Annotated in this window: 53 protein-coding genes (1 of these 53 running past the window's edge); 31 read left to right on the top strand and 22 right to left on the bottom strand. The window is 37.1% G+C overall.

Features of this window, described 5'->3' with window-relative positions:
* The first annotated feature begins 5 nt into the window (after nt 1-5).
* Genes ACY0M5_RS01060 through ACY0M5_RS01070 form a run of 3 tightly spaced genes read left to right on the top strand, consistent with a single transcriptional unit; the run spans nt 6 to nt 3,142 of the window.
* Entirely contained in the window at nt 6-1,223 is a 1,218-nt protein-coding gene (locus ACY0M5_RS01060; RefSeq protein WP_461630530.1) for an ABC transporter permease, read from the top strand.
* Nucleotides 1,224-1,256: 33 nt separating this feature from the next.
* On the top strand, nt 1,257-1,961 hold the full coding sequence (locus ACY0M5_RS01065) for an ABC transporter ATP-binding protein (RefSeq protein ID WP_461630531.1): 705 nt from the start codon (nt 1,257-1,259) through the stop codon (nt 1,959-1,961).
* 17 nt (nt 1,962-1,978) lie between these two features.
* Complete coding sequence (locus ACY0M5_RS01070) at nt 1,979-3,142, top strand: hypothetical protein (RefSeq protein WP_461630532.1); 1,164 nt, start codon at nt 1,979-1,981, stop codon at nt 3,140-3,142.
* Between the two features lie 9 nt (nt 3,143-3,151).
* On the opposite strand, the gene ACY0M5_RS01075 is transcribed toward ACY0M5_RS01070, so the two are convergent.
* The 5 genes from ACY0M5_RS01075 to ACY0M5_RS01095 all read right to left on the bottom strand — a co-directional run bounded on the left by ACY0M5_RS01075 (nt 3,152) and on the right by ACY0M5_RS01095 (nt 7,441).
* On the bottom strand, nt 3,152-3,667 hold the full coding sequence (locus ACY0M5_RS01075; protein WP_461630533.1) for a GNAT family N-acetyltransferase: 516 nt from the start codon (nt 3,665-3,667) through the stop codon (nt 3,152-3,154).
* Nucleotides 3,668-3,730: 63 nt separating this feature from the next.
* Nucleotides 3,731-4,009 (bottom strand): hypothetical protein, encoded by a 279-nt coding sequence (locus tag ACY0M5_RS01080; RefSeq protein ID WP_461630534.1) that lies wholly within the window; start codon nt 4,007-4,009, stop codon nt 3,731-3,733.
* Nucleotides 4,010-4,124: 115 nt separating this feature from the next.
* Entirely contained in the window at nt 4,125-4,574 is a 450-nt protein-coding gene (locus tag ACY0M5_RS01085; RefSeq protein ID WP_124993474.1) for a hypothetical protein, read from the bottom strand.
* 157 nt (nt 4,575-4,731) lie between these two features.
* The gene (locus ACY0M5_RS01090; RefSeq protein ID WP_124993475.1) at nt 4,732-6,087 is read right to left on the bottom strand and encodes a sensor histidine kinase; all 1,356 of its coding nucleotides are present in this window, start codon (nt 6,085-6,087) and stop codon (nt 4,732-4,734) included.
* Entirely contained in the window at nt 6,077-7,441 is a 1,365-nt protein-coding gene (locus ACY0M5_RS01095) for a sigma-54-dependent transcriptional regulator (RefSeq protein ID WP_124993476.1), read from the bottom strand. Before ACY0M5_RS01095 ends, ACY0M5_RS01090 begins: the two co-directional genes overlap by 11 nt.
* A 361-nt stretch (nt 7,442-7,802) precedes the next feature.
* On the opposite strand from ACY0M5_RS01095, the gene ACY0M5_RS01100 reads away from it, so the two are divergent.
* From ACY0M5_RS01100 to ACY0M5_RS01125, 6 genes are all read left to right on the top strand, one after another.
* Nucleotides 7,803-9,056 carry an efflux RND transporter periplasmic adaptor subunit gene (locus ACY0M5_RS01100; RefSeq protein ID WP_461630535.1) on the top strand — a complete coding sequence of 418 codons (1,254 nt, stop codon included), beginning with the start codon at nt 7,803-7,805 and terminating at the stop codon, nt 9,054-9,056.
* 117 nt (nt 9,057-9,173) lie between these two features.
* On the top strand, nt 9,174-9,863 hold the full coding sequence (locus ACY0M5_RS01105; protein ID WP_124993477.1) for an ABC transporter ATP-binding protein: 690 nt from the start codon (nt 9,174-9,176) through the stop codon (nt 9,861-9,863).
* 45 nt (nt 9,864-9,908) lie between these two features.
* Nucleotides 9,909-12,227, top strand: coding sequence for an FtsX-like permease family protein (locus ACY0M5_RS01110; RefSeq protein WP_461630536.1), 2,319 nt, complete (start codon nt 9,909-9,911; stop codon nt 12,225-12,227).
* 61 nt (nt 12,228-12,288) lie between these two features.
* Nucleotides 12,289-14,640, top strand: coding sequence for an ABC transporter permease (locus ACY0M5_RS01115; RefSeq protein ID WP_461630537.1), 2,352 nt, complete (start codon nt 12,289-12,291; stop codon nt 14,638-14,640).
* Between the two features lie 34 nt (nt 14,641-14,674).
* Complete coding sequence (locus tag ACY0M5_RS01120; RefSeq protein ID WP_461630538.1) at nt 14,675-17,047, top strand: ABC transporter permease; 2,373 nt, start codon at nt 14,675-14,677, stop codon at nt 17,045-17,047.
* Nucleotides 17,048-17,120: 73 nt separating this feature from the next.
* A complete protein-coding gene (locus ACY0M5_RS01125) occupies nt 17,121-19,487 on the top strand; it encodes an ABC transporter permease (RefSeq protein ID WP_461630539.1) in 2,367 nt (788 codons plus the stop codon).
* Between the two features lie 188 nt (nt 19,488-19,675).
* Here ACY0M5_RS01125 and ACY0M5_RS01130 read toward each other — a convergent pair whose 3' ends face one another.
* The 5 genes from ACY0M5_RS01130 to lpcA all read right to left on the bottom strand — a co-directional run bounded on the left by ACY0M5_RS01130 (nt 19,676) and on the right by lpcA (nt 24,809).
* On the bottom strand, nt 19,676-20,248 hold the full coding sequence (locus ACY0M5_RS01130) for a GNAT family N-acetyltransferase (protein WP_461630540.1): 573 nt from the start codon (nt 20,246-20,248) through the stop codon (nt 19,676-19,678).
* 235 nt (nt 20,249-20,483) lie between these two features.
* On the bottom strand, nt 20,484-21,155 hold the full coding sequence (locus tag ACY0M5_RS01135) for an inorganic pyrophosphatase (RefSeq protein ID WP_124993485.1): 672 nt from the start codon (nt 21,153-21,155) through the stop codon (nt 20,484-20,486).
* Nucleotides 21,156-21,865: 710 nt separating this feature from the next.
* Nucleotides 21,866-22,369, bottom strand: coding sequence for a hypothetical protein (locus ACY0M5_RS01140; RefSeq protein ID WP_461630541.1), 504 nt, complete (start codon nt 22,367-22,369; stop codon nt 21,866-21,868).
* A 77-nt stretch (nt 22,370-22,446) separates the two neighbouring features.
* The gene (locus tag ACY0M5_RS01145) at nt 22,447-23,985 is read right to left on the bottom strand and encodes a YifB family Mg chelatase-like AAA ATPase (protein ID WP_461630542.1); all 1,539 of its coding nucleotides are present in this window, start codon (nt 23,983-23,985) and stop codon (nt 22,447-22,449) included.
* Between the two features lie 248 nt (nt 23,986-24,233).
* The gene (gene lpcA, locus ACY0M5_RS01150) at nt 24,234-24,809 is read right to left on the bottom strand and encodes a D-sedoheptulose 7-phosphate isomerase (RefSeq protein WP_124993488.1); all 576 of its coding nucleotides are present in this window, start codon (nt 24,807-24,809) and stop codon (nt 24,234-24,236) included.
* A gap of 191 nt (nt 24,810-25,000) precedes the next feature.
* Between lpcA and ACY0M5_RS01155 the strand changes: the two genes are divergently transcribed.
* The 6 genes from ACY0M5_RS01155 (at nt 25,001) to ACY0M5_RS01180 (ending at nt 31,414) form a co-directional block, all read left to right on the top strand.
* Nucleotides 25,001-25,828 carry an ion transporter gene (locus ACY0M5_RS01155; protein WP_461630543.1) on the top strand — a complete coding sequence of 276 codons (828 nt, stop codon included), beginning with the start codon at nt 25,001-25,003 and terminating at the stop codon, nt 25,826-25,828.
* A 235-nt stretch (nt 25,829-26,063) separates the two neighbouring features.
* Nucleotides 26,064-26,369, top strand: a complete 306-nt coding sequence (locus ACY0M5_RS01160) for a hypothetical protein (RefSeq protein WP_124993490.1) — start codon at nt 26,064-26,066, stop codon at nt 26,367-26,369.
* Nucleotides 26,370-26,483: 114 nt separating this feature from the next.
* Nucleotides 26,484-28,466: a DNA mismatch repair endonuclease MutL gene (gene mutL, locus ACY0M5_RS01165; RefSeq protein WP_124993491.1), complete on the top strand. Its 1,983-nt coding sequence runs from the start codon at nt 26,484-26,486 to the stop codon at nt 28,464-28,466.
* Nucleotides 28,467-28,560: 94 nt separating this feature from the next.
* Nucleotides 28,561-29,382: a rhomboid family intramembrane serine protease gene (locus ACY0M5_RS01170; RefSeq protein ID WP_124993492.1), complete on the top strand. Its 822-nt coding sequence runs from the start codon at nt 28,561-28,563 to the stop codon at nt 29,380-29,382.
* Between the two features lie 27 nt (nt 29,383-29,409).
* A complete protein-coding gene (locus ACY0M5_RS01175) occupies nt 29,410-30,339 on the top strand; it encodes a rhomboid family intramembrane serine protease (RefSeq protein ID WP_461630544.1) in 930 nt (309 codons plus the stop codon).
* A 1-nt stretch (nt 30,340) separates the two neighbouring features.
* Nucleotides 30,341-31,414, top strand: a complete 1,074-nt coding sequence (locus ACY0M5_RS01180; RefSeq protein ID WP_461630545.1) for an endonuclease/exonuclease/phosphatase family protein — start codon at nt 30,341-30,343, stop codon at nt 31,412-31,414.
* 5 nt (nt 31,415-31,419) lie between these two features.
* Here ACY0M5_RS01180 and ACY0M5_RS01185 read toward each other — a convergent pair whose 3' ends face one another.
* The 4 genes from ACY0M5_RS01185 to dnaE form a co-directional block, all read right to left on the bottom strand.
* Nucleotides 31,420-32,142: a toxin-antitoxin system YwqK family antitoxin gene (locus tag ACY0M5_RS01185; protein ID WP_461630546.1), complete on the bottom strand. Its 723-nt coding sequence runs from the start codon at nt 32,140-32,142 to the stop codon at nt 31,420-31,422.
* A 148-nt stretch (nt 32,143-32,290) separates the two neighbouring features.
* On the bottom strand, nt 32,291-33,211 hold the full coding sequence (locus tag ACY0M5_RS01190) for a DUF58 domain-containing protein (RefSeq protein ID WP_156196320.1): 921 nt from the start codon (nt 33,209-33,211) through the stop codon (nt 32,291-32,293).
* A gap of 80 nt (nt 33,212-33,291) precedes the next feature.
* The gene (trxA, locus tag ACY0M5_RS01195) at nt 33,292-33,609 is read right to left on the bottom strand and encodes a thioredoxin (protein ID WP_101310028.1); all 318 of its coding nucleotides are present in this window, start codon (nt 33,607-33,609) and stop codon (nt 33,292-33,294) included.
* 47 nt (nt 33,610-33,656) lie between these two features.
* A complete protein-coding gene (gene dnaE / locus ACY0M5_RS01200; protein WP_461630547.1) occupies nt 33,657-38,033 on the bottom strand; it encodes a DNA polymerase III subunit alpha in 4,377 nt (1,458 codons plus the stop codon).
* Nucleotides 38,034-38,323: 290 nt separating this feature from the next.
* Here dnaE and ACY0M5_RS01205 point away from each other — a divergent pair, with 290 nt between their 5' ends.
* Both ACY0M5_RS01205 and rimM read left to right on the top strand, forming a co-directional pair.
* Nucleotides 38,324-38,869 (top strand): 30S ribosomal protein S16, encoded by a 546-nt coding sequence (locus ACY0M5_RS01205; protein ID WP_101310026.1) that lies wholly within the window; start codon nt 38,324-38,326, stop codon nt 38,867-38,869.
* Between the two features lie 10 nt (nt 38,870-38,879).
* Nucleotides 38,880-39,422 carry a ribosome maturation factor RimM gene (rimM, locus tag ACY0M5_RS01210; protein WP_160463484.1) on the top strand — a complete coding sequence of 181 codons (543 nt, stop codon included), beginning with the start codon at nt 38,880-38,882 and terminating at the stop codon, nt 39,420-39,422.
* Between the two features lie 74 nt (nt 39,423-39,496).
* Here rimM and ACY0M5_RS01215 read toward each other — a convergent pair whose 3' ends face one another.
* Nucleotides 39,497-39,919: an acyl-CoA thioesterase gene (locus ACY0M5_RS01215; RefSeq protein WP_124993499.1), complete on the bottom strand. Its 423-nt coding sequence runs from the start codon at nt 39,917-39,919 to the stop codon at nt 39,497-39,499.
* A gap of 238 nt (nt 39,920-40,157) precedes the next feature.
* On the opposite strand from ACY0M5_RS01215, the gene ACY0M5_RS01220 reads away from it, so the two are divergent.
* Nucleotides 40,158-40,877, top strand: a complete 720-nt coding sequence (locus tag ACY0M5_RS01220) for a head GIN domain-containing protein (protein ID WP_461630548.1) — start codon at nt 40,158-40,160, stop codon at nt 40,875-40,877.
* Between the two features lie 34 nt (nt 40,878-40,911).
* On the opposite strand, the gene ACY0M5_RS01225 is transcribed toward ACY0M5_RS01220, so the two are convergent.
* Together ACY0M5_RS01225 and ACY0M5_RS01230 are read right to left on the bottom strand one after the other, a co-directional pair.
* Nucleotides 40,912-41,475 carry an L-threonylcarbamoyladenylate synthase gene (locus ACY0M5_RS01225; protein WP_101310022.1) on the bottom strand — a complete coding sequence of 188 codons (564 nt, stop codon included), beginning with the start codon at nt 41,473-41,475 and terminating at the stop codon, nt 40,912-40,914.
* A gap of 92 nt (nt 41,476-41,567) precedes the next feature.
* Nucleotides 41,568-42,386, bottom strand: a complete 819-nt coding sequence (locus ACY0M5_RS01230; RefSeq protein ID WP_101310021.1) for a 2,3,4,5-tetrahydropyridine-2,6-dicarboxylate N-succinyltransferase — start codon at nt 42,384-42,386, stop codon at nt 41,568-41,570.
* Nucleotides 42,387-42,660: 274 nt separating this feature from the next.
* On the opposite strand from ACY0M5_RS01230, the gene ACY0M5_RS01235 reads away from it, so the two are divergent.
* The 3 genes from ACY0M5_RS01235 (at nt 42,661) to ACY0M5_RS01245 (ending at nt 45,212) form a co-directional block, all read left to right on the top strand.
* Nucleotides 42,661-43,404 (top strand): uracil-DNA glycosylase, encoded by a 744-nt coding sequence (locus tag ACY0M5_RS01235; RefSeq protein WP_461630549.1) that lies wholly within the window; start codon nt 42,661-42,663, stop codon nt 43,402-43,404.
* A gap of 110 nt (nt 43,405-43,514) precedes the next feature.
* On the top strand, nt 43,515-44,357 hold the full coding sequence (locus tag ACY0M5_RS01240) for a carboxypeptidase-like regulatory domain-containing protein (protein WP_461630550.1): 843 nt from the start codon (nt 43,515-43,517) through the stop codon (nt 44,355-44,357).
* Between the two features lie 21 nt (nt 44,358-44,378).
* The gene (locus ACY0M5_RS01245) at nt 44,379-45,212 is read left to right on the top strand and encodes a carboxypeptidase-like regulatory domain-containing protein (RefSeq protein WP_124993503.1); all 834 of its coding nucleotides are present in this window, start codon (nt 44,379-44,381) and stop codon (nt 45,210-45,212) included.
* Here ACY0M5_RS01245 and cls read toward each other — a convergent pair.
* Nucleotides 45,196-46,668: a cardiolipin synthase gene (gene cls / locus ACY0M5_RS01250; RefSeq protein ID WP_461630551.1), complete on the bottom strand. Its 1,473-nt coding sequence runs from the start codon at nt 46,666-46,668 to the stop codon at nt 45,196-45,198. The genes ACY0M5_RS01245 and cls overlap by 17 nt on opposite strands.
* Before the next feature lie 164 nt (nt 46,669-46,832).
* Between cls and prmC the strand changes: the two genes are divergently transcribed.
* From prmC to ACY0M5_RS01270, 4 genes are all read left to right on the top strand, one after another.
* Entirely contained in the window at nt 46,833-47,696 is an 864-nt protein-coding gene (gene prmC / locus ACY0M5_RS01255) for a peptide chain release factor N(5)-glutamine methyltransferase (RefSeq protein WP_461630552.1), read from the top strand.
* Nucleotides 47,696-48,187, top strand: coding sequence for a regulatory protein RecX (locus ACY0M5_RS01260; RefSeq protein ID WP_461630553.1), 492 nt, complete (start codon nt 47,696-47,698; stop codon nt 48,185-48,187). The genes prmC and ACY0M5_RS01260 overlap by 1 nt, the downstream gene beginning before the upstream one ends.
* Nucleotides 48,188-48,261: 74 nt before the next feature.
* Nucleotides 48,262-49,671, top strand: coding sequence for an LPP20 family lipoprotein (locus ACY0M5_RS01265; RefSeq protein WP_461630554.1), 1,410 nt, complete (start codon nt 48,262-48,264; stop codon nt 49,669-49,671).
* A 155-nt stretch (nt 49,672-49,826) separates the two neighbouring features.
* On the top strand, nt 49,827-50,426 hold the full coding sequence (locus ACY0M5_RS01270) for a hypothetical protein (protein WP_124993508.1): 600 nt from the start codon (nt 49,827-49,829) through the stop codon (nt 50,424-50,426).
* Between the two features lie 89 nt (nt 50,427-50,515).
* Here ACY0M5_RS01270 and ACY0M5_RS01275 read toward each other — a convergent pair whose 3' ends face one another.
* Nucleotides 50,516-51,034, bottom strand: coding sequence for an outer membrane beta-barrel protein (locus tag ACY0M5_RS01275; RefSeq protein WP_461630555.1), 519 nt, complete (start codon nt 51,032-51,034; stop codon nt 50,516-50,518).
* Between the two features lie 206 nt (nt 51,035-51,240).
* On the opposite strand from ACY0M5_RS01275, the gene ACY0M5_RS01280 reads away from it, so the two are divergent.
* Entirely contained in the window at nt 51,241-52,401 is a 1,161-nt protein-coding gene (locus tag ACY0M5_RS01280; RefSeq protein WP_461629731.1) for an IS4 family transposase, read from the top strand.
* A 356-nt stretch (nt 52,402-52,757) separates the two neighbouring features.
* A protein-coding gene (gene prfB / locus ACY0M5_RS01285) for a peptide chain release factor 2 (protein WP_461630556.1) occupies nt 52,758-53,856 on the top strand; the annotation gives its coding sequence in 2 pieces (ribosomal slippage) (nt 52,758-52,820 and nt 52,822-53,856; 1,098 coding nt in all).
* A 37-nt stretch (nt 53,857-53,893) separates the two neighbouring features.
* Here prfB and ACY0M5_RS01290 read toward each other — a convergent pair.
* Nucleotides 53,894-54,100 (bottom strand): hypothetical protein, encoded by a 207-nt coding sequence (locus tag ACY0M5_RS01290; protein WP_461630557.1) that lies wholly within the window; start codon nt 54,098-54,100, stop codon nt 53,894-53,896.
* A gap of 78 nt (nt 54,101-54,178) precedes the next feature.
* Between ACY0M5_RS01290 and ACY0M5_RS01295 the strand changes: the two genes are divergently transcribed.
* The 4 genes from ACY0M5_RS01295 (at nt 54,179) to ACY0M5_RS01310 (ending at nt 55,536) form a co-directional block, all read left to right on the top strand.
* Nucleotides 54,179-54,406: a hypothetical protein gene (locus ACY0M5_RS01295; protein WP_461630558.1), complete on the top strand. Its 228-nt coding sequence runs from the start codon at nt 54,179-54,181 to the stop codon at nt 54,404-54,406.
* A gap of 85 nt (nt 54,407-54,491) precedes the next feature.
* Nucleotides 54,492-54,614, top strand: a complete 123-nt coding sequence (locus tag ACY0M5_RS01300) for a hypothetical protein (protein ID WP_461630559.1) — start codon at nt 54,492-54,494, stop codon at nt 54,612-54,614.
* A complete protein-coding gene (locus ACY0M5_RS01305; protein WP_461631699.1) occupies nt 54,587-54,817 on the top strand; it encodes a toxin-antitoxin system YwqK family antitoxin in 231 nt (76 codons plus the stop codon). Before ACY0M5_RS01300 ends, ACY0M5_RS01305 begins: the two co-directional genes overlap by 28 nt.
* Nucleotides 54,818-54,822: 5 nt before the next feature.
* The gene (locus ACY0M5_RS01310) at nt 54,823-55,536 is read left to right on the top strand and encodes a toxin-antitoxin system YwqK family antitoxin (RefSeq protein WP_461630560.1); all 714 of its coding nucleotides are present in this window, start codon (nt 54,823-54,825) and stop codon (nt 55,534-55,536) included.
* Between the two features lie 131 nt (nt 55,537-55,667).
* Here ACY0M5_RS01310 and ACY0M5_RS01315 read toward each other — a convergent pair whose 3' ends face one another.
* Both ACY0M5_RS01315 and ACY0M5_RS01320 read right to left on the bottom strand, forming a co-directional pair.
* Nucleotides 55,668-56,867 (bottom strand): IS256 family transposase, encoded by a 1,200-nt coding sequence (locus tag ACY0M5_RS01315; protein ID WP_461630561.1) that lies wholly within the window; start codon nt 56,865-56,867, stop codon nt 55,668-55,670.
* 178 nt (nt 56,868-57,045) lie between these two features.
* Nucleotides 57,046-57,671 carry the 3' portion of a C10 family peptidase gene (locus ACY0M5_RS01320; protein WP_461630562.1) on the bottom strand. It continues 544 nt past the right edge of the window, so 626 of the gene's 1,170 nt are visible here — the last part of the coding sequence; its start codon lies beyond the right edge, outside the window; the stop codon is at nt 57,046-57,048.

The raw sequence follows: 57,671 nt of genomic DNA on the forward strand, positions 1-57,671 counted from the left end.
AAGATATGATCAGATCAGTAGCATGGAGAAATATATGGCGCAGTCCGCTTCGTTCAGGAATTATTATTGCTGCAATAAGTGTTGGCATGTCGGCAGGTGTATTTACCACCACTTTTACCAAAGGGTGGATGAATCAGCGACTGGAAGCAGGGGTTGAAACCGAGGCTTCGCACATACGAATTCAACAAGCAAAATTTGGAGAGAATTACGATTTGAAAGAGTCCATTCCGAACAGCGAATCGTTAGTGAATGAAATTTCCAAATTGGATCACATTAACGGAATCAGTCCAAGAATTGTGATTCAATCGATGCTTGCCTCGGCCGAAACAGGAACGGGTGTTAAAATCATTGGAATCAACCCGGAAAAGGAAAAAACCGTTACCAATTTGCACTCTAAATTATCCGAAGGAAAATACTTCGAAGGGGTGAAGAGAAATCCGATTCTGATTGGAGCCAAACTAGCCCAAAAATTGAAGGTGAAAATGAGATCGAAGGTGGTAATTACCGTTCAGGATGCATCGGGAAATATTACCGGAGGAGCTTTTAGAGTCTGCGGCATATTCGATATTACCAGCGGTATGTTCGAAGAAACCAATGTGTTTGTACGCAAAACCGACTTGGCCCGGCTCTTGGATCTTGAGAGTAGTGTGTCGCACGAAATACTGGTGCATTTGGATGATACGGAACTGATCGATCAACAGAGCCTGCTGCTAAAGAACAAGCACAAAAATTTGTTGGTTCAGACCTGGAAAGAATCCATGCCCGAATTGGGTTATATCAATGAAATTGGGAATCTGTATACCTATATTTTTGTCATCATCATACTATTGGCTCTGGGATTTGGAATTGTAAACACCATGCTCATGGTAATTCTTGAACGCATAAAAGAATTGGGAATGCTAATGGCAATAGGAATGAGTAAGGCCCGGATTTTTGGCATGCTGATGCTGGAAACCGTTCTGCTTACCTTTACAGGAGGCTTTACGGGCATTCTTCTTGGCTTGGGGGCCACATACGCCACAATGGAAAAAGGAATTGATCTGTCGGATTATGCAGCCGGCCTCGAAGATATGGGATACAGTTCACATATATATCCGGTGGTTGAATTGGAAACGCTGGTTACTATTGCCATACTGGTACTAATTACCGGAATTGCTGCCTCTGTTTATCCTGCACGAAAAGCTTTAAAATACAATCCCGCTGAAGCGATAAGAACTGAGTAACCGGGTTAATATCCACCTTAAAAGAACAAAGAAATGAATATCATAGAAATTACAAACCTTCATAAAATATACAACGAATCGGAAGTAAATGTGCATGCCGTAAACAACGTAAGTTTAAATTTTAAAGAGGGCGAATTTGCGGCCATTGTAGGACCTTCCGGCTCAGGGAAATCGACCTTGCTAAACATGCTGGGTGGTCTTGATGAACCTACTGATGGTAAAATACTGATCGACAATACCGATTTAAGTGAGTTAAAATCTTCTGATTTGATTCAATTCAGGATGCAGAACATTGGTTTTGTTTTTCAATCGTACAACCTGATTCCGGTTTTAACGGCTAAGGAGAATGTGGAATTCATTATGCATTTGCAAAATCGACCAAAGAAAGAATGCGAAAAAAGAACCATGGAATTATTAGATGCCGTAGGACTAAAGGGTCGCGAAAACAGTCGCCCGAGTAAGCTTTCCGGCGGACAGCAGCAACGTGTGGCTGTGGCAAGAGCTTTGGCATCGAAACCCAAATTTGTTTTGGCTGATGAACCAACTGCAAACCTGGATTCAAAATCGACCGAGAATCTATTGGAGATCATGGAAGACCTGAATAAAAAAGAGCACATCACATTTATTTTTTCAACTCACGACCAAAGAGTTGTGAACAAGGCTCGTCGGGTAATCACTCTTGAAGATGGAAAAATTATTAGTGACGAACGCAAAAAAGGAACAGGCTCTGATTCATAAAAACAGCACTCTTTGAAATGAAAAAAACTGTTCTTATCCTACTTCTTTTTCTTCCAATTCTTTCCTATTCTCAAGAACGGAAGTGGAATCTAGATGGATATGTGAAAGATCTGTACATGTTTTATCACCCGGAACAGCCTCCTATTGGGTCTGAGTTGCCAAATTATCATTTGAACACCATTCACAACCGGTTAAATTTCAATTGGTACGCTAACGAGAAGATTAGCTTTTCAATGGGAATGCGAAATCGCTTGATCATGGGAAATATGGTAAGTGAAATTCCCAATTACCGGGCTACTGCAGATGTTGACAATGGATACATGGATTTATCGTGGATAAGTGCTTATTCGGACAAATGGTTTTTGCATTCGATAGTAGACAGGGCTTATTTGGATTGCACCGAAGGCGATTGGCAGTTTCGTATTGGCCGTCAGAGAATCAATTGGGGAATCAGCAAGGTTTGGAATCCCAATGATGTTTTCAACAGCTTCTCTTATTTCGATTTTGACTATGAAGAACGTCCGGGCAGCGATGCCGTCAATATCAGACATTACCTGGGCGTTACTTCTTCGATGGAACTGGTATTTAAAATGGCAGACCATTCCAGTGAAATGGCCTTAGCCGCCATGTACCGATTCTCGAAATGGAATTACGATTTTCAATTGTTATCTGGTTGGGTTGGCGATGACTATATGGCAGGCGGCGGATGGTCAGGAGATATAATAGGTGGCGGTTTCAGAGGTGAAATATCTTACTTTCGCCCGCGTTCAACCAATAATAACTCCAAAGAAGCAACGGTTGCTTCATTATCCTACGATTATACCCTTAAAAATAGCCTTAGCCTATCAATTGAAGGTTTATTCAACAGCAAGGGAAGCACAAAAAATGCGGTCGGTTCAAATGTTCTTTTTGATCAAAACTTGTCAGCGAAAATGCTTTCCCGGGCTAAATATTCGGTATTTGGACAGCTGGCTTATCCAATTACTCCCTTATTTAATGCCAGCTTTTCAACAATTTTCAACCCTTCGGATCATTCCTGTTACCTCAATCCTTCGTTTAGCTATTCTCTTAGCGAAAACATTGAACTAATGCTGACCACTCAATTGTTTTTTGGTAAAAATGGCAGTGAATTTGGAGATATTGGACAAGTAGCTTTTGGAAGATTACGATGGAGTTTTTAAAGGGATTTGTTATTTCCAATCCTTCCATTCCGATTTCAGTACCGACATTACCAATTTGTCATGGTATTCTCCATTTCGAAGTGCAGCTTCCCTGTAACGACCTTCCAAAACAAAACCTGCCCGCTCATAAGCTTTTACTCCCCCAACATTAGGAACCGATACGCTTAACATGATGCGGTTCAATCCCAATTCTTCAAAACCCATTTTCACAATCTTTCGAGTGACTTGGGTACCAATTCCCTTTCCCCAATAATCCTTATCACCAATAAAAATAAAATATTCTCCCGATTTATTAATCGTTGAAATGCCACTGATGCCTGCGTAACCAACAAAAACACCATCCACAAAAATTCCGTGATTGCTGTTCCTTTTATCACTAATGGCCTGTGCATACCAATCTTCAATCTGTTGGTCGGTTTTCATCGCCTGAAATATTGACAAGGAGTAAATGATTGCTTCCTCATCTTTAATCCATTTGCAGAACGAAGGAAGATTTTCAGGGGTGAGTGGTTTTAGTTTGATCATTTATTTTTCTTTAAAAGCTCCACCTAAAATCGGAGATAATTAATAAGCTTTATATCTTTTTTTCTACCACAAAAAAAGCAAATATGCATAAGCAAGAGCAAACAAAACAGCAACGCTAACTGCAATAATTAAAGCCCGTCTATTTTCACGATGAATCTTAAATCTAATTTTTTCTTTAATATTAGTTAATTCCGCATTGGGTACTTTTTTAAACCTGAGAAAGGTTCTTCTGCTTTCTTTAATTTTAATATTATCCCGGAAACCAGGTTTTTGAGAATGAAGTTCAGATTTATTCTCTTTCATTCTTCTAATCATATCGAAAACGTGACCTGCTGATGACATTCAGTTTCATTTTTTAAAATATCTACAATATATATTAATTAACAATAATAGAAAAATAAAAGCTCCCTTTCGGTTGAAACAAAAAGGGAGCTTTTACAGGTATTGATATCTTTTTTTAGAAGCCCTGACTTGCAGCAACAATAATTGCAACAATCATTCCGATTGGATATAAGGCAAGCATCACAATTGTGAAAATTCCCATAAACTTGTAGTGCGATTTCATGTACTTCATCGACTCGGTAAGGCTTTGCGTGCTCTTACCTGCAAGTGCAAGCTTTGCTTTATTTGCAAATTGCAGCAGATAATAGATTGGAAAGAAGTATACTCCCGCCAGTACCAAATATAAAACCCCGATTCCTCCAATAGGAAATGGCAGTATACTTGCCATTGATCCGGCCAAGGCAAATACTACAAATGATCCCAACACCATGAATCCCATAAAAATAAAGCCAACAATGGCTAAAAACTTGGCCCATTTTGCGGTTTCACGTAAATATACTTCTGCCTGAGTTTCCAGCAACAACTCATTTTTAATTTCAGTTCCTTGTGTTTCTAAATTCTCCATGAATCAATAATTAGTTTTATGATTTTTATAAAGAGCGCTAAGTTATTATTTATTTAAAAATCTAAAAATTAAAATTCAAACTTTACACGTTCATACTGTTTACCGCCAAATTTTGGCAAAATGTGATTGTTTCCTTTTTCATTCCTTAATTAAAGCACTACCACCTCACGGTAAAAACAGTCTCTCCCACTTTCGAACGGCAAAGAAGACTGCCGCCATGAGCACGCATAATCTGACGGGAATAACTCAAGCCAATGCCTGATCCGTTCTCTTTTGTGGTGAAAAAAGGAATGAAAATCTCATCTGCAATTTCCTCCGAAATACCATGACCATTATCTGATACTCTGATCTCTGTGATTTCGCCCTTTTGAATAGAAGTTACAGCAATAGCTGCATTGGAATCTGCTCCGGAAGGCTGTCCGTTGAAAGCTTCTGCCGCATTTTTCACCAGATTAATAATTACCTGAACCATCATTTGTTCATCAGCCGTAAACCGAAAATTTTTAACGGGTGGTGTCAACTTTAAATTTCCGGAAAAACTCTCTTTTATGGGCGACAACAGAATATTCAAACGCTCGAAAAAAGAATGAGTATCGATGATAGCTAATTTAGGTTCCGGTGCCTTGGACAATACCCGATACGATTGTACAAAACGAATCAATGCTTCGCTCATTTCGGTAATCACGCCCAAACCGTTAATGGTTTTTTCTACATGAATATCTTCAGACACATCCGTTATGGCGCCCAATTTCTGCTCCCATATTCTTTTCAGGGACTGTGAAATTGAAGTAACCGGAGCCAATGAATTCATTATTTCGTGACTCAGTACTCTAATCAGTTTTACCCAGGCATCAATTTCCTTTCGTTCCAATTCTCCCCGGATATCCTGTAAAGTTATCAGCTTCACTTCTTCATTCTCCAGACGAATTACCGAACATCTCGAAATCACCTGTATCCGTTCTTTTTTTAAGATGAGATCCAATACTTTTTTCTGGCGGTTTTTTAGTTCTGTAAGACCTGATGTAAATTTTGAATCGACCTGATCGAGTTGCTTAATATGTGTGAAAGTCTTTAAGCTGAGTAGTTCCAAGGCCGCCGAATTCACATCAGTAACGTAACCATCTTCGGCAAGTACCACAACTCCGGTTGCAATATTTTGAAGAATTTCTCCGAAATATTTCTCCTTAATTTTGCTTTTCACCTGCACTTGCTGCAAAATGCCGTTCAGCTCGTTCAAACTTTGATGCAGTTCGTTAATAATGGCATTGCCTGTTTTAATAGGGAAACGCAAAGTGGTATCTTCATTTTTAATGGACTGAACAAAGTAGTTCATCTCCTTGTGCGTTTTGTTCAAAAAACGCACAAATTGAAATACCAAAACAATTTCGGCGCAGAAAATTGGGAATGCGAAATAATAGGATGCCTGCGAAAGAAAACAGCCAATCAGCACTGCGAAAAAAATCACAAAACCAAGCCGTACGAATAAAGCTGAATTGTAGTGTCTATAAGCCATACTTCTTAATTTTATTGTACAAAGTTTGTCGTGTTACTCCTAATTGCGCCGATACAGCAGAAAGATTCCCCATTTGCTTTTCGATTGCTCCCAAAATCAACTGCTTCTCCATATCTTCCAATGTGCCGCCAAAGGCTTCAGCAGCCGAGAATTCATCCATTTTAAAAACAAAATCTTTTGCACTAATTAAGTGTGTATCGCTAAGGATTACAGCTTTTTCGATGGCATGCTGCAATTCACGAACATTACCGGGCCAACGGTAAGTTTGTAATTTCGCGATGGCTTCCGGTGCAATAACAAGTCCGTTCTTATTGTATTTTTCAGCGTAAAGCTTCACAAAAAACTGCACCAATTCGGGAATGTCAGCAATACGGTCGCGCAAGGACGGCAATTCAATTTGTATGGTGTTGATCCGGTAAAGCAAATCTTCCCGAAAACGTCCTTCTCCAATCATTTTAACCAAATTACAGTTGGTCGCACAAACCAATCGCACATCAATATCAACAGGCAAATTTTCGCCCAGTCGGGTTAGCGTCCTGTTCTGCAGTACCGATAGCAGCTTCGCCTGCATTGGCATGGATAAATTTCCTATTTCGTCGAGAAAGAGTGTGCCTTCGTTGGCCGCTTCAATTTTCCCCATTCGATCCATTCCGGCATCGGTAAATGCTCCTTTTTTGTGCCCGAACAATTCACTCTCGAACAAATTTTCGGCTATGGAACCCATATCAACGGTAACCATCACATTCTGACTTCGGTTCGACAGCCGATGAATCTCTTTGGCAACCAATTCCTTTCCGGTTCCATTTTCTCCCGTAATCAGAATATTCGCATTGGTCATGGCCACTTTTCGAACCACATCCATCACTTTTTCCCAAGCCGGCGAACTTCCAATAATGTGATTCTTATTTTTGTTGATTTCAGCAATCAATTCATTTTCCTTTAAGCGAAGATTCTTTACCTCTTTTCTGGAATGACTTAACTTCCAGGCCATCTCGATAGTCGTCAGCATCTTCTCATTCTCCCAAGGTTTCAGAACAAAATCGACAGCTCCCGAACGCACTGCTTTCACAGCCAACTCTACATCTCCATAGGCAGTAATCATGACCACACTCAATCCCGAATTGTATTCTAAAATCTGATTCAACCAATAAATTCCTTCGTTTCCGGTATTAATTCCTGCTTTAAAATTCATATCCAAAAGCACAACATCGTAGCTGTCACTTTTCAATTCTGAAAGCAAGGCGTTGGGACTCGACAAACATTTTACTTTTTTACAGCTTCCTGTCAGTAACAAATCCAAAGCGCTTAAAATGCTTTTATTGTCATCAACAATTAAAATTTTGGCTTCTTTCATTTTTAGTAAAGATATGAGATGTGAGAGATGAGATTTTAGATCCTCAATGGTACATTATCTAATTTTTATCTAAAGTAAAAAGCTTTTCAAAAAATTAGACAACGATTGTCTATTTTTTTTACACTTCCATTTTACAGACACAACACAACCATCTATTAATATGAAACTTACAAGCCTTGGCACAGGATTGGATAAGCATTGGGTGAATAAATTGGAATAAACATGTATTTGAAATTGTTCAATCGAATTTATTCTTGATGATGCAGAAAAGAATAAACCACAGAGCACACTGAGAAATGCACAGAGAAAAAATACAAACAAGGAATCAAATATTCCGCTATAAAACAAAAAGAGCTTACATATGTCAATGGATCGTAAAATAGAAGTGAAGAAAGGTTTTAAAACCAAGCATATTTATATTCTGCTTGGAGTCATTTTTCTTGGTTTGTTAGTGTGGATGCTGCTGAGTAGTTCTACCTCTACCTATCGCACCGAACTCGATAAACTCACCATAACAGAAGTTTCGCAGGCAGAGTTTAAAGATTACATTTCGATTATCGGAACGGTTGAACCCAAAACAACCATCTATCTGGATGTTGAAGAAGGTGGTAAAGTTGTCGAAAAATTAATTGACGAAGGAGAATTGGTGAAAAAAGGCGATGTTATTATCAGGCTGATTAACAACGATCTTAAATTGCAGATTCTCAATACCGAGTCGTCACTTGCCTATCAGGCCAATGAGCTGCGCAATACTTTGATTAATATGGAACAGCAGAAAATCAGCAACAAACAGCAAATTCTTAGCATCGACAGTGATATCATCAGACAAAAAAGACAATACGAACAGAACCAACTTTTATTCGAAAAGGGATTTATCTCCAAAGAAGTCTACTTAAGATCGAAGGAAGATTATGACCTTTCCCTGCAAGACCGCCAGTTAAGATATCAACGAATGGTTCAGGACTCCATTTTTCGGGAGAATCAGAAAACACAAATGAACAGCAGTCTGAATAACATGAAACAAAACCTCGAAATGGTTCGGGAGCGCTTGGAAAATTTGAACATTAAAGCTCCGGCTGATGGTCAGCTGGGAAGTTTGGATATTGAAATCGGTCAATCGATTAACCGGGGCGAAAGAATAGGCCAGCTTCATATTCTGAACAATTTTAAAGTGCTTGCCGAGGTCGACGAACATTATATTGACCGTGTCCGCCGAGATTTAAGTGCTTCGCTGCAGCGAAACGATCAGGAGTTTATTTTGAAAACTAAAAAAGTATATCCGGAAGTTCGGGATGGTCGTTTTAAGGTGGATCTGATTTTCGACGGAAAATCGCCGGAGAATCTGCGCACCGGACAAACCTATCACATAAAACTGGAATTGGGACAAGCCGTTGAAGCTACACTGCTGGCCCGTGGGGGATTCTTTCAAAGCACGGGCGGACAATGGGTATTTGTTTTGGATGAATCGGGGCGGTTTGCCACCAAACGAAACATCAAAATCGGCAGACAAAATTCTCAATATTTCGAGGTATTGGAAGGATTGCAGACAGGTGAAAAAGTGATTACATCCAGTTACGATACCTTCGGAGATAATGAACGGATTGATTTTAAATAACAACAACCATACTGATCGTAAACCATCATAATAAATAGAATTTAGTAATTTACCCGTAAATCCCCTGCAGGGACTTAAGTGATAACACTTTAATATTCAATAAAAAAATAAATAGCTATGATTAACACAGTAAACCTAAGTAAGGTATTTAGAACCGATGAGATTGAAACTTTGGCTCTTAACAATGTAAATCTGAAAATCAACAAAGGCGAATTTGCTGCCATTATGGGTCCATCGGGTTGCGGTAAATCTACCCTGATGAATATTCTGGGTTTGCTCGATAATCCTTCGGAAGGACAATACACGTTTGATAGTACCGAAGTATCGGGTTTAAAAGAAGGTCAGCGCACCGATCTGCGAAAAGGTAACATTGGTTTTGTATTTCAAAGTTTTAACCTGATTGATGAGTTGAATGTATTCGAAAATGTTGAAATGCCATTGGTTTATCAGCGAATCAGCAGTAAAACCAGAAAAGAGATGGTGAACAAAGTTCTGGATCGAATGAACATGAGTCATCGTGCACAACACTATCCTCAACAGCTGTCCGGTGGTCAGCAGCAACGTGTGGCCATAGCCCGGGCGGTTGTTTCCAACCCAGGATTAATTCTTGCCGATGAGCCAACGGGTAATCTGGATTCGAAAAACGGACAGGAAGTAATGGAACTGCTTACCGAACTAAACCGCGAAGGAACAACAATCATCATGGTAACTCACTCCATACAAGATGCCGGCTATGCTCACCGAATCATCAATCTGTTTGATGGAAAAGTTGTGATGGAAGAAAGTTTGGTTGAGGAAGTAATGTAATTCTATTCTCTCAAAATTTATTGATAATTATTAAATGCGTAAATCATGATATCTAATCATTTGAAATCTTTTGCTCTGCACCTTTGGAAAAATAAACTTTATAGTGTGATCACTATTTTGGGTTTTGCCATATCAATCATGTTTATTCTCCTTTTGAGTATTTATATAAAAAATGAATATTCGGCCGATCAATTTCATTTGAAAAAAGACAGGATTTTTCGTATGACTCATGGGGAAGAATCTGGTTTTGCACCCCCATCCGGACCATTGCTAATGCAAAAATTTCCGGAAGTAGAAAATTTTGCCAGAACCCGAAATATAGGAGTTTATGTAAAAGCTCCCGGCACTCCTAAATTGAAAAACCTGACACTATTTGCAGATTCATCCTTTTTTAGCATTTTCTCATTCAAGATGCTTAACGGCGATAATAAAACTGCATTAAGCAGGGGAAACGCAGTTGTTTTAACGAAATCTTTTGCTTATAAACTGTTTGGTAAACTTCCGGAATTGGGAACGACTCTTACAATTAACGATGATTTTGACCTTGAAGTAACCGGCATTATGGAAGATGTACCTGACAACACGCACTTTCAGAAATTTGATATGCTTGTTAATTTCCCTACTCTAGGAAAAGTATTTGGGATGAGTGATTTTTTGGAATCGTATAACAGCAATTCTTACGGCTTGTATATTTTAACGAAACCCAATACCAATATTCAGGCTAAAGCTCCCGAAATATTAAAAATATTCAAGGAAGTTAATTGGATGTTTAAACGAGAATATGCAACATCTATTGAATTAGAGCCAATTGTTGATTCGTACTTCAGTACGTCCATATCCTACGATACTAAGAATAAAAGCAAAGGTTTTCTTCAGATATTATCGGGTATTGTATTTCTGATATTGGTGCTTTCCATTATCAACTACGTGAATCTTACGGTCGCTCAATCGTCGTTTCGAAGCCGGGAAATTGCAATCAAAAAATTAATTGGCGGAAAGAAAAAAGACTTGTTTTTGCAAAGTATGTCCGAATCGATTATCCTTAGCTTCTTCTCTTTACTCCTTGCAGTTATCTTGTGTTTTCAGGTAGTTCCGGTTTTCAATTATTTACTGGATGCAAAACTCAATTTTATTGATGAATTCACATGGATCAATATTTGCATTGCTCTTTTATTTATGGGTGTTATTGGCATTATTTCAGGAATAATCCCCGCCATTAAAATTGCAAGGTTTGATCCCATTGATGTTATGAAAGGTAAAATCAGAATGAAGGAGAAAAGTATCTATTCCCGAATCATGGTTAGTTTTCAATACCTCATTATTATTACCTTAATCACAAGTGCTTTTTTCATCAATAAACAAACTAATTTTCTGCGGAATCATCAACTGGGTTTCGAACAGGAAAACATGCTTTGTTTTGAGAGTGAAATACCTCGTGAGAAACAGCGTGTTTTGCAGGAAATACTGAAAAAAATCCCCGGAGTTGAAGATGTTTGTTTAAGTGCCGGCACACCTCTTGACGGAGGGAACAACTTATGTTTTACCTATAACGACAAAGAGCTAAGCTTTCAACATTTTATTGTAGATACCAGTTTTTTTAGATTGTTGAACATTCCGATTAGAAAAACAGGCATTGCCTTTTCTAAAGACATTTGCTTGCTGAATGAAGCCGCGGTAAAAGAATTGGAATTGCCCGAAAATGAGAGCAATTTCAAACTAAAAGGTACTGAATACCCCATTTACGGAATCGTCAAAAATTTCCATTTCAGGGATTTAAAAAGCAAGTTAGGCCCCGCTTATTTTCACATTCTAAAACCCGGTCAGTATGCCTGGAGCTATGTAATAAAATTAAATGGTAAAAATAATTACGAAACCATTCAAAAAATTAAAAAAGCACACAGCGACTTTACTGATGGTACGCCATTACAATTGGAATTCTTTGACGAAACGGTTCACAACTGGTACGAAAAGGAAGACAAAACCGGCAAAATTGTAATGTATTTTACTCTGCTAACTGTAATTATTTCGGTTATGGGATTGTTTGCCATGTCGCTTTATTACGTTCAGCAAAAAAGAAAAGAAATCGGCATCCGCAAAGTTAACGGAGCCAAAACCAAAGAAATACTGGCTATGCTAAACAAAGATTTCCTGAAATGGGTAGTCATCGCCTTTGTATTTGCCTGCCCAATAGCTTGGTATGCCATGCACAAATGGCTCGAAAACTTTGCCTACAAAACAGAACTATCTTGGTGGATTTTTGCCTTGGCAGGACTCATTGCCCTAGGAATTGCATTGCTTACGGTTTCGTTTCAATCGTGGAGAGCCGCTACAAGAAATCCGGTGGAGAGTTTGAGGTATGAGTAAATAATCGTTTCAAAAAACTCCTGAAGCAAAAAGAAAAACACCAACAGTAAAAACATATCCCATGATCGCATACGATATAAAATCAGCTCTAAAAAGTCTTTTCTCAGATAGAAAATTCACATTGATCAATATAATTGGATTTGCTTTTGCAATATCTGTCTGTTTGGCTATCTCCTTATTTTTACTTCAAGAGTATTCCTACGATAGTTATCCTCAAAATGCTGATCGTATTGTTCGAATTATTGATTCGAATAAAAACTCAAGTAATATAGATTATCGAGTAAAAGATATCTTATTAGAAAACTATCCTGAATTTGAAAATGCATGTTTGGTACAACGAGAAACGAATCCAACAAATATTAATATTGGCAGCAAAGCATTTAGCATTTCAGATATCATGTCCGTTGACGATCAATTTTTTAAATTATTTTCGACTTCATTTTTATATGGAAATCCATCAAAACCATTTGAAAATATCAATTCGGCAATTCTTACAGAAAGTAAGGCCAAACAATTATTTGGTTCGGAAAATCCCATTGGAAAGGAAGTTTTATTTGAAAGAACAAATCTTTTAACCATAACAGGAGTTATTAAGGATTTCCCATCCAATTCCAGTATATCGGCAGGTTTATTATTAAATGCTGAAAATGACGATTTTAAATTCTCATTCAGTTGCGAGAAATACTCAGATAAAAGTACTCATCGCTGGGAATTTAGAATATATACTCTTATTGGTGAAGACATAGATCATCATGCTCTAAGTGAAAAAATCAATTCCAAGCTTGGTTCATTACAACCATATATTGATAAAATTGGGTTTCTTCCTATTAAAAACATGTATTTAAATGACTCCACTATCGGAAGTCACTCAAAAAGAGGAAACCCGGAACTTCTAAAATTACTTGCAGCAATTGCCTTCATTATTTTAATCCTTGCCGTGGTTAATTACATCAACCTAACACTGGCTCAACAAAATAAGCGAAATAAAACTACTGGCATCAAGAAAAGTTTTGGAGCATCCACTTCCGATTTATTTGTTCATTTTATTATTGAATCGGTAATCGTATCTGCAATTGCTTTCACTTTATCTATTGTTTTGGTTTATGCCTTATCTCCTCTATATACTTCGGTATTTGGTTCTCCCATTTATATTGACAAATTGCTCGACACCTCTGTACTGTTATGCTTGCTTGTGTGTATTTTAATCGTTGGTTGCATTAGTGGTATAGCTCCGGCTCTTGTTTTATCCAGATCGAATCCAAACAATATCATAAAAAAAACTACCCGTCAAGGTAAAACTCAATCCTACTTTCGTAATGCACTTATCATTTTTCAGTTTACGGTTTCAATCGTCTTGATTATCTCCTTACTGGTTGTGCAAAAACAAATTTCATTTGTCAAAAACAAAAATCCCGGATTCTCAGAAGAACATCTGATCTGCCTTTCAATCCCCTATCTTCCAAAGGAAGAAAAATCAAAAACTCAATCATTGGTAAATGAACTAAGAAACTATCCGTTTTTTCAAAATATATCTCTAACCAATGGTGTACCCGGCAAAATAAATTTTCAAATGGGATCTGGAATCAAAAATAAAGATCTTGCTATTCCTTGTTTAATTGTTGATACAGCTTTTATTTCCACTTTTCAACTTCAGATTGTAAAAGGTCGAAATTTAGAATCCGGAGATTACGGAAAAGTTTGTATGGTTAATGAATCATTCTATAATTACTTTGAATTTACCAATTTAGAAAATAAAAAATATGATAATTACAGAGACGATGGTTTAGATATTATAGCCGTTGTGAATGATTTTCAATACGGATCTTCGCACAATAAAATAGCACCACTCTGTATTATATTTGCTGAGAATAATAATTATTACAATCTGAGCATAAGAATTGCAGCAAATAGTCTTCCCTCTGCAATGAAAACAATAAAAGAAAAATGGGGAGAAATAATGCCAGCCTATCCTCTTAAGTATCAATTCTTCGATGATTGGTTTGATCAGATGTATGAGAAAGAAGAACGTTTCGCCAAAACGATTGGGCTATTTGCTCTATTGGCTATTGCTATTTCTTGTTTTGGAATTTTAGGACTCGCAATTTTCTCATCGGAACAACGCACAAAAGAAATAGGTGTTCGTAAAGTGAACGGAGCCAAAACCTACGAAATCATAAGCATGCTAAACAGAGGATTTTCTAAATGGATAGCCATCGCCTTTGTAATTGCCTGCCCAATTGCCTGGTATGCCATGCACAAATGGCTCGAAAACTTTGCCTACAAAACAGAACTTAGCTGGTGGATTTTTGCCTTGGCAGGACTCATTGCCATGGGAATTGCATTGCTTACGGTTTCGTTTCAGTCGTGGCGGGCAGCTACAAGGAATCCGGTGGAGAGTTTGAGGTATGAGTAAATCAATTAACGATTACAAATGAATAATTAATGCAATGAATTTTTATAACATCAAATTATCTTTAAAGAGCTTACTAAAAAACAGAGTGGTAAGTGCAATTAATATTGGTGGACTTGCACTTGGCATAAGTATTAGTTTATTGATTTTTGCTTTCGTAGACAAGGAAGAATCAATGGACAAATGTATTTCTAAGTCTGACAATATATTTGTTCTGGAAAATGATCAAGATTCATATGTCTCTTCCAAAATGGTTGAATTGATCCGCATGAATATTCCTGAAATAAAGCACATTACATATGCTCAAAATGAATGGTCTCCACAAGTATTTGTTGAATACAACAATAAAAGAATAAAAATAAAGCATTTAATTGTTACAGATTCAGCTTTTTTTCGGGTTCTCCCAATGAAAGCTTTATATGGAAATCCATCAACTGCACTAACAACAGCAAACAAAATTGTACTTACTGAAACGCTCTCAAAAAAGATTTTTGGAAATGAAAATCCTATTGGTAAAACAATTACATACAATGCAACCAATTTGCAAAATGAATTAATTGTTGTAGGCGCTGTAATTAAAGATTTGTCTCACAACAGTTCTTTTAAATTTGATGCCGTTTTATCAGAAGATACAAATAACAAAATCGATTGGTATATTGGAAATAAAAATAGCTGGGGCACTCAAAACTATATCTCTTATTTTAGAATACCGACTAATGGCAATATAAACTTGATTAATCAGAAACTTAAAAATATTCCATTAACAGATGTTGAAGAAGATTTTAAAAGCAACATTAAACTTAGCTCTCTCCCATTACAAAATTCTTATTTCGAAACACCAGACATCGAAATACAGAGGCATGGAAATCATCTTACAATTATAATTATACGAATCACTGGTATCCTAATTTTACTTTTGGCCTGTATCAACTACATTAATTTAGTGTCAACTCAAAAAATAAAAAGATTGCGCAATATCGGAATCTTAAAAGTTCTGGGAAGTAAAAAGAGGAAAATCATTCAATTGATTAGTACTGAATCTGGTTTAGTTCTATTAATTACATCTGCTCTGGTTATCACATTGCTTTATTTCTTAACAGAAGGTTTAAATCATCTTACTCAATCTCAGTTTACCCTTGCTGAAATTCTTTCAGGATGGAATCTAGTTGTGTTCATCCTAATATTAATTGTTACACTGCTAATTACAGGAATCATACCAGGCATTATTCTAAGTAGTAATGAAACGACTCAACTACTTAAAAATAAAATCTCCATAAATCATAAAAATTATCTTCGCAATATTTTATTGGTTTTTCAATTTACAATTTCCATTATATTACTAACAAGTATTCTTTTCATTAAGAAGCAGAATAATTTCCTTATCAGCAAAGACCCTGGGTTTAAAAGAGAAAATATTATTTATACAACAACAAATGAAGAAATTTCAAACTTGGGAGATGCATTTCAAAATGAAATGAAAAAAATAGCAGGCGTAGAAGACATCACCTTCTCATCATCAGTAATTGGGTATAATGAATCGAATTGGGGACGTGACTTACTAAATAAGACGGAACAATATAATATATGGTTTTCTAATTTTTATGTTTCTCCTAACTTTTTCAAGTTTTTCGGAATTGAATTGGTTCGAGGAAAACAATTTAATGAATATTCGCCAAAAACAGGAGATTGGATTTTTAATCAAACCGCAATTAAAAAGTTCAGAATTGAACAATTGGAAGATGCTAAACTTTTGAATTGGAATGGAACAAAACAAGAGCCTATTATTGCGGAAGTTAAAGATTTTAATTTCGAATCTATGCACGTTCCCATAAGACCTGTTGGTTTCAGATGTAGAAATAATGCGGATGAAGTAGCCTATTTTAAACTAATAACAACCAATGGAATGGCTTTTAAGCAATGCTTATCCACTATTCAAAAAAAGTGGACTAAGCTCTCTCCTAAGTTCCCTTTAGAAATTAAGTTTATGAATAGCTCATGGGAGGCCTTATATACAAAAGAAAAACAGTTTCAGAAAATGCTAAATTATGCGACTGCAATTTCTATTTTACTTTCTTGTTTAGGTCTGATTAGTTTAACTTTTTTTATAGTTGAGACCCAAACCAAAGAAATTGGATTGAGGAAAGTAAATGGAGCCAAACCTTATGAAATTGTACAGATGCTAAACAAAGGATTTGCAAAATGGGTAGTCATCGCCTTTGTAATTGCCTGCCCAATTGCCTGGTATGCCATGCACAAATGGCTCGAGAACTTTGCCTACAAAACAGAATTGAGCTGGTGGATTTTTGCCTTGGCAGGACTCATTGCCATGGGAATTGCATTGCTTACCGTTTCGTTTCAATCGTGGCGGGCAGCTACAAGGAATCCGGTGGAGAGTTTGAGGTACGAATAAACGAAATTGGGCAGATATCTGCCTACAAATAAAATGGAATAACAAGAGTAACGAAACTACATAAAAAACGAATATGAATCTTCCACTAAACCTGACATTAGCAATCCGTAATATCTTCAAGAAGAAGACACAATCCATAATCAGTATTTTAGGATTGGGCATAGGTGTAGGCTGTGTTTTTCTTTTGATGTTGCTTTACATCCACGAAAATTCATTTAATGGTTCCTTCTCAAACAAACAATTACTCTACAGAGTTTTGCAAGGCAACGATTGTCGCACTTCATTTCCTTTGGCAAGCACAAGTAAAGATGAAATTCCTTTGGTTGATAATTATTTCAGGTACTATCAAACTGCCGATGTTGAACTAAAAGATTCCCGCAATGAAATTGTGCAGGATCATCAGTTTGCATTTTCAGATGCCGGCATGTTTGATTGTCTTGGTATCCGTTTTATACAGGGAAAACCTGCCCAATCAAAATCTGAAGTTTGCATTTCTGAAACTACTGCACAAAAATACTTTAACAGCATCAACGTCTGCAATCAGCTTCTAAAAATCAAGCTGAATAATCAATTTATATCCTTGCGTATTACCGGCGTTTACAAAAATTTTCCTACCAATTCGACTTTTAATGCCAATTTCATTGCTGATATTGAATTAACAAAAGAGGTTCTCAGTCACAACCAACAAATGTTCGGGCATTATGGCCAGCAAAACGAAGAGTTTAAAGACTGGAATCACTTTCCATTTCATAGTTATTTGCTCCTGAATTCAAAAGCAAATCCAGAGAAGATTGTTCGCAGCATCCAAACCTACAAAGAACGAACAAATCATGAGGAACGGAAAACAATGGATTTTAAATTGCAGGCAATTACCGATATCTATTTAAAGTCAAATGATGTTACCGGAGATACATTTACACCGTCGGGAAATTCGAAGCAATTAATCTATTTTTTGGCCATTGCCTTATTTATTTTACTCATCGCAATTGTCAACTATATTTTTCTTACCAAAGCAAAAATAACCTCCCGCTTAAAAGAATTGGGAACTCAAAAAGCATTGGGAGCATCAGGCATTTCCATCAGAAAACAAATCGTTCTCGAATCAAATTTAATTTCTTTCATTAGCCTTATTCCTGCTTTGTTCGTTGTTGTTATTGGCATTCCATTTCTAAATGCAACTTTGGATCGGAACCTGAGTATGGAATTGTTCTCGATGTGGCAGGTGTGGTTCTTATTAATTATCATTGTTTTGCTTACCGGTTCCGTTGCCGGATTAGCAATCGGCATACATGTTTCCAAAGTTTCAACCGTACTGTTACTTTTGGGTAAAGTATCTCAAAAACCCAAAACTAAATCCTGGAACAACTCCTTTCTTAGTTTGCATTTTGCCATATTTATTGTGTTGGTTGTTGGTGTTCTAACAGTAAAAAAACAACTCCATTATGCCCAAAACAATTCCCAAAACATCAATCCGAAAAATATTATTATCTGCGAATTAAACTCTCCGGAATTAAGAAATCAGTTCGATGTTATTCAAACCGAAGTTGAAAAAATTCCCGGGGTTATGTATTCCGCCGGATCTTCTTTTATTCCTCCTTTTAACAGCTTTCTTCCGGTTAATTTGCGATACGAAAATGAAAGTATTCAATTCGACGGACTAATTATGGGTAAGGGGATGGCAGAACTTCTGGAACTTAAACTTATAGAAGGTGAAAATTTTGGAGACTTTCGCACCGATCAAACGGAAATGATTTTTAACGAATCGGCTGCCAAACAGTATAATCTGAAAGCTGGTGAAATGTTTAATGGATGCTATGTAAAAGGAATCGTTAAAGATTTTAATGCTCATTCGTTACGAAGAATGATACAACCCTTGGTTATTCTTCAACAAGACCCTAAAAAAATGAGGCTGTTTGCCATAAAAACAAATGGGATAAATGATACTGCAATTACAGAGTCTGTTCAAAAATTATTTAAAGAGATTTCTCCCGATAAAATGGTAAGAGTTTATTCCTTAACCGATCAGATCACTGAATTCTACCAGACAGAACAGCAGCAAGCAAAGCTAATCAGTGCCTTCTCCTTACTTGCCATTGCGCTATCGATAATGGGATTATTGGGCATGGTACTCAATACAATCTCAAAAAAGACAAAAGAAATTGGTATCCGCAAAGTAAACGGAGCCAAAACCTACGAGATTATTGCAATGCTTAACAAAGGTTTTGCAAAATGGGTAGCCATCGCCTTTGTATTGGCCTGTCCCATTGCCTGGTATGCCATGCACAAATGGCTCGAAAACTTTGCCTACAAAACAGAACTTAGCTGGTGGATTTTTGCCGTGGCAGGACTCATTGCCCTGGGAATTGCCCTATTTACCGTTTCAATTCAATCGTGGCGGGCAGCTACAAGAAATCCGGTGGAGAGTTTGAGGTATGAATAAATCTAATAATCTGTTCACGAAAACCGTAGGGACATGCCATGGCGTGTCCTTTTTCGGAAAAACCAATTACCAAAAAACACCCCAATCCCCTAAAGGGGCTTTAAAAAATCCTCTGCCTAAAGCCAGAGGCAAAGCATTAATTTTCAGATGATGCGAATTCATCAGCTGTCCCCTGTATTTGGTAATCACTATTTATTTGTCAGTTTATACCAGGTAATATCATCCCCTTGAAACTTAAATTTATCTTCCAACTGAAAGCCAAGCTTGTCCAACACCCGTTGCGATTTCAGATTGCTAAGCAAGGTCATGCTGTAAATTTCGGGAATTTTAAGCTCGGTAAAAGCATAATGAATAGCAGCCTTTGTTGCTTCAGTAATGTATCCTTTGCCCCAATACTTACGCAGCAATCTAAATTTCAGATTGTAAAAATCACTGTGCCCGTTCTGGTTTTCCTTTTCAAATTTAAAACCAGTCCAGCCAATAAAATTCCCCGATTCCTTTTCAACAATTGCCCAACGTCCAATACCAATCCGCTCATACTGATCCCGAATCGATTCAATCATTTTTTTACTCTCGTTGATATTTCGAATGGGTTTTCTTCCTAAAAATTTATATACCTCAGCATCCGAGTCCATCTCGAACATACTTTCGGCATCAGTTGGCAGTATTTCCCGTAGATACAATCTTTCTGTTTCAAACAATATTTTCATTCCCAGCTCTCCTTTTTTCGTTAAAAAATCAATCTTTTTAATCTCGCACATATCTACCAATTGTGCAAGTTTTTAGACAAATAGATTCTTATTTAGACTAAAAAATAAGATTTAAGTAAGTTTCAATTAATACTTCACACTCAACTTAAACACTAAGTATAATCACAAAGAACTCAAAGAATTATTTTCGGTGTGGAATTCCTACAAAAAAAGCGACAGCCCTTTCGAACCGTCGCTTTATATCGTTTTGTAATTTGTAATTACTAATTCGTAATCATTAATTGATTTAAACGTGTTTTAAAATATCTTCCAGATTCTCAAATTTGGTTTTGTAATCGTTCATCGAACGAATAATTACCTCTTTTGCCTCCTCAACCCCATAAATATGGGTGATTTCGGCTTCGCTGTCCAAACCCGGCATATCCTTGTAGGTCAAAAAATAATGTTTCAAACGGCCCACAACCACATCCGAACAATCCGAAATATCAGTATAAGCACCATAAGTAGCATCATTCATCAAAACAGCAATAATCTTATCATCAGCCTCGTTTCCGTCAATCATTCGAAAACCACCAATCGGACGAACCTCTGCAATAATATCACCGTGCGATATCACTTTTTCAGTCAGCACACAAATATCCAAAGGATCCGAATCACCCTGAACATTCTCCTTGCCCGATTTTTCACTGCAATATTCACCAACAGATTCTCCACAATAAGTCTGAGGTAAAAATCCGTACAAAGCAGGAACAACATTCGAATATTTCTGAGGACGATCAATCTTCAAATAACCACTCGTTTTGTCTACTTCATATTTAACGGTGTCGGTAGGAACCATCTCAATAAAAGCCATCACCGAATCCGGCGCATTGTCTCCAACATCCAGCCCATGCCAAGGATGAGACTTGTAACGCAATCCCATTAATCTTGCGATAGGATCATTCAATTTGTTTCCCATAGTAAGTATTTCTTTTTAAGCTTCGTTTTTTAGCACAACGATCTCATTATTTAAGTAAAACAAATGTAAGAAAACAATATAAAAAACGAACCAATCGTCTTTTTCTTTTCCGTTAAATCTGATAATTGAGTGATTTCCGCCATGTAAATGTGGGGCTTTTCGCTCCAAGTCCTCGCCACCTCACCCGCCAGCCGAATCTGCCTGCGGGCTTTCCTCTTCAATCCCTAAGCCATCCTGCCCCAAATTTCCATTTATATTGTTTTTATTGCATCCACAATTCAGATCATCGCATTCAAATAACATTAAAAACAAAACGGTCACGCCATGGCATGACCCTACAAATACCAATCAAAACACATTGTTCCAATGCAATTACAAATCTATTCGATAACGCCGTAGGGATACGACATGTCGTATCCGAAACACATTCACCCCAATCCCAAATCATAAACCACGAAAAAAAGGTCGCGCCATGGCATGACCCTACAGTCAATCAATAATTAAATGCAAAATATCCCGAAGGGATTATCTATTTATAGAAAAATGATTGTGTGGACTGATTATTCTGCTATAAACATCTGAATCCGAAGGATTCAAAGTTCAGGATTCAGGGGTAAAACATCAATGGTTTCGGATTTTAACCCCAGCCTTCAAACACAAACTGAGAGCCTCACTACAAGTGAGACCCTCAGCACGAAAATTTATAATTTCTAATTCAAAATTAAAGGAGTTAAATCATTCTTAATAGCATCATATTTCTCATGACTAATAACTTCAAGGTCTAAAAGTTCTTTTGCCTCTTTTAGCTTACTTATCGCTTCTTCTCTTGTTAATTTTGCCTTAGGATTTTTAACTTCTCCAGTTACTATAGCCGACTCATAATCTATAAATACAGACGATAAACCCGAACCTCTAATCTGAACGTAAATTTTAAAGCCCTTCCATCTTTCTCCAAACGCTTTTAGCTTATTAATTACAACAGAAGTTCCGGATATATCCGGGCTAAGCTTTTCTCCATTTTCCAAAATAAAATTAAAACCGGTATATGCAGAGGGTAATCCCACAACCAATGTATCACCTACTTCAATTAAGTCTCCATTCTTACTAAGGTATTCAGTAAAACTACCTTGCTTACTTAATTTGCCAAATTCTGCTTTTTGAGAGTAGCACATAAAGCACTGTGCTATCAATAAAAAGAATAAAAGTTGTCTCATTTATATTTCAATTTAGAATCATTTATTTACTATTCGGTATAGCTTTAAACTCTTAATTTCTAATTCATAACTCTCACCTATCCTCCCCATCCATCGCGATCTAAACTGCGGTACTGAATGGCTTCCGCCAAATGGTCCGTTTCGATGCTTTCTGAACCTTCCAAATCGGCAATGGTGCGCGAAACTTTTAAAATCCGGTCGTAGGCACGGGCAGAAAGTCCCACTTTTTCCATGGCAGTTTTTAGTAGCTGGTTGCCGGCCTCGTTTGGCTGACAGTGTTTCCGCAACAATTTCGAACTCATTTGAGCATTGCAATGAACGCCATCGTGCTCTGCAAATCGTTTCTCCTGAATTTGTCTGGCTTTTTCAACCCGCAACCGAACCAATTCGCTTTTTTCCGACAAGCGCTGATCCGATATTTTATCGAAAGAAACAGGTACTACTTCAATGTGAATGTCAATGCGATCTAAAAGCGGACCGCTGATTTTACTCAGGTATTTTTGCACCATTCCAGGCCCGCACAGGCAATCTTTATCGGGGTGGTTGTAGTAGCCGCACGGACAAGGATTCATGGAAGCAATCAGCATGGTGCTGGCAGGATATTCAATGGTACATTTAGCTCGTGATATGGTAATGGTTCTATCCTCCAAAGGTTGCCTCATCACCTCCAGCACAGTTCGCCTGAATTCGGGCAGCTCATCTAAAAACAACACGCCATTGTGAGCTAAACTTATTTCACCAGGTTGTGGAAATGTGCCGCCGCCCACTAAAGCTACATCAGAGATTGTGTGATGCGGCGATCGAAACGGCCTTTGTGTCATCAGGGCACTGTTCTTTTCCAAAGTTCCGGCCACCGAGTGTATTTTTGTTGTTTCCAATGCTTCCTGAAGTGTTAAGGGAGGTAAAATTCCTGAAATTCGTTTGGCAAGCATGGTTTTCCCCGCTCCCGGAGGCCCAATCATAATAATATTGTGTCCGCCGGCGGCGGCAATCTCCAAAGCACGTTTCACATTCTCCTGTCCTTTTACATCGGCAAAATCGTGAGGAAAATTATTTAAGTGCGCGTAAAATTCAGCCCGGGTGTCCACTTCGGTAGGTGGAATTTCCAAATCACCTTTCAAAAATTCGATCACTTCCTTAATCGTATCGGCGCCAATTATTTTCAGCTTATTAACAACAGCAGCCTCGCGTGCATTTGCTTTTGGCAAAATCAAACCTTCAAAACCTTCTTCGCGAGCCTGAATGGCCATAGGCAATACTCCTTTAATAGGAACCAAACTGCCATCGAGCGATAATTCGCCCATAATAATATATTTGCCAAGTACTTCGCAATTAATTTGCTCGGTTGCTGTTAGTATTCCTATCGCCAGCGGCAAATCGTAAGCCGATCCTTCTTTTCGGATATCGGCAGGCGCCATATTTATAATAATTTTTTTACCGGGAATTTTGTAGCCAACTTCGCGCAAGGCAGAATCTATTCGCTGCTGACTTTCCTTCACCGCATTATCGGGCAATCCAACCAAGGAAAAACGAACTCCGGGAAAAACATTTACTTCTATTGTTATTGTTGTGGCATGAATGCCATATACTGCACTTCCGTAGGTTTTAACAAGCATATTTATGAGTTTTACCAATAAACAAAATCAACCCGTGAATGTAACAATAATACACAAACTAACCAAAACATAATTCAAATTATAGAACAGCAATCCACATTCAAAAATTCAGACATAAAAAAAGGATGTCATTCCAACATCCTTTTATACTAATACTCTGTTTCAGCAGCTATTTAATTTTTTATTGCATTATCTCTGAAATAAATAAAAGCTCACTTCTCACATCTAAAAACTCACATCTTCCAGAATTATTTCATTTTTGCTTCGATATACTGAATCAGGCAATGAATCACTTTAATGTGTATTTCCTGCACCCTATCGGAATACTTTTCCCATGGCACCCGAATTTCAACATCGCAAAGCGCAGCCATTTCACCACCCGTTTTCCCTGTTAAACCAACAACCACAAGACCTTTTTCTTTGGCCGCCTTTACTGCATTAATAATATTCGCTGAATTTCCCGAAGTACTAATCCCTAAAAATACATCTCCCTTTTGCCCCATTCCTTCCACATATCTCGAGAAAATATAATCGAAACCATAATCGTTTGCCACACAAGTTATATGACTTGGATCTGAAATGGCTACGGCTGGCATCGAGGGTCTGTCTCCTCGAAAACGACCCGTTAATTCTTCGGCAAAATGCATGGCATCGCACATCGAACCACCATTACCGCAGGAAATAATTTTTCCGCCGTTTTTTATGGATTTTGCCATTGCGTCACCTGCCGCTTCAATTGCTGAAAAATTAGCCTCATCGGCAATAAATTCATTCAAAACTTTTTGTGCATCCAAAAAGCTTTCTTTTATGTCATTTATAATCATCGTGTTCAAATTTTATTCAAAAGTATAAAAAAAAGAGCAATGAGATTTACGTGATAAGGCGTCAGATTCATTCAACACACAAGTTTTATATTATTTTAAGATTTCCCCGACCATTTGACAGTTCGACTTTTCAAGATCTTTCCAGACTTTTTTAGTAAGTTTATGTTCTGAATCCCTAATCTCCTTCTTTCATGAGTATTACAAAAGATCGTCTTTACGAAATAATATTTGAGGCTGACACCAAATCGGGGAAAATATTCGATATTGCGCTGCTTATTGTTATTATTCTAAGCATCCTTTTAGTTGTTTTGGAAAGTGTGCCTTCCATCGAAAGAGATTATCACGATGTATTGAAACTTTCGGAATGGTTGATTACCGGGATCTTCTCTTTGGAATACATGCTGCGAATATGGATCGTTCAAAAACCAAAAGCCTATATCTTCAGCTTTTACGGCATTATCGATTTACTCTCGGTTCTACCATCCTACTTAGGCCTTGTAATAGTTGGAACTCACGGATTTATGGTAATCAGAGCTTTACGCTTGCTTCGGATTTTCCGGATTTTAAAACTCAACAGATATATTAAAGAGGGAGCTATTATTGTTCGAGCACTTCGACAAAGCAGAATAAAAATATCCGTCTTTCTTTTTGCTGTTCTAACCATGGTAATCATCATCGGAACCATCATGTATTTGATTGAAGGCGGCGAAAATGGGTTCACCAGCATTCCCCGCGGCATTTATTGGGCAGTTGTTACGCTTACCACCGTTGGTTATGGCGATATCTCCCCGACTACATCTCTTGGTCAGTTTTTTGCCAGCTTCGTAATGATTATTGGTTATGCCATCATCGCAGTTCCAACAGGAATTGTAACTGTTGAACTGAGTAAACAAAATTCAAAAGATGCATCCACCCAGGTTTGCCCAAATTGTTTGGCCGACAATCATACCGAAGATGCTCTGTACTGCAATCAGTGTGGTAAAAAACTTAACCAGACCCAGTTCTTACGAAAGAAATAATTTTAAAACCCTACAAGCAAATCCTGTTTTTTTTAGGATATATTAACTCATGGATGTGCAATTGGAGGAGAAATAAATTCAGAAAAAATCGGTATATTTGTATGTCTTTTTAGACGAAAAGTATTGCTTGTATTGAATCTTTTGCTTTGGATGGGCAATTTCCCAAATTGAACAGCAGAAGCATTCAAATTATACCTACAACATTACACTTTTAACTGGTATAAAACATTTTATCATGGGATTTACAAGTTTTTTTAAAAAACCTCAATACAAAAGATTTAATATTCAACCCAGATATTGGGATCCTGCAAAAGAAGCAAGAGAAGATCGAGAAAGAAGAATACGAGGAGAACTGGGTTTGAAGGATGAAAATGAACCATACATCCCCAATATAAAAGGACGAATGAAAAGTGAACTGCGTCATGGTCACTTCGATTCTAATGGCTCTAGAAACAAATCGAACATTAGATTGTTAATTATCTTTGTCTTGCTTGCACTGGCAACTTACATTTACCTTTACGGATGGAATGGAGTCATTTAAATTTCTCCTTTTCTAAAATTTATTTTTGTCTCTTTTCAGAATTCCTGAAATCAGACAATTTAAATTTCACCCAACACGTTACTAGAAAGTTAAACTTTAGAAGTAGAAATTTATATGTCGGATTTGATACAGATTCTGCCTGACAATGTAGCCAATCAAATTGCTGCAGGTGAGGTAGTTCAAAGACCAGCTTCAGTTGTAAAAGAGCTTGTGGAGAATGCCATTGATGCTGGAGGTAACTCTATAAAAATCAACTTAAAAGATGCTGGAAGAACATTAATTCAGGTAATTGATAATGGATGTGGTATGTCCGTTACCGATGCGCGTCTTGCTTTTGAACGGCATGCAACTTCTAAAATCCGAAAAGCGAAAGATCTGTTTGCCATTCGAACCATGGGTTTTCGCGGCGAAGCACTTGCCTCAATTGCGGCAATTGCCAATGTTGAATTAAAAACCAAACGAACCGAAGACGAATTAGGTACTCACATTGTTATTAGTGGTTCCGAAGCAATTTCCCAGGAAGTTTCGGCTTGCAGCGATGGAAGTAATTTCATTGTTAAAAACCTCTTTTTTAATGTTCCAGCCCGTCGAAAATTCTTAAAGGCCAATTCTACCGAACTTCGCAATATCATTACCGAATTTCATCGAATCGTGCTTTCACATCCCGAAATTGCCTTTCAACTTCTTCACAACGACTCTGAAATATACAACCTGCCTGCCAGTCATATCCGCCAACGAATTATCAATGTTTTTGGCAAAGGTATGAACCAAAGGTTAATCAGTATAAATACAAGCACGAGCATTGTTAAATTGACCGGTTTTATCGGGAAACCGAAAAATGCAAAACGAAATTTAGGGGAACAATTCTTTTTTGTGAACAACCGCTACATGCGGCACCCTTATTTTCACAAAGCAATTATGCAGGCTTACGATAAAATATTGCCACCTGAAACCATCCCGCCTTACTTTATCTTTTTTGAAGTCGATCCACAGATTATTGATATCAATATTCATCCGACCAAAACAGAAATTAAGTTTGAAGACGAAAGAGCAATCTATCAAATTATTCAAGCATCTATCCGGGAGGCCTTGGGGAAATTTAATATTGTGCCTTCCATCGATTTTGATGAAGACAACAGTCTGGAAATTCCTGTAGCTGACAGCAATGCCGATATTGAGGCTCCAATGATTAAGGTGAATCCTGAGTTCAACCCTTTCGAAGCGGATTTGAACTACAACCCTTTTGATGGAGAAAAAAGCTACAATCCTTTTGACGAAGAACGAAGATCTTTTGAATCGAACCAATTCTATCAGGAATTTAAAGCGAAAACACCTCCTCAGCAAAGTGGCGGTACCAGAAAGCCAGTACCCGAAAAATGGGAAACTCTATACGAAGAACCTTCTAAAAGAGAGTCGGATGAGAAATTAAATCAGGCGAAAATTGACCGGGAAAATATTCCGGATTATTTTCAGCCGCAAAAACCACCGGAAGAATTTGTGCAAAAAAAACTGCATCCGCAGGAACAAATTCAGAAAGCAAAGAATTTTTTTCAGCTAAAAAACAAATACATATTAACACCGATTCGCTCCGGCTTGATGATCATCGATCAGCGTAAAGCACATGAGCGCATTTTATTTGAGAAATTCATCAATTCGTTGGAAAATCATCAAGGAATTGCTCAGCAAACTTTATTCCCGCAAACCATAGAACTCAATGCTTCGGATTACACTCTTTTACAGGTAATTATTGAAGATGTAAGAGCCTTGGGGTTTGACATCAGGGAATTTGGGAAGAAAACCTTTGTGATTAATGGAACTCCGGCTGATATCCACAATTGCGAACCAAAAGAACTGGTTGAAAACCTGCTGGCGAACTACAAATCGAACCAAATGGATGTGAAACTGAAAATTCGCGAAAATCTGGCAAAAGCATTGGCAAAAGCATCGGCTTTAAATTATGGAAAAACCCTCTCGAATGAGGAAATGAGTTCAATAATCGATCAACTTTTTGCCTGTTCAACTCCTAATTTCACCCCCGATGGAAAAGCAATTATTTCGGTTCTTGAATCTCAGGAATTGGAAAGCAGATTTAAATAGGGTGACAATCTGTCTTAGATTTGTTAATCACACGCACAAATTATAAATTGGTCTGACTATTGTTAGCTAAAAGGAAATATTAAAATAAATTCGAATGAGTCAATTCAGATCTTCTCTACTAAACCTCCCTCCGGTTGTAAAAAACCTGATAATTATAAATGTGCTAGTCCTGCTCGGAACCATGATAATCGGCGACCGGTTTGGCTTTAGTATGGATAATCTTTTTGCTTTGCACCAACCGGCATCAGAATATTTCAGACCACATCAGTTCATTACGCATATGTTTATGCATGGAGGAATAGGTCATTTATTTTTTAATATGTTTGCCCTGTTCATGTTTGGCCGTGTGCTGGAAGAAGTTTGGGGACCAAAACGATTTTTACTGTACTACATGGTAACAGGACTTGGTGCCGCTGCACTTCACACTTTTGTAGGATGGCTTGACTATTCCTCAATGAAAGCTGCTGCAAATGCATTTAGCAATACGCCATCTCCTGATTTAATGTTACAGTTTATTCGTGAACACATGGGACCGGTTAAACCTTGGGTTACCGATTTTGTAAACAGCTGGGCCGAACATCCTAATAATGTCTTCGATACTCAAAAGGCTGTTGCCATGGTAAACCAAATGATTACTGAAAACATTAATGTTCCTACAATTGGAGCTTCAGGAGCAGTATTCGGAATTCTTTTGGCTTTTGGTATGCTATTCCCAAACACTGAGCTGATGCTTTTATTCCCTCCCATTCCAATCAAAGCAAAGTATTTTGTAATTGGTTACGGTGCTGTTGAATTATTTATGGGATTTCGTCATGTAAGCGGTGATAACATTGCCCATTTCGCTCACTTAGGTGGAATGTTATTTGGATTTATCCTGATAAAGTATTGGCAGAAGAATTCAAAACGATTTTATTAATAGTTTAATGATTGATATTTCATGAGCATGAATTTCAACAATCCATATCAGTCTTATTCCCACCAGAGTATTTGGGACGGAATTAAAGACTCATTCAAAGAAGGAAGTAATTTAACAAGACTGATCTATATCAACTTTGGTGTTTTTCTGATTGTTAAAATTGTAGGCGTACTTACCTTTCTTTTTAATCTGGAACCTTCGCAAGTTCCATTCCTTGTTCAATGGCTATCGGTACCTGCCGAAACCAATGCATTGCTAAGCAGACCCTGGACAGTGTTTACCTACATGTTTTTGCATGAAGGATTTCTGCACATACTAATGAATATGCTTTGGTTATTCTGGTTTGGAAGAATTTTCCTAAGTTATCTTGATCAGAAAAAATTGGTAAGTATTTATTTGATTGGGGGTTTAACCGGTGCTGCAACATATATATTTGCCTATAATCTCTTTCCTGTTTTCGAAAGTGTTCGATTTGGATCGTACGCTCTTGGAGCTTCGGCTTCGGTTATGGCAGTTGTTTTTGCTACGGTAATTTATACGCCAAACCATGTTGTTCATCTCATGTTTATTGGCCCCGTTAAAATTAAGCACATCGCCTTATTTTTTATTGCTACAGATATACTGAGCATTCCAATGGGTAATGCAGGTGGTCATATTGCTCATTTAGGCGGTGCTTTTTATGGCTGGTTGTTCATTAATCAGCTTCGTAAAGGTAAAGATATTTCTTCTGGATTTAATTCACTTATGGATTCGTTTTTTGGTCTTTTTAAGAAAAGAAAAATGAAAGTAAGTTATAAGAACACCCAGAAAATGGACGATAAAGAGTACAATAAAGCAAAAAAACAACATCAGGAACACTTAGATGCTATATTGGAGAAAATTGCAAAATCGGGATACGACAGCCTGAGTAAAGAAGAAAAAGAAATCCTTTTTAAATCCAGTAACCGGAAGCAATAACTTGAAGAACTTTCTGCACAAATCACTTGTTATTTTTAGCCTGATATTTTCAGGCTCACTTCTGATTTCCTATCTGGCAGCTTACATTAACCCCGACAACTTTTGGCCGCCAGCCTTTTGGGGATTGGCCTATCCATACCTGCTGGCTATTAATATTTTGTTTTCTATTTATTGGATGGTGAGAAGGCGCTGGAGTTTTTTAATTCCTCTTTTAGTCATTCTAATTGGTTATCAGTCTTTTTCCAATTTCATCCAATTTAACTTCTCCGGCGAATCTAAAAACGATGAGAATGCCATTAAAGTTTTAAGTTACAATGTGCGCTCCTTTGATATTTACAAATGGACAAAAGATCCCAAAACCCCTTCGAATATCATTCAACTCTCTAAAAATCTTGGAGCTGGAATTATTTGTTTTCAAGAATTCAGGACTACAAAATCAGGTTTACTCTCGATTAGTAATTTAAAAAAAGAATTGAACGCGAAAAATTCAATCAGAAGCAAGCATGGAACTGGTGTCGCAATCTTCTCCCGATATCCAATTATACATCATGGAGAAATTAATTTTGAGAAGGGAAATTTATGCAGCGCTGTTTTTGCAGATTTACAAATTGGGAAAAAAATACTTCGTGTTTATAATCTTCACTTGGAGTCGAACCGTTTTGCAGGTAAAAATTACGAATTCATCAACAAAAAAGAGTTCAAAGCTGATGAGCAGGAATTAAATGAACTTAAAGACATTTCCTTCCGATTGCGTTATGCATTTATCCGCAGAGCCAAACAAGCCCAAATAATTCGGGCACATATCGATAAATCGCCTCATCCTACAATTGTTTGTGGTGATTTTAACGACACACCTCAATCATTTACTTATAAAACTTTGAGTGATCAGTTTAGCGACTGTTTTAAAGACAAAGGCAGTGGAATCAGCACAACTTATGCGGGAGATTTTCCATCGTTCAGAATTGATTATATTCTTCATGATGAGCATACGATCTGCAGCGAGTATCAGAGAATCAAAAAACAATTCTCCGATCATTTTCCTATTCTATCCAAACTCTCCTTTGTTAAAGAATAAGCTTTTTATTTAATAATTATCTGGAATTTTCGCTGAGAAACGTTGATATTGTGATCCTGCGTTTGATATTTTGCAACAATATTCAATGTGGTATCAAGTCCTGCAACACGATTGTAAGGAATTTCGAACCGTGCTAATCCGCCTTTTGCATAAAGAGGCTTGGCTGCAAATGGAATGTATTTGTCTTCCATTAAATCGGTAATGTAGAAAATCACATTCTTAGAGTAATTACTTAACGACAATGTTAAAACCACAACATCTTCCTTCACAAATTTCTGAATCTCGATACCCGGAAAACCAGTCCGCAGACTTCCATCCTGCCTGTATTCTTTCAAACCAATACCTGGCTGGCCTTTCATATAAGGAGTTTCAGCCCAGAGATTACCATTGGAATAGTATTTCTTCTGCACACCATTCTTTTCATCTTTGTAATAAGGAGTAAGGCTATACAATTTGCCGTTTTTATGGAATTTTTTGGCAATGCCGCTCTTCTGGTCATCAACATACATAATTTCATCACTCAACTCACCTGAAGAATAATAAATTTTACAGACGCCATGACGCACACCATTTCGAAAAGTAATTTCTGCAGTTAATCTGTTCGCATCATCATACTGCTTAACAACTCCATTTTCCACATAAATCTCCTTCGAACTTACCGATTTCCCTCTCTTTTGCTCGCAGGCAAACAGCAAAACCAATCCGAATAGGCAAATCCAATTTTTCATTTGGGGAGTTCTCTACGTGTTAGAAATTATTGAGTGTCTCATAAAAATACTGCAAAGGTATGGAAGATGAAAATTATTCATCAACAAATAAACAGTAAACAAATGGAAGGTAAGTCTTTGATCAATTTAGTAATGAGAAATGGCAGCTTTACATTATTTTCTTTCTTTTCAGTAAATAAGCCTTAAGAACGGTATGAAATTCTTTGCGGATGTCTGCTTCAACATAATCAATCGCAAATTGTCCGCACAAAATCTCTAATTCTGTAAAGAACTCTTTCTGCTTTTTACTGTATAAACTTCTAATTTCCGAAGGATTTAATTTTATGCTTTCTCCTGTTTCCAAATCAATAAACTGACTGGGGTGATTTGCAAAATTAAACTCGTTTTCGAATTCTTTATCCCGAATGGAAAAAAGTAAAACCTCATGCTTATTGAATCGTAAATGCTGTAACGATTCCAGAATTTCCTTTGGGGTTTCATCACCCATGAAATCAGAAAAAACAATTACGAGAGAACGCTTATGCAATCCTTCGGCAAGCTTGTGTAATGTATCCGAAATTTTAGTTTCCCGATTTTTATCAATTCCTTCTTTTTTATAGAGCTTGCCTAAATGAGCATACAGCAAATGTGCATGAGTATTAGAAAGTTTTGCCGGAGTAAGAATATCTATTTTATCGGAGAAGGTACACAAACCAACTGCGTCTCGTTGTTTTCGCAATAAGTGAACCAAAGCGGCTGCACAAAGTACCGAAAATCCCAATTTGGTTTGGTGTTTTTGCTGATAAGGGAACAGCATTGAAGAAGAGGTGTCTACAACAATATGAGCCCTAAGGTTCGTTTCTTCCTCAAATTGTTTTACAAACAGCTTATCGCTTCGTGCGTATAGCTTCCAGTCGATGTGTTTGGTTGACTCCCCTTTATTGTAAAGTCGGTGTTCGGCAAACTCTACTGAAAATCCATGATACGGACTTCGGTGTAAACCAATTAAGAATCCTTCAACAATCTGCTTGGCCAAAAGCTCCAGATTATCAAACTCTTCGAATTGTATCAGGTCTGAGAGTTGCTTCAAAAAAATCTATTTTGAATGTGAACAAAGAAAAAAAGGCATAGAAAGAATCTCTCTATGCCCAAATATTTTGCAATCAACACTTACAATAAAGCATCAATTTTTTCAGCAAGACTTGATTTTGGAACAGCACCAACTTGTTTGTCCACAATTTCACCACCTTTAAAGAAAAGGATAGTAGGAATATTACGAATTCCAAATTTTGCAGAAGTAGCAGGACTACTGTCAACATCCATTTTTGTAACTACAACTTTACCGTCATAATCATTAGAAAGTTCGTCTACAATTGGGCCAACCATTCTACAAGGGCCACACCATTCGGCCCAGAAATCAACCAATACAGGCTTATCTGATTTCAACACAACCTCTTCGAAATTAGCATCGTTTACTGCAATTGTCATGGTAATCTATTTTTAATTGTTTTGAATTTTATATTTACCCGTGCAAGTTAATTAATTTTGAATTCAATATCAGAATTATTTTTAAAATATTCGATCAATTCATTGGAAAGGTTTACCCTACAAGTTCTTGAGAACATTTTCACCCTCACATTTCTATCATCAGTGATCACAAAATTCACCTTCAAATTCCCTTTGCTCCCCTCCATACAACTTGCCATCTCAGTTACTAATTCATCTGAAAGACTGCTTACCGGAATCTCAATGGTAACCTCTTTCACCCGCTTCTCCATTACCTCGGAAAGCAGGTTTATCCCTTTAACTTTAAACTCCAATTCGGTCGAACCTCGTGGCCAGAATCGGGTTTGCACCCTCCCGTTTATAAATACAGATAAACCTTCAATAAAATAATTGCTGTATTCCACAAAATCTTTAGCAAAGAAAGCCATTTCAAACGAGCCTGTGAAATCTTCAATGTTAACAATTGCAAAAGGATTGCCGTTTTTTGTAGTTCCCCGACGAATAGCAGTTACCATTCCTGCAATATTTACATCCTTATCCTTAAAATTGACAATATCCGCTGACAACTGTGTTAAAGATGCATTACAAAAGGAATCGATTTCCAATCTGTAATCATCAAGTGGATGAGCTGACAGGTAAATTCCAATTAACTCTTTCTCCTTATTCAAGCGCTCCAGCTTATTCCACTCTGCACATTCAGGGATTTTTGGCGGTGTAACCACATAATCTTCTACATCGCCGAATAAGGTTTGCTGCGAATTGTCTTTTTCTGCCTGAAGTTTGTTCCCATACTTCACCAAATATTCCATAAAGGTAACATCGGTTTCATCTGGATGAAAGTATTGACTCCGCTTTAATCCAAAGCTATCGAAACCTCCCGACATGGCAAGATTTTCAAGAGTTCTCTTATTTACCGATCTTAAGTTTACCCGCTCTATAAAATCAAAAATGTTTTTGAACGGACCATTTTTTCTTTCTTTAATAATATCATCAACAGCTTGCTCTCCAACTCCTTTCACCCCAGCCATACCAAAACGAATTGCGCCTTCTTTGTTTACCGTAAACCGGGCATAGGATTCATTCACATCGGGTCCTAACACAGGCATTCCCATGCGCCTGCACTCATCCATAAAAATAGTCACTTTCGTGATATCAGATAAGTTACGGCTAAGCACCGCAGCCATAAATTCAGCTGGATAATGCGCCTTTAGGAAACCAGTTTGATAAGCGATATAAGCATAACAAACCGAGTGAGACTTATTAAAAGCATATTTTGCAAATGCCTCCCAATCGGACCAAATTTTTTCAATCAGTTTATCAGCCTTAACGTTATCGCCGCCAACGCCTTCCATAAACTTAGGATTGTCATGACATCCATTAATAAACTCTACCTTAAGCTTATCCATCATGGCAATCTGTTTTTTACCCATCGCCTTACGCAAAGTATCCGACATGCCTCGGGTAAATCCACCCAAAGCACGGGATTGAAGCATCACCTGCTCCTGATAAACCGTAATTCCATACGTATCCTTCAGGTAATCCTCCATTATTGGGTGATCGTAAGCAATCTCCTCTTCTCCGTTCTTCCTTCGGGTAAACGAAGGTATGTATTCCATTGGCCCCGGACGATATAAGGCATTCATCGCAACCAAATCTTCAAAACGGTTCGGTTTTAGAGCCCGAAGGTGTTTCTTCATTCCCGGAGACTCGAACTGAAATATAGCAGTTGTTTCACCACGACTAAACATCTGGAAAGTCTCTTCGTTCTCAAGATCTACATTGTTGATATCAACATCAATACCTTTGGACAGCTTTACATTGGCCAGTACCTCTTTGATGATGGACAATGTTTTCAAGCCGAGGAAGTCCATCTTTAGCAGACCAATATCTTCCACAAAACGACCATCGTACTGCGTTGTCAACAGGTCCTCTCCTTTAGTAGGCATAACCGGCAAATGCTCGTCCAGAGGATTTTTCCCTATTAAAATACCGCAGGCATGCACTCCGGTTTGTCGTACCGATCCCTCCAGGGACTCTGCAAATTTGATTGTTTGGGCGATGAGCGGATTCGGAGAATCTTTTTCATCCAAAAGAGCAGGCTCTTCTGCGTATGCTTTTTTAAAGCTCATCTTGGGTGCTTCGGGCACCAGTTTGGTCAGGCGGATGGCTTCAGATAATTCTAAACCCAATACACGCGCTACATCCTTAATAGAACTTTTGGTAGCCATTGTACCAAAGGTGCAGATATGAGCTACTTTATCGTGTCCATATTTATCCGTTACATAATCCAACACTTCCTGTCGACCATCGTCATCAAAGTCAATATCCACATCGGGCATCGAGATACGGTCGGGATTTAGGAAACGCTCGAACAGCAGATCATATTTTATGGGATCAACATCAGTAATACCAATGCTGTAAGCTACAACAGCACCGGCGGCCGAACCACGTCCCGGACCTACGATCACGCCGTTATTTTTTGCCCAATTAATAAAATCCTGCGTTATCAAGAAATATCCGGGGAAACCCATCGTTTTAATGGTGTTCAACTCAAAATTCAGGCGCTCAATTACATGATCTTCCAGAGTATCACCATAACGTTTTTTCGCACCTTCGAATGCAAGATGTTCCAGATAGTCCGCCTCTAACTTAATCGGCAGCACCTTATCATAACCTCCAAGCTTCTCATAACGCTCCTCTTCAAACTCCTTAATAAGTGTTGTTTCGTCGTATTTCTCCTTATAGTCTTCCAAAGTGCCGAATTCTTCAGGTATGTCAAACGAAGGCATTATGGGATTGGAGTTTAGCTCAAAAGCTTCCACTTTCTCAGCAATTTCCATGGTATTAGCAAGTGCATCCGGTACATCGGCAAAGAGCTCATTCATCTCTTCGCTTGTTTTAAACCACTCCTGCTTGGTGTAACGCATGCGTGTACTATCATCGTAATCACGCCCTGTATTTAGGCACACAAGTACATCGTGCGCTTCGGCATCTTCGGGATTAACAAAATGGGAATCATTCGTGGCAATCACTTTAACGCCAAGTTCTGCTCCCAATCTACGAATCACTTTATTCACTCTCACCTGATTTTCCCAAACATCGCTTTTTAAGCGTGGGTCATTGTTGGGGTGACGCATAATCTCAAGGTAATAATCCTTATCAAAAACATCCTTAAACCAAAGGATCGTTTCTCTTGCCTTATCAATATTACCGCCCATGATGTGCTGCGCAACTTCACCACCCAGGCAAGCACTACTTACAATTAGTCCTTCGCTATATTCTTCAAGTAAATCCTTGTCGATACGTGGTTTGTAATACATACCGTCGATGTGGGCAATAGATGTTAACTTTAAAAGATTCTGATACCCCTTATAGTTCTTAGCCAGTAAAATAATGTGATGACCTGACCCATCTCCTTTATTTTCTTTTATTAAATGTCCACGTCTTGCCATATAGGCTTCAACACCAATAATTGGTTTGATGCCTGCTCTGCCACAGGCTACGTGAAACTCTTTTACACCAAACATACTGCCATGATCGGTAATTGCAACAGCCGGCATACCATCTTCCTTAGCTTTTGCTGCAATATCAGCTGTTTTGGCAGCTCCGTCGAGTATGGAATACTGAGAATGAACATGCAAATGAACAAAAGCCTGTGGAATGATATTCTTTGCAGCCTCCTGTCTCTTGCGCTCTTCTTCTTCAATGGAAATTTCGTCGAAAGCAGTATTAACCTTAAAAGATTCGTATTCGATACCTACCAACTCAATAGCGTCGGGATTGTTGAGTTTAAAGGCTTGAATCTGCTCCAAAGACATTTTCAGAAGTTCAGATCTTAGTCCGTCGACCCGAATCAACTCCAGAAAACAACGGGAAGTAGCCTCCACATCGGCGGCCGCATTATGAGCTTCAGCAAAAGGAACACCGAACAGCTTCATATGAAGTTCGGTAAGAGTAGGATTTTTAAGCTGGCCTTTGCGTTTCAAATCACAATATTCCTTACTGCCGGTCATGGTATCAAGAGCAGGTGTTGTAATAAGCTCCTGTTCGTCCATCTCACAACGCAGCAGTTCACAGCCTGCTATATTTATATCGAAGGAAACATTGTGCCCAACAACATACTTCGATTTCCGGACATCCTCCATAAAGTCAAGCAGGGCTTCTTTGAGCGGAATTCCTTTTTCCTGAGCTATTTCAGTTGAAATACCATGCACCGCCACTACATCTTCTGGAATAGTAAAGCCTTCAGGTATGATAACATGATTTTTAGCAAAGAGAAATTTCCCCTCCATATCATGACATTGCCAAGCCAGCTGCACCATGCGCGGCCAGTTGTCAAAATCACTTAACGGTGCTTTCCACTTTTTGGGTAAGCCTGTAGTTTCTGTATCAAATATTAAAAACATCTCAGTATCAGAATTATTATAGTTATGCCTTTAAATGAGTGGCGATTTGCAAAGATTTAAGGAATTCATTCAAGCAAAATTAGTAAATATAGACATACTATTCTTTCTAAATTACCAACATCTGTATAATATGGTAAAGGGCTTGTATGCTACATTCTTATATACATGAGTATTAGACTATGAAATAATCTTTTTAAGCGCTATTTTAATCAAAAATAAAATAGTATCTTTGTCGCGCTTATAAATCGTGGTATGCATACCACAACTTATTCATTTATTAAAATAAAGTTATGCCAGTAAAAATCAGACTAGCTAGACACGGTCGTAAAAGAAACGCATTCTACCACATTGTGGTAGCAGATAGCAGATCACCACGTGATGGTAAATACATTGAGCGTATTGGATCTTACAATCCAAACACCAATCCTGCTACAATTAACTTGGATTTTGACAAAGCTGTTAACTGGCTTGGAAACGGTGCTCAGCCTACTGACACTGCAAGAGCAATTTTATCTTACGAAGGTGTAATGATGAAAAGACACTTGCTTGCCGGTGTGAAAAAAGGAGCTTTTGATGAAGCTGCTGCTGAAGTAAAATTCGAAGCTTGGAAAAAAGAGAAAGAAGCAAAAATCAACGCTAAGAAAGAAGGTCTTTCGAAAAATGCTGATGATGCATCGAAAGCTCGTTTAGAAGCTGAAGCTAAAATTAGCGCAAACAGAGCAGAAGCTATCGCTAAGAGAGCTGCTGATGCTGAAGCTGCTGCCAAAGCTGAAGAAGCTGGAGCAACTAGCGAAGAGGCTGCAACTGAAGAAGGTTCAGAAGAAACTGAAGCTTAATATTGAATGCATGCTTAAAATAGAAGATTGCTATCTTGCCGGAACATTTACTAAAACTCATGGAGTTAAAGGCGAATTAGTTGCCAAGAAAAACAGCAACCTTCTTGAAAAAAATAAATTGGAATCAGTTTTTGTCGATATCGACGGAGGACTGGTTCCTTTTTTTATTCCTAAAAACGGAATTACTCCCCGAAATCATTCTACAGTTCGTATTGTTATAGAAGATCTGGATTCGGAAGCAAAGGCTCAGCGATTTATTGGCTGTGATATTTACATTCCCATGAAGGATGCTCCGGAATTTATTGAAGAAGCGGATGATCTTGATCCGAATTTGCTGATTGGTTTCCTGTACATTGATGAGGAAAAAGGTGAATTGGGAGAAATTGAAGATATTCAGGATTACTCTGGAAACATTGTACTTGTTATTTCGGTTAATAACCAGGAAGTTTTGATTCCTTTTGCCGAAGAAAACTTCATTGAAATAAATGAGGAAAATAAAACCATCACCATGGAAACTCCTGATGGACTTATCGATATGTATCTTAGTGAATAAATCACTTCCTGTTCTGTTGCATTACAAAACTTATTTTCTTGTACCTTACAAAATAAAAAGCTGTTATCTGTATATTATTTAATCAGCAGCTCTCCTTCGAACTCAAGAATTCTAATCTTTAAGATTTCCGGAACTTTTATGCTTTCTCCTAATTTTTGACTGTAGGCTACCATTACCTGTGATGTTTTGGTTTTAATCTCGCCTGTTTTTAAATCGACAATATTCTGGTACATTCCTACACTTTTATTGCCAATCCGGAAAATTTTTGTTTGCACTTCAATTTTATCACTCAGGGTGATGGATGACAAATAATCTATCTCCAAATGAGCTACGATTAATGCAGATTCATTCCAATCAATTACTTCCCCATATACTTGCTGAAAATAATCCATTCGTGCCAAATCGAGGTAGCTTAACTGAACTCCGTTATTCGCATGTCCTATTAAATCGATATCGCCAAAGCGGATTTGTATTTTCTTTTTGTGCTTGAATTCCATTTTGCTAATTTTTATGCGAATGTATATACAAATTGTGAAAAGAATCAATGAGATGCAGATTTTATAATTTTTTTTAAGGTGCGCTACTGTTCCTAAGTATACTTAATGCACTGCAAAATTGTATGTTTTAAATTTAGTTACTCAAATATTTAAAGCTTTAAAATATTTCTTAGTGCAACTTTTCGCCGACTTGTTCGTCTTTTATTAGAACATGATTTTTTATCTAAAACTAATTTATATGAACACAAAACGTATTACATCCCTGCTGGCCGTTTTTGCTCTTGTTTTGAGTGGTAGTTTGGCCTTTGCCCAAAAAACAGAAACCCGGAATGTTGGATCATTCGAATCAGTTAGTCTTGCCATTCACGCCAAGGTATTTATCACCCAGGAAAATTCTACTTCAGTAAAAATGAAAGGCGATGCTGATAATTTAGAAGAAATTATTACTGAGGTTGAAAATGGAACTCTGAAAATTAAGCGCAAAAAAAATAAAAGCTGGGGCTGGAACAATTCATTCAAAAATATTGAAGTGTATATTTCTTCCTCGCAAATAAAAAATTTAAGCATTTCCGGATCGGGTAATATTATCGCCAAAAGCCCAATAGAAACTACCAATGCAAAATATGCAATCAGCGGAAGCGGCAATATTTTTATTGAAGATTTATCTGCCGAAAATGTTGAATGTCATATTTCCGGATCGGGAGATATTAATCTAAAAGGTGATGGGTTACAAGAACTTGAAATTCACATTAGTGGCTCGGGCGATGTTGATGCAGGCTATTTGAAATCTGAAAATGTTGATGTGCATGTATCAGGATCGGGAGATTGTAAGGTATATGCCACAAAAAAACTAACGGCAAGAGTAGCTGGCAGCGGTGACATTTACTACCGCGGAAAACCGGATTACGTAGATTCAAAATCTGCAGGTTCGGGTCACATAAAATCAATTGGAATGTAAAAAATAATCCGTAGGGAAACAGAACACTGTATCCCTACGGTCTTATAATTTGAATCTCGCCTCCCAATCCAATTTTAATGATACTGGAAGCTTTGCATTTTTCCATATCCTCTTGCCGGTATTCCACAATATAATCTACCGCTTCTTTTATTTCATCACCAATCTCGTAAAAGTTGGCAGGTGAAACGTCTCCACTTCTATTTGCTGAAGTAGAAACAATGGGTTTCTTAAATCGTTGAATCAAATTTTGTGTAAACTCTTCATTGGTAATTCGAATACCAATGGTTCCATCTGAATTAATCAGATTTGGCGCCAGATTTTTCGCTCCGGGATAAATCAGAGTCATCGGCTGATCATTCGTATCAATTAAATCCCAGGCAATTTCCGGAACCTCATCAACATATGAATTCAGGCGATTGGGATTCTCCATTAAAACCAGCATGGCTTTAGAATCTTCCCTATTCTTAATTTCATAAACTCTTTTTACCGCTTCAGGATTTGTTGCATCGCAGCCTATTCCCCAGATAGTATCGGTAGGATATAGAATAACTCCACCAGCGTGAAGTACTTCCAAAGCTTTTTTAATGTCGTTGTGCATTTCTAATTTGTTAGTATTCTTTCAAATCATTAGAAACAAATGAGTAATCAATTTTCATTGATTACTCATTATTACTTTAATTATTACCTAAACTATACCGCTACATTGTATTCACGCAATGCATCGTTCAGCGAAGTCTTTAAATCTGTTGATGGTTTTCTTTTTCCGATGATTAAAGCACAAGGAACCTGATAATCCCCTGCAGGAAACTTCTTGGTTCTTGTTCCTGGAATCACTACCGAACGAGCCGGAATGAATCCGCTGTACTCAACTGGTTCTTCACCTGTTACATCTATAATTCTTGTTGATCCGGTAAGCACTACATTAGCTCCCAAAACAACTTCTTTTTCTAAATGGACTCCTTCAACAACAATGCAGCGGGAGCCAATAAAACAATTGTCTTCGATGATTACCGGAGCGGCTTGAATCGGCTCTAAAACACCGCCAATACCAACACCACCGCTAAGGTGAACATGTTTTCCAATCTGAGCACAAGATCCTACTGTTGCCCATGTGTCGACCATGGTTCCTTCGCCCACATATGCACCAATATTCACGTATGATGGCATCATTACCACATCTCTGGCGATAAAAGCTCCGTATCGTGCCACTGCATGAGGTACAACCCTAACTCCCAATTCAGCATAGTTGGTTTTCAATGCCATTTTATCATGGAATTCAAATGGACCGACTTCAATAGTTTCCATTTTACGAATCGGAAAATAAAGAATTACGGCTTTTTTCACCCATTCATTTACTTGCCATCCATCTGCCAGTGGTTCTGCAGTGCGAAGAACTCCTTTGTCCAACAATTCAATTACTTCTTCTATGTTTTTTTGTACTGCAGGAGTACTCAAAAGTGACCGGTCATCCCATGCAGCTTCAATGCTTTCTCTCAATTTCTGGTACATAATCAGTTGTATCTTATCTATTTTGGTTAATTAGGTAACAAAACTAGTCAAAAAGAACAAAAGTAGAAAGGTCTGCAAGTGTCTAAAAAGTCGAAAAGTAAAACAGTCTAACCAATTGTAAAATTGACTGTTCCAAAAATGAATCAAAATAAGATCTAAATTTACGCAGGTACCTGAAAAACAGCCAATATTCCTGCTGATACAATTCTTAACTCATTATTATTAATTAATAATTGCATTTACTATTTTTGAGACTACAAAAACAATTGTCAAAATGCATAAATCTACTTTCCTTTCTCAACTGTCAATACACCAAAGCTGGACTACTTTTCTATCAAAAGAAATTATTTGCTTGATTAAGGACATCGAAAAATCAATTCACATTGGAAAATCCACTCCAAAGTCAAATCTAACGCTGCGTTTTTTAGAAATGGATTTGAATAAAATACCGGTTGTAATTTTAGGACAGGATCCTTATCCTCAAGCAGGAGTTGCTACCGGAAGAGCTTTTGAAGTGAATGGATTAAACTCGTGGCATGATAAATTTCGTAATGTATCGTTAAAAAATATTCTGCGCTGCATTTACAAGGCTGCAACAAATGAGGAACGTAAATATTCCGAAATTAAGAGTCTGCTTAACGAAGGTGACCAATTGGTGATGGATAGTGATTTTAAGATACTCCCCCCCAATCAACTGTTTAAATATTGGTCGGAACACGAAAATGTACTCTTGCTAAATACTGCCTTTACCTGCGAAATAGGCAAACCAAATTCGCACACCAAACTTTGGGCTCCGTTTACTCAAAAATTACTGCAATTTATTGCCGCAGCAAATCCTGAGATGGTTTGGTTCTTATGGGGTAACAACGCTCACCAAGTGGTAAAAAACATTGAAATTTCCAACAAAATAGAGACCACTCATCCAATGATGTGTTATCAACGTGAAAATGATATTCTTTATGGTCATATAAATCCGTTTCAAAAAACCAGCCAACTCGTCAACTGGACAGGCAGATAGATCGTTATCACAATATTAATTTGGGTTAAAGTCTGTTAAAAAATGTAACAATTACAGTATTCATTAAGATTGAAACCTATCTTTAGCGTTAAATAAAAAAACCGACCCAATTGAAAACAAGTTTACTGACCTTATTTCTCACATTATTTTTTGCCTTTGGAGTCTTTGCTCAGGAAGAAATGAATGATGATAGTTTTATTGTATCCGGAAAGGTAATAAATGCAGAAAATCTGGAAGGAGTTTCCTTTGCTAACGTAAATCTTCAAGGAACCAATTGGGGAATTGTATGTGACAGCGCCGGTTTTTTCCGCTTACGAATTCATCCCGATCAAAATTTAAGAATATCTGCTCTCGGATTTAAAGAACAATCTGTGAGTATTACACCTCCGCAAGCTGAAGAAGAGGAAGTTTTTCAAGAAATATTCATGGAACAGGGAAGTATTCTGCTTAACGAAGTAAGCATTTATTCATTGGGAACCTGGAACCAGTTTAAAGAAAATTTTATTAAGACCGATGCCCCCGAAGAAGAAAATATAGCTGCATCCTTTGATTTTGGAAACTTGAAACTTGCACAGGCGGAAGCCAATGCATTGAGTAGAAAGGGTCTGGGATTCAATCTATTAGATGGAATTAGTGCAATAAAATCTATTGGACAGAAAAGAAGAGCTCGAAAAGGAATTGTAGAAATGACTGATTGGCAACTTCGGATTCTTCAGCAAAAATACAACAAAGAGGTAATTGCTGAATTAACTCATGAATCCGGTTTTAGATTAGATCAGTTAATGGAGTATATTAATTCGAAGCAGAATTTCACATATCAAACCAGTGAAATGTATATAGGAGTAAGAATTCAACAACTTTACACAGATTTTTTACAGGAAAAACCACAGTTTGAGAACGATCTGAGCTTTACTGATTCTTTAGGTACCATAAGAAACCATCTGCGCCCTTAAACAATGAATTAAACTCTTCTCATGAAATTAAAGAGGGTATTGTACATTTCATTAATTCTAGTTCTTAGCTCCCGTTACTGCTCTTTTTCGGAAAACTCTAAAAGAGATTCCATTATCAGTATTTCAGGACAAATACTCCATTCGGAAAGTTTAACTCCTATTCCATTGGCAACCGTTAGTATAAAAAGAACACGCAAAGGAATTATTTGCGATAGTCTTGGCGTTTTTCATCTGCAAATTCAGCAGTACGATACACTTCGAATTAGTGCTTTAGGGTACAAAGCAATTGATTGGGCGGTTCCATTCATTTTTAATGCCGATTTTCCTCCATTTTTTCAAATTAAATTGGAAGACATTTCCTATTTATTAGATGAAGTGGATATTTATGCATTGGGAACCTGGGATGAGTTTAAGGAAGATTTCATCAAAACCAAACTGGAAGAAAAGGATCCAATTAATAAAAGCATTATGAAACAATTGGCTCCCTACAATACGAAAAAACCAAACATTGTGCCTGCTCAATACCGCCCTAAAAGAGATGGTAAAATGGGCGTTTTAGGTGCAATTTTTGCGCCCACAGATTTTTTGTACAGCAAATTGAGCAAATCAGAAAAATCGAAAAAGCAATTATCCAAAATAATAAGAAACGAGGGCAAGACAAAAAAGATCAGTTCGAAATACAATGCTAAGATAGTGGCCGATGCAACAGGTTTAGAGGGGGAAGAATTACTGAAATTTATGGAATATGCAGGTTCGGAAATTAAAGTAACTCCAAATTCTTCAGAGTACTACGTGATGAAACAAATCCTGTTTTTATTTAAAAGATATCAGGAAGAAACTACAAAAGAGGAGTAAATAACCGGGCCATTGATTCTTTCACTCTTTGACCTTTGGATCGATTCTGCCATTCCTGTAAATGCAATTCTTCGCTGTCTTCCAAATCAGCTAAAAAACGTGTTCTAAGTTCCAAAGTTATGTCCTCATCGTAAATCAAGGCATTTACTTCAAAATTTTGTTCAAAGCTCCTTACATCCATATTTGCTGTTCCTACCGTTGCCATAATTCCATCCACCATCATTATTTTGCTGTGATTAAATCCTCCTTTGTAAAAATAGATTCGCACACCTGCTTCCAATAATTCTTCAATATAGGAAAGTGTTCCCCAATAGGTCATGAATGAATCTGATTTTTTGGGAAGTAAAACACGCACATCAACCCCACTCATGGCCGATGTTTTAAGTGCCATTAAAATACTGCTGTTAGGCATAAAATATGGCGATGAAATGTACACATTTCTTCTTGCCGAAGTAATAGCCGAGAAATACGCCTGCATGATACTCGCCCAGTCAGAATCAGCTCCGGACGCGGTAATTTGTAACAAACACTTTTGCTTCACTTTCTTGTAAGGAAGATATTTTTCGTCGAGCAAAACTTCCTGCCGAACAAAATACCAATCGATTAAAAATACAATTTGCAAACTGCTGGCTGCCTCGCCCGTAATTTTTAAGTGAGTATCGCGCCATGAGCCAATTTCAGGCAGACCATGAAGATAACGATCAGCAAAATTCAATCCTCCTACAAAGGCGGTTTTGCCATCAATCACAATAATTTTTCGGTGGTTTCGGTAATTCACCCGACTGGTTAAAATAGGGAAACGAACAGGAAGAAAAGCGTGTATCTTCACACCTGCATCTTGTAATAATTTCACATATTCCTTACTTAATTTCCAACTTCCAACATCATCGTAAATCACACGAACCTCAACCCCTTCTCTTGCTTTTTGCATCAATATTTCGAGTAATTCCGATGCCAACTCTCCATCTTCGATAATATAATACTCCAAATGAATGTGATCTTTTGCTTTCCGTAGAGCTTTGAAAATAGATGGAAATGTTTCCTCACCATCGTTCAGAATTTTTACCCTGTTGTAACCGGTAAGCAATGCCTTTGAGTTGTTCAAAAGCAAGGTCATCAAATTCTTTTTTTCATGAATCCGCTCATCCTTCAACCAACGGCTTTTATCCAAATGAAGTTTTTGATCCTGACTCATTACCTGCAGCCACTTCATATCGCCCAACTCTTTCATGTTGAACATTTTTCGCTTCCGAAAACTTTGTCCAAAAACCAAATAGGAAATCAAACCAAAAACTGGCAAAGAAACTAAAACGAGAATCCAGGAAATGGTTTTTAGAGGACTTCTGTTTTCAAGAATTACAATAATTACCGTAGAGATAATGGTGATGACATATAAAACAGCCAACACTTCGAAAAAATGCATCCAGAATTCAGACCAATTAATTGTTAACAGCATATATCCGACTACTTCAGAAGATTTGTATCTTTGTTAATTTAATAGTTTTGAGATATTAGATGTGAGAAATAAGACAGTGATTTACTATTTTAAGTAATCAATTACTAATTTTCAATTCCTCTACATTTAAATGATTCAATTTTGAACCAATATTCTTACGTCAGATGACTCCATCAAACACAATACAATCTACAATAAATTACATAAAAAAAGAACTCGCGGAGTTATATCATGCCCGAGAAACAGAAAGTATGGCATACATTCTTCTAGAGTACGTTCTAAACTATTCAAAATCACAAATTCAGTTGAATAGATCGGAAAATATTAGCGATGATGATTTTAAACAAATTGCTGCCTATACACACGAACTTAAAACCAATAAACCAATTCAGTATATTTTAGGTGAAACTGAATTTTACGATCTTACTTTTAAAGTAAATAAGCACACCCTAATTCCCAGACCAGAAACTGAGGAGCTGGTTCATGCAATCATCAATGAGAACAGGCAAGAAGGCTTACACATTTTAGATATTGGAACCGGCAGTGGCTGCATTCCCATTTCACTGGCAAAAAATTTAAAAAATGCTCGCGTTTCATCTGCTGATATTTCGGCAGAGGCAATTGAGAAGGCCAAAGAAAATGCCAAACTCAACCAAGTTGATGTTCATTTTTTTCATCGCGACATTCTAAACTGGAAGAATTTTGATTGGGACAATTTTGATATCATCGTAAGCAATCCTCCCTACGTTACCGAAGCGGAGAAAAGTAAAATGGAGAAAAATGTTCTGGATTATGAGCCTCATACAGCACTATTTGTAACAGATCACGATCCTTTAATTTTTTACAGAACCATCTCTGAAATGGCTCTTCTTCATTTAAAAAAAGGCGGGAAACTTTATTTTGAAATCAACGAAAGTTTGGGAAACGAAATAGTGGAACTTTTGGAACAAAAAGGATTCAACAGCATACGTCTAAGATCAGACATCAACGGAAAAAACAGAATGATATCAGCTATAAAACCGCAATGATGGATTACAAAAAGAAGAAAAGGGAAGTCAGTGCCGAATCTGCTTTATCAAAAGTCATGTTTATTTGCAGCAGACAAGAAAAATGCTGCTTTGATATTCGTAAAAAGCTTTGCGAATGGGAAATTTCATCTGCCGATCAGGATCAGATTATTCAAACATTAATTGACGAGAAATTCCTTAATGATGAACGTTACACCAATTTTTACGTTCGCGATAAATTCCGTTTTAACCGATGGGGACGAATCAAGATCACTCATCATCTGAAACAAAAACAAATTCCGGAATACATTATCTCTGATGCAATAGATCAATTGGATGAAAGAGAATACACTCAAAATCTTCAAGACATATTATCCAGTAAAATAAAATCCATCCGGGAAGAAGATCCCTATCAACTAAGAGCCAAATTATTCCGATTTGCACAAGGAAGAGGTTTTGAATCTCAGCTTTCTCTTCAGATAATTGATAAATTAATTTCGAAAAAGGACTAAATTTTAAATTAACTTTGGCATCCTTATTGTTTACAATTATTATCTTTAAACCACAAAAATTCGAAATCATAAAAATGATTAAATCTTTACGCACCTTATTGCACTTTTCCATTATTCTTACATTTATAGTGAGCTGTTCGCCAAATACGACAGCAGCGAAACGCAGACCTCCGGAATGGGTAAAAGAGCGTCCAATTTCATCAGAATATTATATCGGCATAGCTGTGGTTAAAAAAGATGCCAATGAAACAAGCTATATGCAATTGGCCAGAAATCAGGCTTTACAGGATTTATGTTCCGAAATTTCCATCTCTATTTCCTCCAATTCTGTTCTGCATCAATTCGAAAACAACACGAGTTTTAAAGAAGAGTTTGAAGCAGATATCAAAACATCTCTTGTCCAGGATTTGGAAGGATACGAAATGGTTGCTTCCTGGGACAATAAAAAAGAAGGAGAATATTGGGTTTACTATCAATTGTCAAAAAATCAGTATGCTCTGCTAAAAAGAGTGAAACTGAACAAAGCAAAAAAGCTGTCGCAAAGCTATTTTGAAGAAGGAAAACAATACGAGAAACAACTCGACCTTTTTCAGGCATTAAATTACTATGCCAAATCTCTGGATGCAATAAAAAATCATCTGGATGAAGATCTTAGTGTAATGACATTGGATGGAACTATCAATTTAGGAACAGATATTTACAATTCCATCCAAAACATTTTTAACAGAACACAACTCACTCCGGCAAAAAAGGCCATTCAACTCGAAATATCAACTTCACAAAAGGAACCAATTCTGGTAAAAGCTGTTTGGCTGGCCGATGAAGGTGAAAAATTGATTTCTCAATTGCCCTTGGAACTTAAATTTACAAAAGGAGAAGGCATTTTGAATGGAAACGTATCGACAGACCAGTTTGGTTATGCATCTTCTGTATTATCAAAAGTTACGTCGCGCCAAAAACTGCAGGAAATTACTGTTTCTCTTGATCTTTCATCAATTTTGGATGAAAGCAACGAAAATTACGAATTAAACAAACTCTTCTTCACTGAAGAATCAGCACCAAAAAGTAAAATCATTTTAAATGTAGAGCGACTAAAGGCTTACCTGAATTTTAGCGAAAAAATATTTGGAGAAGATTCTAAACGAGGAATTTTAGAGAACAATTTAAAGAAAGAATTATCTGAAAATTTCTTCTCATTTACAAATAATAAAGATCAGGCCAAAGTTATTCTTGATATCAATACCAATGTAACAAAAGGTGAAATTAAAGAAGGCCGCAATTACAAAGTTTACATCGTATATCTGGATTGTTTTTTCTCGCTTACCGATGTTAAAACAGGCATGGAAATTTTTAACGATGCCATATACGAAGTAAAAGGCATGAAACCCATTAGCTACGATTACGCAGTGAAAGAAGCTTACGAACAAGCTGTTGATGAAATAAACAACACGATTGTTCCTAAACTAAATCAACTTGATTTATAAGAATAGATTTGAGAGATCACATCTCCATTGAAATAAATTAAATAGTGAAATAATTTAAAAGATAGATATTGAGATTTTCAAAAGAGAAGCATTTTTCAACAATAAAAATCATCTCGCTTCTCCCATCTCATTTCTAAAATCTAAAGCAGGAAAATATGAAAACAAGAAAATTACACAAAAGCTTATTCCTTGGATTAGGAATTTTACTGATTGCAGGAATGAGTTCTTGCGGATCGGCTGAAAAAGCAGTTAGTACTAAAGCACAAGGCGAAGAATTGATTGAAGTTTATTGCACCGGACCAGATTACCAAAGTGATAAAAACAATTTTAGAGCTTCTGCTATTGGCGAAAGTTTAGATCAGATGGTGTCTAAAAAGAAAGCCGGCACCAATGCACGTGCCGAACTGGCGACACTAATTCAGTCAACAATTAAAGGAACTATTGACAACTACGTGAACTCAACTGAATTAAATAATGTTGAACAAGTTGAAGAACGTTTTGAAGGTTTAACCCGCGAGGTGATTAACCAACAATTGAACAACATCAAAGTAATTTGCGAGAAGCAAACTAAAACCGGTGAAAACAAATACAAAACATACATTGCTCTTGAAATGAGTTCAAAAGATTTGGAGGAAGCAATCAACCAAAAATTATCGCAGGATGATAAGTTAAAAGTTGATTACGATTACGAAAAATTCAAAGAAACTTTTAATACCGAGATGCAAAAACTGGAAGCTCAGCAAAGAGGATTCTAAGTAAAAAAACAACATTCTAATATAAGCTGAAAAAATGGCCATTCCTTTCATAAGAAATGGCCATTTTAAAATCAAAAAAATACTACAATCTAAATATTAAAAAGTACACCAACAGCCAGGTTAACATTCTCATAAGCTGTGTTGTATTTAAAATCGCCAAAAAACTGAATATCACCACCTGTTCTAGCCCCAATACCTAAATTCAAACCAACTTTTGAATCTGAACCTGACAAAGTTCCGAACTCACCAAAATTTACCGACGCATCGATATAAGAATAATTTAAACCTCCTATGGCATATACTTTTAAAGTCTCTTCCTTTACAAAATTATAATGTGCATCCACATCCAACACATATTCAGTAAGATCTATACCAGAGGGAGAACTTGGGAAGAAATAAGTAAATCCTGGAGCAATTGAAAATGATTCATTCAACTCATACAATCCTTTAACTCCAATACCAAATGCCGCAGCCTCACTTCCGTCATCATCAATAGAAAGTTTAGTTCCAAGAACCAAATTTCCGCCCAATTTCATCTGTGCACTTGCTTCAAGGCCTGCAAAAATCATAACGGCAACAGCAATTAGAAATAAAATTTTCTTTTTCATAATTTTAGTTTTAGGTTTAAAATTACTTACTCCGAATATCGAAGACAATATGAAATTTAATTGTTTCACAATAAACAAACAAACAATACTGTCCCATTAAAGTCTTACAATGTTCTTTGAAATATTTGAAATTTAGTTTGTTACAGGCTTTTTTCGATTAAACGGATTTCAATTTACACTTTTGCTATTCTTAAAGAGATTAGCAAATGCATAAGGATAAATACGTTTTCGCTCAGTTAGCATCATTCCTTGATAGGAATAAGTTCAACTACATCGTTCGCAAGTATGAAGGTGACAAATACGTGAAACATTTCACTTGTTGGAACCAATTGCTTGCTCTGATGTTCGGGCAATTATCAAATCGTGAAAGTCTGAGAGATTTGATTGTCGCTCTTGATGCTCACCATTCCAAATCTTATCATTTGGGTATGGGCAAGAATATCTCAAAATCATCTCTGGCCAGAGCCAATCAAGACAGAGATTATCACATTTTTGAAGAGTATGCTTACAATCTGGTAAATGAAGCCAGACTAAAACGAGTTTCTGACATCTTCAAACTTGAAGGCAATATCTACGCATTTGATTCAACGACAATTGACTTGTGCCTTTCCGTATTCTGGTGGGCGAAGTTTCGCAAGAAAAAAGGTGGAATCAAAGTGCATACATTATATGATGTAGAGACACAGATTCCCGCTTTCTTTCACATTACAGAAGCTTCTGTGCACGATTCTACTGCAATGAAAAAAATTCCTTATGAATCAGGCTCATATTACATATTTGACCGTGCATATAATCACTTCAAAATGTTGTATAAGATTCATCAGATAGGAGCTTTCTTCGTTGTCAGAGCAAAGAAGAACCTTCAATATAAGATAATCAAATGGAAACGAAGATTGCCAAAGAATGTGCTTTCAGATGTAACGATTGAATTGACTGGATTTTATCCCAAGCAATACTATCCAGAACATCTTAGATTGGTCAGATATTGGGATGAAGAACAAAAGCGTGAGCTTGTATTCTTAACCAATACAATGCACATTTCTGCACTTCAAGTTGCTGAACTTTACAAGAACCGCTGGCAAGTCGAGCTTTTCTTCAAATGGCTAAAGCAACATCTGAAAATCAAGAAATTCTGGGGAACTACTGAAAATGCTGTTCGGATTCAGATCTACGTTGCCATGTGCACTTACTGTTTGGTGGCGATCGTCCAAAAAGACATGCAACTTGACAGAAGTACATATGAGGTTTTGCAGATTCTGAGTATTTCTTTAACAGATAAAACTCACCTTCGTGACTTATTTGAGAGAACTAAATTTCAAAATGACAAAGAACGTTTTAGGTTTAATGAGCCAAATTTGTTTAATTAATAATAACGTCCCGATTTTAATGGGACACTAGTGACAAACAAATTTAAATCAACACCTATTACCTGTATACTAAACCTATATCTACACAAACGAAACAAGCTCATATTCAAACCCATTTCTTTTCCGCGATCATATTCAGACTAACCGGAACACAGCACAGAAGTGCAAAAAAAAAGTGATCTGAGGTATCTTTGACGTTGATGCCAAAACAATTCTGTTTCCTTTTGCAAAGCTGAATCTTAAAATATTCATCGAAGTGTTATTTCTTTTTTCTGAAAACAACATTACACCTTCTTTTCAAATTGTTCCTTCCTCTTTGTTTATTACCTTTACGCTTCAATTAATAATTTACAAAAATGATCACATCAGACCAGCTAAAAAGTTTAGCGGAACGCACGGAAGCGTTAAGGAGGTATCTTTGACGTTGATGCCAAAATAATTCAGATACAGGAAGAAGAATTGAGAACTCAGGCTCCCGGATTTTGGGACAATCCAAAAGAGGCTGAAATTCAAATGCGAAAAGTAAGAGGGCTTAAATCCTGGGTAGATTCTTACAATGAAGCAAAAGAAGCAATTGACGACCTTCAGATATTATTCGATTTCGCCAAGGAAGATGAAGCATCACCGGAGGAGGTAGACGAGCAATTTGCAGCAACACAAAGCTTAATTGAAGCTCTTGAGCTAAGAAATATGCTCCGAAAAGAGGAAGATAAACTGGGAGCCATTCTAAAAATAAATTCTGGTGCCGGTGGAACTGAAAGTTGTGATTGGTGCGAAATGCTTTACCGAATGTACTTGCGTTACGGTGAAGCGCATGGCTATAAGGTAAGTTCATTGGAATATCAGGAAGGTGACGAAGCCGGAATTAAATCGGCAACGCTGGAATTTGAAGGTGATTTTGCTTACGGATTTTTAAAATCCGAAAATGGCGTGCACCGCTTGGTTCGTCTTTCTCCATTTAATGCGGCCAACAAACGAATGACTACTTTTGCATCGGTCTATGTTTATCCTGCCATTGACGATACCATCGAAATAGAAATAAATCCTGCTGACATCAGTTGGGATACTTTCCGTTCGGGCGGTGCCGGCGGACAAAATGTGAATAAAGTGGAAACAGGTGTGCGGTTACGACATGCTCCAACCGGAATCATTATTGAAAATACCGAAACACGCTCCCAATTTGGAAACCGTGAAAATGCACTTCGATTGCTAAAATCGCAGCTATACGAATTGGAACTGAGAAAACGTCAGGAAGAAACTGACAAGATTGAAGGATCAAAAAAGAAAATTGAATGGGGTTCACAAATTCGTTCCTATGTAATGCAACCTTACAAACTGGTTAAGGATGTAAGAACAGGCCACGAAACTTCCAATGTTCAAGCCGTTTTAGATGGCGGTTTGGATGGATTCATCAAAGCATTCCTAATGGAATTCAGCGAGGAAGATAAAAAATAAAAGATATCCTGTAGTAGGGATCTTGCATGCAAGATCCCTACTCTTTTGTTTGTTTTGGTTTAAACACCCCTCCTATCAGCACACCAAAAAGTAAACCGTAAGGCACCATTGTGTACCAATTGGCCTGAATGGGGCAAGTACCTGAAACACAACCAACATATTTCCAGTAAAGGAATCCACCCAGCAGACCAAGCAGCCCTCCTATAATTTCAAATTTTCTATTTTTAATTAGCTTTTTCACCATCTCAAACATATGTATCTATTTATATAATTTAAACTTAGTAAAGAATATTCCATAATGAAATCATTTATCACTTTTTTATTGGCATTTTTTTTATGCTCACAAGCAAATCTCTTTGCACAGGAAAACAAACTAAATAAAGAGGGAGAAAAGGAAGGAATATGGAAAGAATATTTCAAAGATGGAAAGCTAGTTGCCACTGGGGCATATAAAAATGGAAAAAAAGTAGGGAAGTGGGAAGAATACACGAATAGGAATATTAGCTTTCGGATAATAAGGTATAAAAATGGAAAAAAACAGGGAAAATAAATTTGGTATAGAAACCAGAAATTCTTTAAAACCCGTTTAAAACTTAAAAAAGTTGGTAAAATAGCAGGTAAAATAAGATTTAAAAATGAAAAGGAAGAGGGGAGATATAGAGCTTACCATTATAATGGAAAATTATCAACCACAGGAGTATATGAAAACGGAGAAAAACAAGGAGAATGGATCTCGTATTGGGCAAACAGAAATTTAAAGAAAAAGTGTACTTATAAAAATGATGTGAGAGAAGGTGAATGGATTTTCTACTTCGAAAATGGAGATTTAGAAGAAAAAGGGAATTATAAAAATGGTGTGAGAGAAGGTGAATGGACTACCTACAATAAAGATGGAAGTGTGGACCAAAAAGCAATCTTTAAAAATGGCCGTACAAAAGATAAATATCCTGTATTGGATTGATTTTATTGCATAAAAAAGGAAACATCAACAAACACTTTTTAAGAAAAAAAATGAAAACATTACTCACTTTTTTATTGGTATTTTTTTTATGCTCACAAGCAAATCTCTTTGCACAGAAAAACAGGCTAAACAAAGAGGGAGAAAAGGAAGGCAGATGGGAAGAATATTTCAAAGATGGAAAGCTAGCTGGAACTGGAGTATATGAAAACGGAAAAAAAGAAGGAAAGTGGACGGAATATTCCGATTGGCATCATATCACTATTAAAGTAAGGTATAAAAACGGAAAAAAAGAGGGAAAAGAAATTTGGTGTAGAAACCAAAAATTCTTTAAAACCCGTTTAAAACTTAAAAAAGTTAGTAAAATAGCAGGTAAAATAAGATTTAAAAATGGAAAAAGAAATGGGCGATCCATAAGTTATCATAATAACGGAAAGTTGTCTTCCACAGGCGTATATAAAAATGGAAAGCTAGAGGGAGAACACAAAATCTACTGGGAAAATGGAAACATAAATAGAAAGGAAATTTATAAAAATGGCAAACAAGAAGGAGAATGGCACTGGTACTCCAAAAACGGAAAGCTAGAGGAAAAGGGTACTTATAAAAATGGTGTGAGAGAAGGAGAATGGACTACCTATAATGAAGATGGAAGTGTGAATCAAAAAGCCATGTTTAAAAATGGCCGTACAAAAGATGACTATCCTCTGTTAGTCGGGGAGTGAAAATTGACTAATCATGTCTGCAGGCTAAATAGATCCATAAAAAAGACCACCCCATTACAAGGTGGTTCTTTAATTAAAATATGTAGACACTGTCCCGCAAAGTGTGTAAGTGCTATTTCCAGGGTTAGACTTTAGTTAAGTCTGACCCTTTCTTCGAATATAGCTAAAAACTGATTAAGTATCACTCCCCAGTTTTGGATCGGCATCGTCCATTTTCTGGTCGCTTCCCTTGTGGCCAGATAGGCCGATTTCATTACTGCATCATCAGAAGGAAAGGACAATTTATTCTTTGTATACTTTCTGATTTTACCATTCAGATTCTCGATTAAATTGGTGGTATAAATGATTTTTCTGATCTCCAGAGGAAATTCAAAAAAAGCAGTCAATTCATCCCAATTCTCCCGCCAGCTCTTTACTGCATAGGAATATTTTGAATTCCATTTATTGGCAAAATCCTCTAAGGAAGCCTCTGCTGCATTTTTAGTAGGAGCACCATAAATGAGTTTTAGATCCATTGTAAACTCCTTCTTATCTTTCCATACAACGTATCTGCAGGTGTTTCGGATCTGATGAACCACACAGATTTGAGTTGTTGCCAGTGGGAATACGTTTCGAATGGTATCTGTGAATCCGTTTAAATTATCTGTTGCGGTAATGAGTATATCCTCAAGTCCACGAGCTTTCATATCTGTTAAAACACTCATCCAATAAGCCGAGGATTCATTTTTACCCAGCCATAGTCCCAAGACTTCCTTAAGTCCATCTCTTCGGAGTCCTACGGAAATGTAGATGGTTTTGTTGATGATCTTAGAATTCTCCCTCACCTTAAAGACAATACCATCCATCCAAACGATTAGATAAACCGGTTCCAACGGGCGGTTTTGCCATGCAACAATATCTCCAATTACTTTATCGGTAATACGGGATATCGTGCTGGCAGAAACATCAAAATTGTAGAGTTCCCGAATTTGTCGTTCAATGTCGCTGTTGCTCATTCCTTTGGCATAAAACGATACAATGATATTTTCCAGACCTTCAACCATACTGCCACGCTTGGGTACAATCATTGGGTTAAAACTAGCATCCCTATCGCGGGGTACAATGATTTCAGACTCTCCCAAACTTGTTCGCACTTTCTTGGTACCATAGCCATTTCTAGAATTATGCGCTATTGCCTTTTCGTGCTTCTCATAGCCTAAATGATCATCAAGTTCCCCTTCGAGCATTTTCTCAATGCCTCGCTTTTGAACCTGCATCAGAAAGTCATTTAGCTGTTTTCCTGTTTTGAATTGCTTTAAAATTTCATCGGTCAATAAATCTTTTGGTTCCATAATAAGTGTGCTTTTAATATGAGACTAACGTAAAGTTATTTCCAATTTTTTTCTTGAGCTAGAAAAGGGCTCCGAAAAAATCAGAATAACTTTACTTACACACTTTATGGGATACTGCTAATATGTATGACCGCAAACACTTATTCATTAAGTCCAAAATTTTATCTCACCAATATCTTTAAAATTTCAATAAAAGCATCGTATTTTGATCATTATAGAAATGAATCCCATTCGTAGTTGTAACATTTAAACCTTCGGCAAAACTCCAACCATCAAATCCCTCTATAAAAGTATCCTCTTTCCATCCCCAATTAATGTGTACATAATTTGTAGAAAAAGCAGGATTAACAGGTTTAACTCCATTATTTATCACATAAGTTCCAATTATTTTGTATCCATCACAAACAAAAGCATGTCCCTTAATACCATCTCCCAACTTATCAACTCCCTGAACATAAATTGGCCTATTATCTTTTAATTCTACTTTTGCTTTTTCATAATCAAAAACTGATACTATTTCCGTATTATATCCAATATTTGTCATGAATTTTCTTGCTTCTGAAAGGGTTGCACTAGTAGCATTTGGTCCTGTTTTCTTCACTACGTTAATAAATATCTGATTTAACAAGTAATTTAATTCAAAATACTCGTCGAGAGCAGCAACGCTTTCAGATTCCATTTTTGTCCAATCAAATGTCCATCCAACATAGTGTTTGTTATAAGCTATTATCTGCCCCAAAGCAATAGGCACACATCCTGCAGGATTACCTGTCTGACTAGAATTCGATAAAAATTCATTATATG

Origin of the sequence: Labilibaculum euxinicum (assembly GCF_963678175.1) — a bacterium.
Lineage (GTDB): Bacteria > Bacteroidota > Bacteroidia > Bacteroidales > Marinifilaceae > Labilibaculum > Labilibaculum euxinus.

Bases quoted from the DNA above. Each gene is read 5' to 3' on its own strand.
- ACY0M5_RS01060 (WP_461630530.1), top strand. From the start codon at position 6: ATGATCAGATCAGTAGCATGGAGAAATATATGGCGCAGTCCGCTTCGT.
- ACY0M5_RS01065 (WP_461630531.1), top strand. From the start codon at position 1,257: ATGAATATCATAGAAATTACAAACCTTCATAAAATATACAACGAATCG.
- ACY0M5_RS01070 (WP_461630532.1), top strand. From the start codon at position 1,979: ATGAAAAAAACTGTTCTTATCCTACTTCTTTTTCTTCCAATTCTTTCC.
- ACY0M5_RS01075 (WP_461630533.1), bottom strand. From the start codon at position 3,667: ATGATCAAACTAAAACCACTCACCCCTGAAAATCTTCCTTCGTTCTGC.
- ACY0M5_RS01080 (WP_461630534.1), bottom strand. From the start codon at position 4,009: ATGTCATCAGCAGGTCACGTTTTCGATATGATTAGAAGAATGAAAGAG.
- ACY0M5_RS01085 (WP_124993474.1), bottom strand. From the start codon at position 4,574: ATGGAGAATTTAGAAACACAAGGAACTGAAATTAAAAATGAGTTGTTG.
- ACY0M5_RS01090 (WP_124993475.1), bottom strand. From the start codon at position 6,087: ATGGCTTATAGACACTACAATTCAGCTTTATTCGTACGGCTTGGTTTT.
- ACY0M5_RS01095 (WP_124993476.1), bottom strand. From the start codon at position 7,441: ATGAAAGAAGCCAAAATTTTAATTGTTGATGACAATAAAAGCATTTTA.
- ACY0M5_RS01100 (WP_461630535.1), top strand. From the start codon at position 7,803: ATGTCAATGGATCGTAAAATAGAAGTGAAGAAAGGTTTTAAAACCAAG.
- ACY0M5_RS01105 (WP_124993477.1), top strand. From the start codon at position 9,174: ATGATTAACACAGTAAACCTAAGTAAGGTATTTAGAACCGATGAGATT.
- ACY0M5_RS01110 (WP_461630536.1), top strand. From the start codon at position 9,909: ATGATATCTAATCATTTGAAATCTTTTGCTCTGCACCTTTGGAAAAAT.
- ACY0M5_RS01115 (WP_461630537.1), top strand. From the start codon at position 12,289: ATGATCGCATACGATATAAAATCAGCTCTAAAAAGTCTTTTCTCAGAT.
- ACY0M5_RS01120 (WP_461630538.1), top strand. From the start codon at position 14,675: ATGAATTTTTATAACATCAAATTATCTTTAAAGAGCTTACTAAAAAAC.
- ACY0M5_RS01125 (WP_461630539.1), top strand. From the start codon at position 17,121: ATGAATCTTCCACTAAACCTGACATTAGCAATCCGTAATATCTTCAAG.
- ACY0M5_RS01130 (WP_461630540.1), bottom strand. From the start codon at position 20,248: ATGTGCGAGATTAAAAAGATTGATTTTTTAACGAAAAAAGGAGAGCTG.
- ACY0M5_RS01135 (WP_124993485.1), bottom strand. From the start codon at position 21,155: ATGGGAAACAAATTGAATGATCCTATCGCAAGATTAATGGGATTGCGT.
- ACY0M5_RS01140 (WP_461630541.1), bottom strand. From the start codon at position 22,369: ATGAGACAACTTTTATTCTTTTTATTGATAGCACAGTGCTTTATGTGC.
- ACY0M5_RS01145 (WP_461630542.1), bottom strand. From the start codon at position 23,985: ATGCTTGTTAAAACCTACGGAAGTGCAGTATATGGCATTCATGCCACA.
- lpcA (WP_124993488.1), bottom strand. From the start codon at position 24,809: ATGATTATAAATGACATAAAAGAAAGCTTTTTGGATGCACAAAAAGTT.
- ACY0M5_RS01155 (WP_461630543.1), top strand. From the start codon at position 25,001: ATGAGTATTACAAAAGATCGTCTTTACGAAATAATATTTGAGGCTGAC.
- ACY0M5_RS01160 (WP_124993490.1), top strand. From the start codon at position 26,064: ATGGGATTTACAAGTTTTTTTAAAAAACCTCAATACAAAAGATTTAAT.
- mutL (WP_124993491.1), top strand. From the start codon at position 26,484: ATGTCGGATTTGATACAGATTCTGCCTGACAATGTAGCCAATCAAATT.
- ACY0M5_RS01170 (WP_124993492.1), top strand. From the start codon at position 28,561: ATGAGTCAATTCAGATCTTCTCTACTAAACCTCCCTCCGGTTGTAAAA.
- ACY0M5_RS01175 (WP_461630544.1), top strand. From the start codon at position 29,410: ATGAATTTCAACAATCCATATCAGTCTTATTCCCACCAGAGTATTTGG.
- ACY0M5_RS01185 (WP_461630546.1), bottom strand. From the start codon at position 32,142: ATGAAAAATTGGATTTGCCTATTCGGATTGGTTTTGCTGTTTGCCTGC.
- trxA (WP_101310028.1), bottom strand. From the start codon at position 33,609: ATGACAATTGCAGTAAACGATGCTAATTTCGAAGAGGTTGTGTTGAAA.
- dnaE (WP_461630547.1), bottom strand. From the start codon at position 38,033: ATGTTTTTAATATTTGATACAGAAACTACAGGCTTACCCAAAAAGTGG.
- ACY0M5_RS01205 (WP_101310026.1), top strand. From the start codon at position 38,324: ATGCCAGTAAAAATCAGACTAGCTAGACACGGTCGTAAAAGAAACGCA.
- rimM (WP_160463484.1), top strand. From the start codon at position 38,880: ATGCTTAAAATAGAAGATTGCTATCTTGCCGGAACATTTACTAAAACT.
- ACY0M5_RS01215 (WP_124993499.1), bottom strand. From the start codon at position 39,919: ATGGAATTCAAGCACAAAAAGAAAATACAAATCCGCTTTGGCGATATC.
- ACY0M5_RS01220 (WP_461630548.1), top strand. From the start codon at position 40,158: ATGAACACAAAACGTATTACATCCCTGCTGGCCGTTTTTGCTCTTGTT.
- ACY0M5_RS01225 (WP_101310022.1), bottom strand. From the start codon at position 41,475: ATGCACAACGACATTAAAAAAGCTTTGGAAGTACTTCACGCTGGTGGA.
- ACY0M5_RS01230 (WP_101310021.1), bottom strand. From the start codon at position 42,386: ATGTACCAGAAATTGAGAGAAAGCATTGAAGCTGCATGGGATGACCGG.
- ACY0M5_RS01235 (WP_461630549.1), top strand. From the start codon at position 42,661: ATGCATAAATCTACTTTCCTTTCTCAACTGTCAATACACCAAAGCTGG.
- ACY0M5_RS01245 (WP_124993503.1), top strand. From the start codon at position 44,379: ATGAAATTAAAGAGGGTATTGTACATTTCATTAATTCTAGTTCTTAGC.
- cls (WP_461630551.1), bottom strand. From the start codon at position 46,668: ATGCTGTTAACAATTAATTGGTCTGAATTCTGGATGCATTTTTTCGAA.
- prmC (WP_461630552.1), top strand. From the start codon at position 46,833: ATGACTCCATCAAACACAATACAATCTACAATAAATTACATAAAAAAA.
- ACY0M5_RS01260 (WP_461630553.1), top strand. From the start codon at position 47,696: ATGGATTACAAAAAGAAGAAAAGGGAAGTCAGTGCCGAATCTGCTTTA.
- ACY0M5_RS01265 (WP_461630554.1), top strand. From the start codon at position 48,262: ATGATTAAATCTTTACGCACCTTATTGCACTTTTCCATTATTCTTACA.
- ACY0M5_RS01270 (WP_124993508.1), top strand. From the start codon at position 49,827: ATGAAAACAAGAAAATTACACAAAAGCTTATTCCTTGGATTAGGAATT.
- ACY0M5_RS01275 (WP_461630555.1), bottom strand. From the start codon at position 51,034: ATGAAAAAGAAAATTTTATTTCTAATTGCTGTTGCCGTTATGATTTTT.
- ACY0M5_RS01280 (WP_461629731.1), top strand. From the start codon at position 51,241: ATGCATAAGGATAAATACGTTTTCGCTCAGTTAGCATCATTCCTTGAT.
- ACY0M5_RS01290 (WP_461630557.1), bottom strand. From the start codon at position 54,100: ATGGTGAAAAAGCTAATTAAAAATAGAAAATTTGAAATTATAGGAGGG.
- ACY0M5_RS01300 (WP_461630559.1), top strand. From the start codon at position 54,492: ATGAAAAGGAAGAGGGGAGATATAGAGCTTACCATTATAATGGAAAAT.
- ACY0M5_RS01315 (WP_461630561.1), bottom strand. From the start codon at position 56,867: ATGGAACCAAAAGATTTATTGACCGATGAAATTTTAAAGCAATTCAAA.